This is a genomic window from Citrobacter tructae (assembly GCF_004684345.1).
Lineage (GTDB): Bacteria > Pseudomonadota > Gammaproteobacteria > Enterobacterales > Enterobacteriaceae > Citrobacter > Citrobacter tructae.
Genome location: NZ_CP038469.1, coordinates 4,483,252 through 4,540,922 on the forward strand (window position 1 = coordinate 4,483,252; position 57,671 = coordinate 4,540,922).

50 protein-coding genes (2 of these 50 only partly in view) are annotated in these 57,671 nt (G+C 48.7%); 21 read left to right on the forward strand and 29 right to left on the reverse strand.

Annotated features, from left to right (window positions below; translation table 11 throughout):
• Positions 1 to 109 carry the end of a DUF2002 family protein gene (locus tag E4Z61_RS22170; protein ID WP_135324589.1) on the forward strand. 242 nt of this gene lie to the left of the window's left edge, so the window shows 109 of its 351 coding nt (coding positions 243-351); its start codon lies beyond the left edge, outside the window; its stop codon occupies positions 107 to 109.
• Positions 110 to 144: 35 nt separating this feature from the next.
• Here E4Z61_RS22170 and alaE read toward each other — a convergent pair whose 3' ends face one another.
• Positions 145 to 594 carry an L-alanine exporter AlaE gene (gene alaE / locus E4Z61_RS22175; RefSeq protein WP_135324590.1) on the reverse strand — a complete coding sequence of 150 codons (450 nt, stop codon included), beginning with the start codon at positions 592 to 594 and terminating at the stop codon, positions 145 to 147.
• A gap of 488 nt (positions 595 to 1,082) precedes the next feature.
• On the opposite strand from alaE, the gene stpA reads away from it, so the two are divergent.
• Positions 1,083 to 1,493, forward strand: coding sequence for a DNA-binding protein StpA (gene stpA, locus E4Z61_RS22180; RefSeq protein WP_135324591.1), 411 nt, complete (start codon positions 1,083 to 1,085; stop codon positions 1,491 to 1,493).
• Between the two features lie 87 nt (positions 1,494 to 1,580).
• Here stpA and E4Z61_RS22185 read toward each other — a convergent pair whose 3' ends face one another.
• Together E4Z61_RS22185 and E4Z61_RS22190 are read right to left on the reverse strand one after the other, a co-directional pair.
• Positions 1,581 to 2,108 (reverse strand): rhodanese family protein, encoded by a 528-nt coding sequence (locus tag E4Z61_RS22185; protein WP_135324592.1) that lies wholly within the window; start codon positions 2,106 to 2,108, stop codon positions 1,581 to 1,583.
• Between the two features lie 9 nt (positions 2,109 to 2,117).
• Entirely contained in the window at positions 2,118 to 2,417 is a 300-nt protein-coding gene (locus E4Z61_RS22190; protein WP_135324593.1) for an ArsR/SmtB family transcription factor, read from the reverse strand.
• 386 nt (positions 2,418 to 2,803) lie between these two features.
• On the opposite strand from E4Z61_RS22190, the gene E4Z61_RS22195 reads away from it, so the two are divergent.
• Both E4Z61_RS22195 and lysM read left to right on the forward strand, forming a co-directional pair.
• On the forward strand, positions 2,804 to 2,962 hold the full coding sequence (locus tag E4Z61_RS22195) for a YqaE/Pmp3 family membrane protein (protein ID WP_003037242.1): 159 nt from the start codon (positions 2,804 to 2,806) through the stop codon (positions 2,960 to 2,962).
• A 97-nt stretch (positions 2,963 to 3,059) separates the two neighbouring features.
• Positions 3,060 to 3,509: a peptidoglycan-binding protein LysM gene (gene lysM, locus E4Z61_RS22200; protein WP_135324594.1), complete on the forward strand. Its 450-nt coding sequence runs from the start codon at positions 3,060 to 3,062 to the stop codon at positions 3,507 to 3,509.
• A gap of 12 nt (positions 3,510 to 3,521) precedes the next feature.
• On the opposite strand, the gene csiR is transcribed toward lysM, so the two are convergent.
• The 7 genes from csiR to E4Z61_RS22235 all read right to left on the reverse strand — a co-directional run bounded on the left by csiR (position 3,522) and on the right by E4Z61_RS22235 (position 11,747).
• On the reverse strand, positions 3,522 to 4,208 hold the full coding sequence (gene csiR / locus E4Z61_RS22205) for a DNA-binding transcriptional regulator CsiR (protein WP_135324595.1): 687 nt from the start codon (positions 4,206 to 4,208) through the stop codon (positions 3,522 to 3,524).
• Positions 4,209 to 4,253: 45 nt separating this feature from the next.
• Positions 4,254 to 5,654: a GABA permease gene (gene gabP / locus E4Z61_RS22210; protein WP_135324596.1), complete on the reverse strand. Its 1,401-nt coding sequence runs from the start codon at positions 5,652 to 5,654 to the stop codon at positions 4,254 to 4,256.
• Positions 5,655 to 5,840: 186 nt separating this feature from the next.
• Positions 5,841 to 7,124: a 4-aminobutyrate--2-oxoglutarate transaminase gene (gene gabT / locus E4Z61_RS22215; RefSeq protein ID WP_135324597.1), complete on the reverse strand. Its 1,284-nt coding sequence runs from the start codon at positions 7,122 to 7,124 to the stop codon at positions 5,841 to 5,843.
• A 24-nt stretch (positions 7,125 to 7,148) separates the two neighbouring features.
• A complete protein-coding gene (gabD, locus tag E4Z61_RS22220) occupies positions 7,149 to 8,597 on the reverse strand; it encodes an NADP-dependent succinate-semialdehyde dehydrogenase (RefSeq protein ID WP_135324598.1) in 1,449 nt (482 codons plus the stop codon).
• Between the two features lie 23 nt (positions 8,598 to 8,620).
• Positions 8,621 to 9,889 (reverse strand): L-2-hydroxyglutarate oxidase, encoded by a 1,269-nt coding sequence (gene lhgO / locus E4Z61_RS22225; RefSeq protein ID WP_135324599.1) that lies wholly within the window; start codon positions 9,887 to 9,889, stop codon positions 8,621 to 8,623.
• Positions 9,890 to 9,908: 19 nt separating this feature from the next.
• The gene (gene glaH / locus E4Z61_RS22230) at positions 9,909 to 10,886 is read right to left on the reverse strand and encodes a glutarate dioxygenase GlaH (RefSeq protein ID WP_135324600.1); all 978 of its coding nucleotides are present in this window, start codon (positions 10,884 to 10,886) and stop codon (positions 9,909 to 9,911) included.
• A gap of 258 nt (positions 10,887 to 11,144) precedes the next feature.
• Positions 11,145 to 11,747: a short chain dehydrogenase gene (locus E4Z61_RS22235; protein WP_135324601.1), complete on the reverse strand. Its 603-nt coding sequence runs from the start codon at positions 11,745 to 11,747 to the stop codon at positions 11,145 to 11,147.
• 98 nt (positions 11,748 to 11,845) lie between these two features.
• Between E4Z61_RS22235 and E4Z61_RS22240 the strand changes: the two genes are divergently transcribed.
• Positions 11,846 to 12,736: a LysR family transcriptional regulator gene (locus E4Z61_RS22240; RefSeq protein ID WP_135324602.1), complete on the forward strand. Its 891-nt coding sequence runs from the start codon at positions 11,846 to 11,848 to the stop codon at positions 12,734 to 12,736.
• Positions 12,737 to 12,991: 255 nt separating this feature from the next.
• On the opposite strand, the gene E4Z61_RS22245 is transcribed toward E4Z61_RS22240, so the two are convergent.
• Together E4Z61_RS22245 and E4Z61_RS22250 are read right to left on the reverse strand one after the other, a co-directional pair.
• A complete protein-coding gene (locus tag E4Z61_RS22245; RefSeq protein WP_135324603.1) occupies positions 12,992 to 17,398 on the reverse strand; it encodes an alpha-L-fucosidase in 4,407 nt (1,468 codons plus the stop codon).
• Positions 17,399 to 17,437: 39 nt separating this feature from the next.
• Positions 17,438 to 17,830, reverse strand: a complete 393-nt coding sequence (locus tag E4Z61_RS22250; protein ID WP_135324604.1) for a M15 family metallopeptidase — start codon at positions 17,828 to 17,830, stop codon at positions 17,438 to 17,440.
• 217 nt (positions 17,831 to 18,047) lie between these two features.
• Here E4Z61_RS22250 and E4Z61_RS22255 point away from each other — a divergent pair, with 217 nt between their 5' ends.
• Positions 18,048 to 18,911, forward strand: coding sequence for a LysR family transcriptional regulator (locus E4Z61_RS22255; RefSeq protein WP_135324605.1), 864 nt, complete (start codon positions 18,048 to 18,050; stop codon positions 18,909 to 18,911).
• 36 nt (positions 18,912 to 18,947) lie between these two features.
• Here the strand turns inward: E4Z61_RS22255 and E4Z61_RS22260 are convergent, their stop codons facing one another.
• The 6 genes from E4Z61_RS22260 to E4Z61_RS22285 form a co-directional block, all read right to left on the reverse strand.
• A complete protein-coding gene (locus E4Z61_RS22260; protein WP_135324606.1) occupies positions 18,948 to 19,283 on the reverse strand; it encodes a hypothetical protein in 336 nt (111 codons plus the stop codon).
• 58 nt (positions 19,284 to 19,341) lie between these two features.
• Positions 19,342 to 19,770: a carbohydrate binding domain-containing protein gene (locus E4Z61_RS22265; RefSeq protein ID WP_135324607.1), complete on the reverse strand. Its 429-nt coding sequence runs from the start codon at positions 19,768 to 19,770 to the stop codon at positions 19,342 to 19,344.
• A 1,566-nt stretch (positions 19,771 to 21,336) separates the two neighbouring features.
• A complete protein-coding gene (locus tag E4Z61_RS22270; RefSeq protein ID WP_135324608.1) occupies positions 21,337 to 22,119 on the reverse strand; it encodes a hypothetical protein in 783 nt (260 codons plus the stop codon).
• Between the two features lie 221 nt (positions 22,120 to 22,340).
• The gene (locus E4Z61_RS22275; protein WP_135324609.1) at positions 22,341 to 23,855 is read right to left on the reverse strand and encodes a tripartite tricarboxylate transporter permease; all 1,515 of its coding nucleotides are present in this window, start codon (positions 23,853 to 23,855) and stop codon (positions 22,341 to 22,343) included.
• A gap of 10 nt (positions 23,856 to 23,865) precedes the next feature.
• On the reverse strand, positions 23,866 to 24,300 hold the full coding sequence (locus E4Z61_RS22280) for a tripartite tricarboxylate transporter TctB family protein (protein WP_096756025.1): 435 nt from the start codon (positions 24,298 to 24,300) through the stop codon (positions 23,866 to 23,868).
• A 14-nt stretch (positions 24,301 to 24,314) separates the two neighbouring features.
• A complete protein-coding gene (locus tag E4Z61_RS22285) occupies positions 24,315 to 25,292 on the reverse strand; it encodes a Bug family tripartite tricarboxylate transporter substrate binding protein (protein WP_135324610.1) in 978 nt (325 codons plus the stop codon).
• A gap of 152 nt (positions 25,293 to 25,444) precedes the next feature.
• Here E4Z61_RS22285 and tctD point away from each other — a divergent pair, with 152 nt between their 5' ends.
• Positions 25,445 to 26,119 carry a transcriptional regulator TctD gene (tctD, locus tag E4Z61_RS22290; RefSeq protein ID WP_135324611.1) on the forward strand — a complete coding sequence of 225 codons (675 nt, stop codon included), beginning with the start codon at positions 25,445 to 25,447 and terminating at the stop codon, positions 26,117 to 26,119.
• Positions 26,106 to 27,557 carry a sensor histidine kinase gene (locus tag E4Z61_RS22295; RefSeq protein WP_135324612.1) on the forward strand — a complete coding sequence of 484 codons (1,452 nt, stop codon included), beginning with the start codon at positions 26,106 to 26,108 and terminating at the stop codon, positions 27,555 to 27,557. Before tctD ends, E4Z61_RS22295 begins: the two co-directional genes overlap by 14 nt.
• Here the strand turns inward: E4Z61_RS22295 and E4Z61_RS22300 are convergent.
• From E4Z61_RS22300 to E4Z61_RS22315, 4 genes are read right to left on the reverse strand one after another with little or no spacing between them, the layout of a single operon-like run.
• Positions 27,550 to 28,632, reverse strand: a complete 1,083-nt coding sequence (locus tag E4Z61_RS22300) for a fimbrial protein (protein ID WP_135324613.1) — start codon at positions 28,630 to 28,632, stop codon at positions 27,550 to 27,552. The two genes, E4Z61_RS22295 and E4Z61_RS22300, sit on opposite strands and share 8 nt — an antisense overlap.
• Positions 28,633 to 28,642: 10 nt before the next feature.
• Positions 28,643 to 31,201 carry a fimbria/pilus outer membrane usher protein gene (locus tag E4Z61_RS22305; RefSeq protein WP_135324614.1) on the reverse strand — a complete coding sequence of 853 codons (2,559 nt, stop codon included), beginning with the start codon at positions 31,199 to 31,201 and terminating at the stop codon, positions 28,643 to 28,645.
• Positions 31,202 to 31,214: 13 nt separating this feature from the next.
• Positions 31,215 to 31,886, reverse strand: a complete 672-nt coding sequence (locus tag E4Z61_RS22310) for a fimbrial biogenesis chaperone (RefSeq protein WP_135324615.1) — start codon at positions 31,884 to 31,886, stop codon at positions 31,215 to 31,217.
• A gap of 54 nt (positions 31,887 to 31,940) precedes the next feature.
• Positions 31,941 to 32,525, reverse strand: coding sequence for a fimbrial protein (locus E4Z61_RS22315; RefSeq protein WP_135324616.1), 585 nt, complete (start codon positions 32,523 to 32,525; stop codon positions 31,941 to 31,943).
• A gap of 1,030 nt (positions 32,526 to 33,555) precedes the next feature.
• On the opposite strand from E4Z61_RS22315, the gene E4Z61_RS22320 reads away from it, so the two are divergent.
• From E4Z61_RS22320 to E4Z61_RS22370, 11 genes are read left to right on the forward strand one after another with little or no spacing between them, the layout of a single operon-like run.
• Entirely contained in the window at positions 33,556 to 34,971 is a 1,416-nt protein-coding gene (locus E4Z61_RS22320) for an undecaprenyl-phosphate glucose phosphotransferase (RefSeq protein ID WP_135324617.1), read from the forward strand.
• Positions 34,961 to 36,247: an outer membrane beta-barrel protein gene (locus E4Z61_RS22325; RefSeq protein ID WP_135324618.1), complete on the forward strand. Its 1,287-nt coding sequence runs from the start codon at positions 34,961 to 34,963 to the stop codon at positions 36,245 to 36,247. Before E4Z61_RS22320 ends, E4Z61_RS22325 begins: the two co-directional genes overlap by 11 nt.
• Before the next feature lies 1 nt (position 36,248).
• On the forward strand, positions 36,249 to 36,806 hold the full coding sequence (locus E4Z61_RS22330; protein ID WP_135324619.1) for a polysaccharide biosynthesis/export family protein: 558 nt from the start codon (positions 36,249 to 36,251) through the stop codon (positions 36,804 to 36,806).
• A gap of 2 nt (positions 36,807 to 36,808) precedes the next feature.
• Positions 36,809 to 38,938: a GumC family protein gene (locus E4Z61_RS22335; protein ID WP_135324620.1), complete on the forward strand. Its 2,130-nt coding sequence runs from the start codon at positions 36,809 to 36,811 to the stop codon at positions 38,936 to 38,938.
• Positions 38,935 to 40,146: a lipopolysaccharide biosynthesis protein gene (locus E4Z61_RS22340; RefSeq protein WP_135324621.1), complete on the forward strand. Its 1,212-nt coding sequence runs from the start codon at positions 38,935 to 38,937 to the stop codon at positions 40,144 to 40,146. The genes E4Z61_RS22335 and E4Z61_RS22340 overlap by 4 nt, the downstream gene beginning before the upstream one ends.
• Positions 40,143 to 41,525 carry a capsular biosynthesis protein gene (locus E4Z61_RS22345; protein WP_135324622.1) on the forward strand — a complete coding sequence of 461 codons (1,383 nt, stop codon included), beginning with the start codon at positions 40,143 to 40,145 and terminating at the stop codon, positions 41,523 to 41,525. The genes E4Z61_RS22340 and E4Z61_RS22345 overlap by 4 nt, the downstream gene beginning before the upstream one ends.
• Complete coding sequence (locus E4Z61_RS22350) at positions 41,518 to 42,507, forward strand: glycosyltransferase family 2 protein (RefSeq protein WP_135324623.1); 990 nt, start codon at positions 41,518 to 41,520, stop codon at positions 42,505 to 42,507. Before E4Z61_RS22345 ends, E4Z61_RS22350 begins: the two co-directional genes overlap by 8 nt.
• 14 nt (positions 42,508 to 42,521) lie before the next feature.
• Entirely contained in the window at positions 42,522 to 43,733 is a 1,212-nt protein-coding gene (locus E4Z61_RS22355; protein ID WP_135324624.1) for a glycosyltransferase family 4 protein, read from the forward strand.
• 1 nt (position 43,734) lies between these two features.
• Positions 43,735 to 44,847 (forward strand): glycosyltransferase family 4 protein, encoded by a 1,113-nt coding sequence (locus E4Z61_RS22360; RefSeq protein ID WP_135324625.1) that lies wholly within the window; start codon positions 43,735 to 43,737, stop codon positions 44,845 to 44,847.
• Between the two features lie 2 nt (positions 44,848 to 44,849).
• Positions 44,850 to 45,257 (forward strand): hypothetical protein, encoded by a 408-nt coding sequence (locus tag E4Z61_RS22365; RefSeq protein WP_135324626.1) that lies wholly within the window; start codon positions 44,850 to 44,852, stop codon positions 45,255 to 45,257.
• Positions 45,258 to 45,288: 31 nt separating this feature from the next.
• The gene (locus tag E4Z61_RS22370; RefSeq protein WP_135324627.1) at positions 45,289 to 46,680 is read left to right on the forward strand and encodes a DUF4832 domain-containing protein; all 1,392 of its coding nucleotides are present in this window, start codon (positions 45,289 to 45,291) and stop codon (positions 46,678 to 46,680) included.
• A 43-nt stretch (positions 46,681 to 46,723) separates the two neighbouring features.
• Here E4Z61_RS22370 and galE read toward each other — a convergent pair whose 3' ends face one another.
• The 6 genes from galE to melR form a co-directional block, all read right to left on the reverse strand.
• A complete protein-coding gene (gene galE, locus E4Z61_RS22375; protein WP_135324628.1) occupies positions 46,724 to 47,740 on the reverse strand; it encodes a UDP-glucose 4-epimerase GalE in 1,017 nt (338 codons plus the stop codon).
• Positions 47,741 to 47,808: 68 nt separating this feature from the next.
• Positions 47,809 to 48,744 (reverse strand): glucosamine inositolphosphorylceramide transferase family protein, encoded by a 936-nt coding sequence (locus E4Z61_RS22380; RefSeq protein WP_135324629.1) that lies wholly within the window; start codon positions 48,742 to 48,744, stop codon positions 47,809 to 47,811.
• A 310-nt stretch (positions 48,745 to 49,054) separates the two neighbouring features.
• Positions 49,055 to 49,690: a carbonic anhydrase gene (locus E4Z61_RS22385; protein WP_135324630.1), complete on the reverse strand. Its 636-nt coding sequence runs from the start codon at positions 49,688 to 49,690 to the stop codon at positions 49,055 to 49,057.
• 280 nt (positions 49,691 to 49,970) lie between these two features.
• A complete protein-coding gene (locus E4Z61_RS22390) occupies positions 49,971 to 51,143 on the reverse strand; it encodes a MalY/PatB family protein (RefSeq protein WP_135324631.1) in 1,173 nt (390 codons plus the stop codon).
• A 79-nt stretch (positions 51,144 to 51,222) separates the two neighbouring features.
• Positions 51,223 to 52,683, reverse strand: a complete 1,461-nt coding sequence (gene nhaC, locus E4Z61_RS22395) for a Na+/H+ antiporter NhaC (protein WP_135324632.1) — start codon at positions 52,681 to 52,683, stop codon at positions 51,223 to 51,225.
• A gap of 212 nt (positions 52,684 to 52,895) precedes the next feature.
• Positions 52,896 to 53,816, reverse strand: a complete 921-nt coding sequence (gene melR / locus E4Z61_RS22400) for a transcriptional regulator MelR (protein WP_135324633.1) — start codon at positions 53,814 to 53,816, stop codon at positions 52,896 to 52,898.
• Between the two features lie 315 nt (positions 53,817 to 54,131).
• Here melR and E4Z61_RS22405 point away from each other — a divergent pair, with 315 nt between their 5' ends.
• Together E4Z61_RS22405 and E4Z61_RS22410 are read left to right on the forward strand one after the other, a co-directional pair.
• Entirely contained in the window at positions 54,132 to 54,626 is a 495-nt protein-coding gene (locus tag E4Z61_RS22405; protein WP_135324634.1) for an anti-virulence regulator CigR family protein, read from the forward strand.
• Between the two features lie 251 nt (positions 54,627 to 54,877).
• Complete coding sequence (locus E4Z61_RS22410; protein WP_135324635.1) at positions 54,878 to 56,074, forward strand: SEL1-like repeat protein; 1,197 nt, start codon at positions 54,878 to 54,880, stop codon at positions 56,072 to 56,074.
• A gap of 67 nt (positions 56,075 to 56,141) precedes the next feature.
• On the opposite strand, the gene E4Z61_RS22415 is transcribed toward E4Z61_RS22410, so the two are convergent.
• Positions 56,142 to 57,671, reverse strand: partial view of a sigma-54 interaction domain-containing protein gene (locus E4Z61_RS22415; RefSeq protein ID WP_135324636.1) — the 3' portion only. Its footprint extends 219 nt past the window's final position; only the last 1,530 of its 1,749 coding nucleotides appear in the window; the start codon falls outside the window, past its right edge; it ends in the stop codon at positions 56,142 to 56,144.

The window sequence follows — 57,671 nt, forward strand, 5'->3', positions numbered from 1 at the left end:
TTTAGCCGGAGAAACCCATGAGCATTATGGTATTCCCCACGGCTTTAGCTCGCGTATTGCGCTGGAACGTTATTTAAATGGGTTGTTTGGTGATGTGAGTTCAAACTAAAGACGCGACTGGCAGAGCCAGTCGCGAAGAGACGTTTAGGCTTTCGCCTGATGATAGCTGCTGACTTTAAACAGGCGGCGGCAATAATCAAGGAAGTAGCCATATACGGCACCCATCAGCATTGATACCACGATGTTTGAACTGACTGCTGCCGTGATCTGGTGCCAGTCTGCGCCAACCGTGAGCAGAATGATCACATACACCGGTGACTGGAATGTCACGTATGCCAGCACATCAGCCAGATTTTTTGCCCATCCCGCCGGCGTGGCTTTACGCGCCGCGCGCATAAACAGATCGCGATACATACCGTAAGGCCAGGCGATCAGAATGTTGACCGGAATCGCCACCAGTCGGGAAGAGAGCGACTGCTCAAAGGTCATTCCAGAAAGGAATACTTCAATCAACATGTTCACGACAGAACAGTAAACAACCATCGCGAACGTGTCTGCTACAGCATGACGCAAGCGTGACTGCGGAGAGAACATGTTAATGCTCCTTGTAAAATGAGGTAAAAAGGTATTGAATACCTTGCTGCTAGTGATTTGTCTGGTTGCTTTCGCGTTTTAATAGGATATATGCCTGCATAATAACTAGCAACTAGCTTAAAATTTTTATTTATTGCCTTTTTGTCGATAAAATGCTCTGCAATGGTTTGTTTTTTGTTCGTTTTGGCATTTTCGTTGTCATGTTGATTAAATGCCTTTCAAATCATTATGTTATGTTGATTTGTTTTTCTGGTTTTTTTACGCTCCTTTCTGAACGTTAATGAATATTACACGGGCATATTTATTTTTATTGCAGGCTTATTATAAAATACCGTCAAGGCTATTCCTGCGACTGAACGATAAATATTAAGGTGAGCGATTAGCTTAATATTTTTCGAACGACAGGGGCTGGAAATAGAATAACCAATCGAATACAATTTCTTCTGTATTACCATTTTTGTTTTATGCGTTAAAGAGGTTTTATTAATATGACTTCAATGTTAAAAAACTTAAATAATATCCGATCGCTGCGGGCGATGGCGCGTGAATTTCCCATCGATATTCTCGAAGAGATGCTGGAAAAATTCAGAGTTGTGACGCAAGAACGACGTGACGAGGAAGAACAGTTACAGCGGCAACGTGCAGAGAAGCAGGAAAAAATTAATACCTTGCTGGAGTTGATGAAAGCGGACGGAATTGATCCTGAAGCGTTGCTGAGCATAACGACAACGACAATGACATCACGATCCGTTAAAAAACGTCCGCCGCGCCCAGCGAAATATCGTTTTATCGATCTCAATGGTGAAACGAAAACCTGGACTGGGCAAGGCCGCACGCCGAAGCCCATTGCACTGGCGCTGGCAGCCGGTAAAACTCTCGATGATTTTTTGATCGCATAACGATAATTGTGTTGCCGGATAACGCATGTTTATCCGGCCTTCTCTGGGTCGGGCCATCGACTTTATTTCAACTGACTTCAACGTTAATTAATGAATCCTCTGGTTCCAGGGCATTCTGTCCAGCAATCGCGCCATGCCGCAAAATCCGGTAACACCCGCGAGGATAAGCCCGGCGCCGACAAAACCGCTGATCAGGAAGAAGGCGCTGTTAATGGCGTAACCGAGAACCACGCCGAGTAAGATAAGGCTGCCTGCGGCAATTTGCACCTGGCGCATCAGCGGTAACGGCTGTGATTTATCTTCGACGACCGACAAACCTGCAGCCTTCCAACCATCGATTCCCCCCTCCAATAACCAGGATTGTGCAGGTGCAGCAATCGCACTCAGTTTTGCGGCCGCGTTTTGCGTGCGCTTTCCCGACTGGCAGTGAAAAATAATGCGTTCGGCGCGTAAATTATCCGGTAATGATCCTTGATCGAGCGCGGACAACGGTGCCAGATGCGCCTGCGGGATATGTTCGCGCAGATATTCATCTGCATCACGAATATCAATCAGTTTTGCTCCCTGCGCTAACAGCGCCTGCGCCTCACGCGGGGAAATCGTCCCAATAGTCATATTGGCTCCTTATGGGCAATACAGTGTTTTTAATGTGGCGATGAGGGAATTCACCGCCGCATTTTTGATGAAGTAGAGAATGCGCTGGGCATCACGCTGGCTGTCGATTAACCCTTCTTCGCGCATCCGCGCCAGATGCTGGGAGGTGGCGGAAGGGCTTAGCCCGGTGATCCGTGCCAGCTCACCCGCGCTGGTCCCCGGTGACCCACAAAGCATGCATAAAATCAGCAACCGCTTTGGGTGGCTCATCGCTTTCAGCAAGGTGGCCGCCTGTTCAGCGCTGGCCTGGAGTTGTTCAAGTTCAGTCATAGTTACTTTAGTGATTTCTAAATTAAGTATATTCTAAAATAAAATGTCAACGTACGCCAGCGTCAAGAGCGTAAAGGAGGGTAAAACAGCAGGGAGAGGCTGGCGGAGTTGGGTACACTCACTAAGCTTAGAGATTAAATCTCTTTTTATACCCGTCATTCTTCACGTTGCATGTGCGTTGGCTGTGAGTTACTCGACTCATCCATGAGTCTCGCCCTTACGGGCCGCTGCTCCGCAGCGTTCAAATCTGTTCCTGACAGATTTGTCGCTCACCCGAATCACTTACCGGAGTAAGCTCATCGGGACTCACTCCCTTGCCGCCTGCCTGCAACGCGAATTATTTAGGGTATTCACAATGATTAATTTTTTGCTTGTATGGAGTGTGTATGGGTTTCTGGAGAATTGTTTTCACTATCATTCTGCCCCCGCTTGGCGTGCTGCTGGGCAAAGGCTTCGGCTGGGCGTTTATCCTCAATATTGTGCTGACGCTGCTGGGCTATATCCCAGGTCTGATCCACGCCTTCTGGATACAGACGCGTAATTAATACTCCCTGCCATCACGGCGCATTTGCGCCGTTTTCTTTGCCGTCCTTTCTCCTCTGCTACACTTCCTGGTGTTGATTGTTAATAACCGAGGTGGATATGGGACTCTTCAATTTTGTAAAAGATGCGGGTGAAAAACTTTGGGATGCGGTCACTGGAAATCATGACACTGCCGATCTGGCGAAAAAGGTGCAGGAACATCTGAGCAAAACCGGTATCCCTGATGCCGATAAAGTGAATGTTCAAATTAACGAAGGCAAGGCCACCGTTTCTGGCGATGGATTAAGCCAGGAAGCGAAAGAAAAAATCCTGATAGCGATTGGCAATATCTCCGGTATCGGCAGTGTAGACGATCAGGTTAAAACCTCTGCGCCTGCGAGTGAAAGCCAGTTTTATACCGTGAAATCAGGAGACACCCTGAGCGCGATTGCCAAGCAGGTTTACGGTAACGCCAATCTGTATAATCAGATATTTGAAGCAAATAAACCGATGCTGAAAAGCCCGGATAAAATTTATCCTGGGCAGGTTTTACGTATTCCGGAACAATAATGATGTTCAGGCTTATTCCGTCAGTAATTTGCCGGACATCGCCTGTTGAATAATCGGAATTGGCGTCAGCAGGTGCTGGCGCATTAATTCACTGGCGCGTGTGGCATCGCGTGCCAGAATTGCTTCGGTTAGCGTCTGATGCTGATCGTGTTTATCTTCCAGCATTTCCACCGACAGCACCGTTTTACGCAGCCAGATAAACCGGTAGCGCGCCGCCAGAGAGAACAGTCGTTCACGCATTTGCAGCAGATATTGCGATCCGCAGCCGGCAACAATCGCCGAGTGAAACGCCTGGTGGCGTTGATCCCATTCATCAAGCATTTTTTCGCTGGCATCAATGGCCTCCAGCTTGCTGAGCATATGCGCGCGCGCCAGAATTTCGGCTTCCCAGGCGTCGTCACCCCGCGCGATAGCCAGACTCACCAACATGGCTTCCATATTGGCGCGGGCGTCAAAAATATCGAGCAGTTCCTGCTCAGACATTGACGCTACGCGATACCCTTTCTGATTCACCACCGTGACCAGCCGCTCCGCCACCAGTTGCGAAAGTGCTTCGCGCAACGGTCCCACACCCAGTTCATAGCGCGAAGTCAGCAGGCTCATCCGCAGTTTTTCATCCGGCTGATACACTCCGCGGATGATGTCGTTCTTAAGCCAGCGGTATCCATCAATGGCCGTCGGTTGGGAAATGGCGGTCATGGTCTTACTCCTGAAAAGGTGTCCCGGCCTGCGCCGGGAACGGGTTTAACGCGAACTGTGTAGCGGTGCTTTTTGCCACGATAGCAGTTTTTTCCAGCGTGCCATAATCGGCACGGTGCAAATAATCGCGATGGCTAACAACCCGGTTGAGATAACTTCCAGTTGTTGCGCTGGACGAAACAGCATTGCTACCAGTACAAAACCAATAAAACCGATCACCAGCCACGTCAGCCACGGATAGAGCCACATTTTCATCTTGATATCGGCCCCTTCCGCCAGCAGGATTTTACGCATCCGCAGTTGGGAAATAGCAATGACCAGATAGACCAGCAGCGCGATGGCACCAGAGCTGTCGATGAGAAATTTAAACACTTTTGCCGGTGCGTAATAATTCACGATCACGGTGAGAAACGCCGCCCCGGTGGAGAGCAGCACGGCCACATAAGGCGTTTTGCTGCGGTTAGTTTTTCCCATAAAGGCCGGAGCATCGCCGCGACGGCTCAGGGAGTAAAGCATACGGGAGGAGGTATACAGTGCCGAGTTCAGACAACTGGTTACCGACAGCAGGATCACACAGTCCATGATCAGCTTGGCATGTGGGATATGCAGTAACTCCAGCACCGAGCGGTAAGATCCCACCTCTTTCAGTCCCGGCATGTTCCAAGGGATCAGCGCGACCACCACGAAAATAGAACACAGATAGAAAATGGAGATACGCCAGATGACCGAATTCGTGGCGCGCACGATGTGTTTATCCGGCGTGTCAGATTCTGCGGCAGCAATGGTGACAATTTCAGCCCCCATAAAGGAGAACATAGTGATCAGCATTGCGCTCAGCACCGCGCCAAAACCGTTGGGCATAAAGCCGCCCTGATCCCACAGCCTTGATACACCGCTTACTTCCGCGTACGGATAAAATCCGCTAATCGCCGCCGCACCCAGGGCGATGAACGCCAGGATGGCAATCACTTTGCACAGCGCCAGCCAGAACTCAAACTCACCGTAATTTTTGACGCTCAGCAAATTACTGCCGGTTAATGCCAGCGTGATAACCAGGGAAAATAACCAGATGGGAACGCCCGGGATCCATGAATGCAGGATGATGGCGGCAATGTTGGCTTCCAGCGGGATAACCAGCACCCAGAACCACCAGTACAGCCAGCCGATGGTATACCCTGCCCACGGGCCGATGGCTTTATCGGCATAGGTGGAAAACGATCCGGTATCAGGCGTGGCGACGGCCATTTCGGCCAGCATACGCATAATCATCACCACCAGTAACCCGGCGAACAGATAGGCCAGCAGTACCGCAGGACCGGCTTCTGCAATGGCCACGCTTGACCCTACAAACAGACTTGCGCCGATAACTCCGGCAATAGACAACATGGTGACGTGGCGTGATTTCAGCCCGCCCCCTAAATCATGTGATTGCGACACTTGCCCCATCTTTTAAACCTCTCGAAAGTATTTCACTTGGGAGAGCACCCCGGCATTCCCGCGCTGGGGCACGCGTATTATTGTTATTGATCCGTAAGCCGGATGGCGGCTCCGCCTTATCCGGCCTACGGATTGCGTTTCTTGTTGGCCGGATAAGGCGCGTTTGCGTCGCTATCCGGCACTGGTACAGGCGCGTTAGCCTTGCTTTGCCTCGGCAAAACACTGGGCGATGATGTCCAGACCCTGGCGGATTTGCCCATCTTCGATGGTCAGCGGAACGAGGATGCGCAGCACGTTGTAGTACGGTCCACAGGAGAGCAGGATCAGCCCTTTATCACGGGCGCGGGCGACAATTTCGGCGGTCAATTTAGCGTTAGGCTTATTGCGATCGCCGTCTTCGAATAGTTCGATCGCAATCATCGCGCCGAGCCCACGTACATCGCCGATTTCGCGGTGGGTTTCGGCAATCGCCAGCAAGCCGTCGCGCAGCGTTTGACCCAGTGAGTTGGCTTTTTGCAGCAGGTTTTCTTGCTCGAAAATATTCAGTACCGCCAGCGCGGCAGCACAGGCAATTGGGTTTCCGGCATAGGTGCCGCCCAGACCGCCCGGTGGGATCGCGTCCATAACTTCGGCGCGTCCGGTCACGCCCGCCAGCGGGAAGCCCCCGGCAATTGATTTAGCGAAGGTGGTGATATCCGGTGCGACGCCCATTTGCTCCATGGCGAACAGCGTACCGGTACGACCTGCGCCGCTCTGCACTTCATCGGCAATTAGCATGATCCCGTGCTCATCACAAATGGCGCGCAGGCGCTGCATAAAGGCAGGTGAAGCGGCATAAAAACCGCCTTCGCCTTGGATGGGTTCAATGACGATGGCGGCAATGTCTTCCGGTGCCGCATCGTTTTTGAAGATGCGATGAATGCTGGCGATGGCATCGTCTTCGCTGATGTCATGCAGCGCGCAAGGATACAGGGCGCGATAAACGTGGCCCGGCATCAGTCCCATCCCGGCAGAGTAGGGATTTACCTTGCCAGTCAGCGACAGGGTGTAGTGGGTACGGCCATGGTAAGCGCCGCTGAAGGCGATTGTACCGCTGCGTTTGGTGGCTGCGCGGGCGATTTTCACCGCGTTTTCCACCGCTTCGGAACCGGTCGTCACCAGCAGCGTTTTCTTGGCGAAATCGCCTGGCACCTTCTGGTTCATGATTTCACACAGTTCAAGGTACGGCTCGTAGGCCAGCACCTGAAAGCAGGTATGCGACAGCTTTTTCAACTGCGCTTCTACCGCTGAGACAATCTGTGGGTGCAGGTGGCCGGTATTCAGTACCGCAATACCGCCGGCAAAATCGAGGAATTCACGCCCTTCAACGTCCCAGACCCGGCAGTTTTCTGCGCGCTCGGCAAAAATAGGGTGGATCTGTCCTACGCCACGAGGGACCGCGTTGCTACGACGTTGCATGAGTTCTTTGTTGGTGCTCATCAGGTGTTCTCCAGTATTGTTTTATTAAAGTCCGATGCACATATATTTGATTTCTAAGTAATCTTCGATGCCGTATTTCGATCCTTCACGGCCAAGACCAGAGGCTTTGATGCCACCAAAGGGGGCCACTTCGTTGGAAATAATGCCGGTGTTAATCCCGACGATGCCGTACTCCAGCGCTTCGCCTACGCGGAAGACGCGGCTTAAATCACGGGCGTAGAAATAGGCGGCCAGACCGAACTCGGTGTCGTTGGCCTGCTGAATCACGTCGGCTTCATCGGTAAAACGGAACAGCGGTGCCAGCGGGCCAAAGGTCTCTTCTTTGGCGACTTTGGCGTGGTTGGGAACATCAACCAGGATGGTTGGCTGGAAGAAATTACCGCCCAGCGCGTGAGCTTTACCGCCGGTGAGCACCCGAGCGCCTTTATCCAGCGCGTCGGCGATATGCTCCTGCACTTTAGCGACCGCTTTCTCGTCGATCAGCGGTCCGGTGGTGACATCAGGTTGCAGGCCGTCACCGAGGTTCAGTTTGTTTACCGCCTGCTGAAGCTTTTCGGCGAAACGGTCATACACGCCATCCTGAACGTACAGACGGTTGGCGCAGACGCAGGTCTGCCCGGCGTTGCGAAACTTCGAAGCCAGTGCGCCTTCGACCGCTTTGTCGAGATCGGCATCGTCAAAAACGATAAACGGCGCGTTACCGCCCAGCTCCAGCGATACTTTTTTGATGTCTTTAGCGCACTGCTGCATCAATTGGCGACCAATTTCGGTCGAGCCGGTAAATGACAGCTTGCGCACCAGCGGGTTGCTGGTCAGTTCGTTGCCAACAGCACCCGCCGAACCGGTGACCACGCTGAAGACGCCCGCCGGGATCCCGGCGCGATTAGCCAGTTCTGCCAGCGCCAGTGCGGAGAACGGCGTCTGGCTGGCAGGTTTAAGCACCATGGTACAGCCTGCTGCCAGCGCCGGACCGGCTTTGCGGGTGATCATCGCGGACGGAAAATTCCACGGCGTAATCGCGGCGGTCACGCCGATAGGCTGCTTAATGACGATCAGGCGTTTATCGGCCTGATGGCCAGGGATCGTGTCGCCATAAATACGCTTACCTTCTTCGGCAAACCACTCAATAAAGGAGGCGGCGTAGGTAATTTCGCCTTTGGCTTCTGCCAGCGGCTTACCTTGTTCGAGGGTCATCAGGCGGGCGAGATCGTCCTGGTGCTCAATCATCAGGTTGAACCAGCGGCGCAGGATAGTCGCCCGCTCTTTGGCGGTCAGCGCACGCCAGGCGGGCAGCGCACGGTTAGCGGCTTCAATGGCTTCGCGGGTTTCATCGGCCCCCATTTTCGGTACGCTACCCAATTGCTGACCGTTGGCTGGATTGGTCACCGCGAGGATCTCGCCGCTGTTGGCGTTGCGCCAGTGGCCGTCAATCAGTGCCTGCTGGCGAAACAAGGTGGGATCGTTAAGTTGCATGATTGCTTCCTGTCGTAAAAAGTTTAACGGGTAAAGGCGGCGTGTAATGTCTCCACGCTACGTGCCGCACGCAGCGTGCGTCCGGGGTTGCTCTGGTTTTCCAGCAGCGCATGAACTTTGCTGACGATATGCGCGCCGATGGGGATCGCCGACGTTGCCGCCGGAGAAGGGGCGTTACAGGTGTGAATTGAGCGCGGCGTAGTGACAAACAGGAAATCGTCGATCAACTTACCGTCCGGCGATACCGCCTGTGCCCGCACGCCCGCAGGCCACGGCTGTAGATCCTTGAGCGTCAGGCTCGGGCAGTATTTTTGTACCAGCCGCAGATAGCCGCTTTTGCACAGCGAATTCTTCATTTCGCCAAGCCCTGATCGCAGGTTGTTTTGCAGCACGCGGCGGATGCCGGAAGAGCCGAAGATCTCCAGCGTATCGCTGAGCGAGAAGTCGTGTTTACGGTAGCCTTCGCGTTTAAACGCCAGCACCGCGTTGGGGCCGACCGTGACGCTGCCGTCGATCATGCGGGTAAGATGTACGCCGAGAAACGGCATCGCCGGATCGGGGATTGGGTAAATCAGATGATTAACTATCTGGTTATGTTCTGACGCCAGGCGGAAGTATTCGCCACGGAACGGACAGATGATAAAACCGGGCTCGACGCCGAGCATTTTCACCAGTCGGTCAGCCATCAGCCCGGAGCAGCTAATCAGCGTCGCGCCCTCATATTCCTGGCCCTGACGGGTATGCACAACCACGCCCGCTGTGTGTTCTTTCAGGGCGCTGACTTCGGCGTTATAAACAATCTCGCCACCTTTGGCCTGAAAAATCCTGGCCATCGCGGCGGTCACTTCGCGGTAGCTGACAATCCCACTCGACGGCACAAAAATCCCGCCGAGCCCGGTGATGTTGGGTTCGCGCTCGTGCAGTTCTTCGGCATTGAGCCATTCGCGCTCAAGACCGTTGGCGGCGGTGCGATCCCAAAGCGCGCGCATGCGCTCCATTTCCAGGTCTGAGGTGGCGACCAGCATCTTTCCGCAGACGTCATAGCGGATGTCATTTTGATCGCAAAAGGCTTTGGTGGCGCGGTTACCGGCCAGACAAAACTGCGCCTTCAGGCTGCCGGGGGTGTAATAGACCCCGGCATGAATCACGCCGCTGTTGTGGCCCGTCTGATGACAGGCCGGACCTGACTCTTTTTCCAGCAGCGCAATCCTGGCATCCGGGTAGACATCAATCAGTTGCATGGCGGTCGACATGCCGATAATGCCGCCGCCAATAATCACAAAATCATACATCCGCTTAATTCCTTCGTGCTTACTGATGAGTCTGGTAGTGGTTGGTGGCGTAGGCAAAATAACCACGCTGACGCATCAGTTCGCGGCGCAGGTCTGGGTGCGATGTAAAGCGATCGCGACCGTGCAGCCAGAACAGGTTGTTGATCAGCAGGAATTTGCCGACTGAAACCGGAACAGACAGGATGCTTTTGCTGGTTTCCAGCGCATCGGACAGGTCGCTTAGCCAGACACCTTCTTCATAATCTTTAGGCTGGACGAACTGGTCGATGTAGCGCATCACCGGGCGACCCTGCTGGTCGACGTCAAACACTGGATGAAACACGTCCTGGCTGACATTTTTGCTTGGCGGCGCGGCAAAGCGCATCGCGCGGCGGGCCAGCGGGTGGGTGAAGTAGTGGTCCAGATGTTCCCAGTCGTCGAGGTGCAGCAGCAGCGAGTTACCACCGGTCATGTTCTGCTCGTCGATTTTCATCATCAGCACGTAGTCGGTGATCTCTTCGAGGTAGGTACCGTCGTTATGCAGTTCCATCACGCGGTGCGGCTGGCGCAGGTAGCTGTCGGAGTTATCGACGTTTTTCACCACAAATCGCGCGTAGTACTGACCGCTCATCGCATCAAAGTTGGAGCGGCCGATCAGATGCGCCACCGCCGTCGCCAGCTTGACCATCTCCTCCGCCTGCGCCACGTCATCGACGCCTTCCGCGTTGATCAGCAATGCGCCTTCGGCACGATCCAGCAGCGTTTTTAGCAGCAGCGGTTGCAGTTGATTGCCGCACAAATCGTCGAGGATATTCGCCACTTTGAAGCGTAAGAAGGATTTGTATTCCAGCGCCTGCACTGGCCACTGCGCCACGGCTTGCAGAAATTGCTCAGCGGTCTGGGCAGAAAACGTCAGTTCCAGCAGGCGTGGAGACTGGGCTGACGGTTTCAGCGTAAAGCCGCTGTAGTGCTGGGCTGGATCTTCAGCGTTCGGTTGTACGGCAGTCAGTGCGTTCATCAGAATCGATCCTCTCAGTAGATTGTCAGGGAGACATGGTGCTGCTCGTTTCGTAGCCATAAATTAAAAATATCTACATTTTTGAAAAACGCGCACAGAATGAGCTTGTTTGTTTATTATTTGTGATCAAAAACAACAAATATTTAACATTATAAATGGTAGGGATAAATACCGGTAGAGGAAGGGGTAACAGGAAAGTTGTTTTAAAACAGTGGATTAATCAGCTGCCGCAGACGGAATGCTGCGGCAGCAAAAATGTCAGTAACCGACTTTATAAATGCGTCCGGTTTGGATGCCTTCGACGCTGCGGCGATAGGCGTTGGCGACCGTGGCGGCAGGGACGCTTTCAAAGCCGGGGAAGAACCCGTCATAGGCTGCGGCGGATTCACTCAGCACGGTGGGGCTTATCAGGTTAATGCGTATGCCGCGCCCTAATTCACAGGCTGCGGCACGAACAAAACCTTCCAGCCCGGCGTTGACCGTTGCCGCGCTTGCCCCCTGCACAATGGGCTCATGGGCGATAATGCCGCTAATCAGCGTGATAGAGCCGCCATCGTTGAGGTAATGCTGTCCGGTTAATGCCAGACGCACCTGGCCCAGCAATTTATCCTGCAATCCTTGATTAAACTCGCTGTCGGTCATGGTCGACAACGGGCCAAAGAACAGGCTACCGGTGGCGGAGACAATGGCATCCACCTTGCCGATTTTTTCAAACAGCGCCTGTACGCTCTCCTGCGAAGTGATATCGACCTGGTAATCACCCTGTGTGCGGCCCACGCGGACAATCTCATGTTTACGGCTCAACGTCTCTGTGACTGCACGACCCACGGTACCGCTGGCACCAATAACGACGATTTTCATAACCACCTCCAGAATAGTGTGAGCCACTATTCTTTAATGAAAATGAAATCGGATAAACTGGCTAAAAGTTAGATGATTACTAACCAGAGGTTTGTAATATGGATAAGTTACGCGGCATGGAAACGTTTATCGCCGTGGCCGAAAGCGGCAGCTTTACCGGGGCGGCAACGCGGCTGGAGATGTCGGCGGTAATGGTGGGGAAATATATCGCGCTGCTGGAAGCGCAACTCGGTACGCGACTGCTGGAACGCAACACTCGTCGCCAGAGCCTGACCGACGCCGGGCGTGTCTATTTTGAGGAAACCCGGCGGGTGCTGGAACAGGTGTCGATAGCTGAACGTTCGGTGGAGCGGCTGCGTTTGGCCCCGGCGGGGACGCTGCGCATCAGCGCACCTACCTCCTTTGGTGCCTGTGTCGTTTCGCCGCTGGCCGCTGCTTTTTTACAACGCTGGCCGGAAGTGCGCATTGAACTGGATCTGACCAATCGGATGGTTGATCTGGTAGATGAAGGGGTCGATCTGGCGATCCGCATTGGTGATATTCATCAGACGGATGTGGTGGCCAAATATCTGTGCCCGTACCGCATGGTGATCTGCGCGTCAGCGGACTATCTGGCACGCCACGGTACTCCCCAGACGCCCGCAGATCTGGTGGATCATCTGTGTTTATCTCACACAGTGTGGACGGCGCGTAACGAATGGATACTGCCGGGTATGGAAGGCGAAGTCAGATGGAAACGCGATGCGATCCTGCGGTGTAACGATGGTCATGGTCTGCGTATGGCGGCAGTCGCGGGTGCTGGTCTGCTGTTGCAGCCGGAAGTGTTACTGGCGGAAGAGCTTGCCAGCGGCAAACTGGTTCGAGTGCTGGAAGGGTTTACGCCGCAGCCGCGACCTATTCATCTGCTGTGGCGTCAGGATTTACGCCCATTGCCGAAACTGACGCAGTTTGTAGAGCATATGTTGGGCGGGACGCTGAGCCTACGTTGACATTGAAATTGATGCCAGATCATAAAGAATTGGTGATAACAGGAAGAAACATGTTGATAGATGTAGCGGCAGCTTCAATAGTGTTATTGCGTGAAATTGCAATGAGGTTAAAGCAAGGTATCAATATTACTTTACCCATCGACGTGGTTTTTCGCAGAAGTGATTATGCGGTGGTTTCGCACTGTAGCTTGTTGGTATATAAATATTGTATCTATAAGTTATTAAAATCCGCCCTTAACAGGGCGGAATCAGATGTTAACTAATGAAAATAATTCTACGTTTATCTAGTTTTTCGCTTAGGATTTCATTATTTACGCCATTAGTTGTAATAATATATTCCATATTGGTTTTAACTCCAGTAAGAGTGATTGTTATTGTTTTTTTGTCAGGGCTTAGCATGATGTTGCTAATGCTGAGTCCCTGATTAACAATATACGAATCAATATTTTTTGAGCTGTAGTTATCCGCTGCCTGACTAAGTTGTAAAACTAAAACGTTAGTGGTGGCATCGAAAGAGGATTTAATAACATCGAAACTGTTACTGGCATAAACTTTTATCGCATCCACTGTCAGCCATTTCCCGCTTCGTTTCACTCCTTTTAATACATGAGTGTCAGGTGACAGATTTTTAACACTAAAAACAATATCGCTATACTGTAGGGACTCACTCCATGTGTTGGCAGTGCCAGTAAAGACATTATCCACATAGAAATCGATATCACCCTGATCGTTATTTCTTTCGCAGTAAACTGAGGTATTACGTCCATTGAATGTAAATTCAAAATAGTCGCCATTGTTTTGTGTGACCTGACTTTTACCATCAAGACTATCCGGGCGACCTTCAGCTAACCACCAACCGGAACCGGTATAAACGATGGCATCACTGCTTTCCTGAATCAGTATCTCAGGCACCTGCTGGCCAAATATTTTCTGATTACCGGAAACAATGACAGGGTGTTTCATATAGGTATCCCATATCAGACCACTGCGATAGTTTTCGATCATGATGAGAGATAGCCCTTTGATTAGACCTGAATTACTCTCGCAATACCATGGCGCGGATTTTGAAGTATTAAAGGATTCGATAAAACCGTACCCGGTCCACAGTTGCGGATTTTTATACCATGCCATCATGGCTTGAAGAGTTTCTTTTGGCATGAAAGGTAAGCTGCCAATAGGGCCGCTCGGTGTAATAGTACCGTCAGTAAAATGCATATTATTGGCGCCAATATTTCCTGATGGCGGTGCCCCATATGCGGCATACCCATTAGGTCCATTGCAAGCAGTAAGACCCCAATTATCGGCATCAAGTGAGGGTAGAACTTCATTGTTAGCAATACAAAACTCTCTGTTAGCTTTGCTTGCATTGATACTATTTTGCCACCAGTCTGCACCTTGCTTGTCCCAAAGACGACGAAAATCGAGCCAGGCATGTGAAAACTGATATGTGAAGAGCTGACCACCCCAAACATAAATTAAGTCACCACTGTCCCCATAGTGACCATACTTACGTTCAAGTTTATAAAACATATCAGCTGCATTAGCGGGAGTATGTTTTGTAGAACCAGTAGCCATTGGGTACATACAGAATTGTTCCGCATACCCACCCCAGGTAGCTGAAATAGGGGCGAGATCAGCATCCCAGCCCATGGTGAAGTTACCATCTGAGGCAACGGCTGCATCCCATTCTACGTCATCGAAAATTTGTTGAGCAAGCGTACCAATAGGACCACCAAAATATTGACCAGCGGTCAGTATACCATTGAGTGCAAGCATGGTATCGACGGTCGACACTTCAGACTCCAGCGTATCGAGCGTATCCATATCAATAAAATGATAAAAGAAGCCTTTGTACCGAAGCGCAGCATTCTGTAACGTCAGAAGTGAGTTGTATAGACGATTTTCTGCCTCCGCTCTGCTAAGCCATCCTCTCTCAACAGCAATAACAAGTGCGCTGAACGCGAAGCCTGAGCAGGCAATTGATGCTCTTCTAGAATTTGCCCGGTCAGCAACTAATCCATAGCCAATTGCGCCGTCTGTTATATTTGCCTCTCTCCAGAAATATTCGAATGACAACCTTGCTTCTTCCTCTAGAAGCTCTTCTTCAGTTAAAGAAATTACGGCTCTTGCCGTCTGGTATACCTCGACTTCGTAGAATGAAGGACCTTTATTTGTGGTGAGTTCTGTAATCACTATTCGCAGTGCTTTGCTGCTCGTCAGATAAGGTAAAACAATAGGTTTAGTAATATCACTTCCCTGGTAAATATCTTTCCAGCTATCATCTTCACTATTCTGAATTTGTAGTGTAAATGCCTTAATCCGTGTGACCTCCTCACTCGTAATGAATTCATTGACTGAAATACGGTCGAATGATTCTTCTTTGAGAAAAGAAATAGTCAATGTCACAGGTAGCTGTGTGTTGTCATTAGCAGCCCAGCGAGTAGAGGGATTGCCATCAGTGGCATATGCTGCTTTATACTCCGTTCGTTCGTCATACCATACATCACTTGCTACGGTTACGGCACCTTTTGCCAGATTTACTGGCTGAATAACGGGTAGTAATGGTAACGTTGAGTTAAAAGCAGAAAAGGAGTACAGACTTGCCGGTTTAGTCTCATCAATACAAGATAAAATTGTAAGGATTATTTTATCACCAGTTGTTAATGTGGGAAGATTTAAAAGACAGTTCTGCTCTGGATTTTCACCACTTAAGCTGGCAATTAGCTGCGTTTCTGAATAAATATCAATAGTGAATTTAGCAATGCGCTGTTCATATTGATTAAATCCAAGCAGATCGAACGAAGTCAATCCGTTAAAAGTAATCTCCAGTTGAACGTTACTTGCCTGATCGGTCGCCCAACGCGTTTGTGGATTCCCGTCCACTACATTCTGAGCGGCATAATCTGTCGTATCGTGGTTCCACACGTTACTGGCTTCAGCATGGCTAAATAGTGCCACATCCGGATAATTTTTAGGTTGTGGAGTGTCTTCAAACTCCATTACCAGAACCATACCAAGTGGGTCACTTAAGGTATCAGGAAGCGGGACACACATACATCCATTCAGTAAGTTGAAACTAACGGTATTTTCCGGGGAGGTAAGCCAATATACGTTCGTAGGAAGAGAAATCGGTTGTTCAATTCGAAGTAATTTATCTGAAGTCAATTTTGTTACTGTGACAAATAGCTTTGCTTTATTTTTATGAGCAAACGAAGATTTACCTAATGTGCAAAATACGCCAGGTTGCATTGACACATTAAGCGTACCTGCCCGGGTTTGGTAAACCGCTTCACCCCATGTCTGCATCCAATTTCCAATCCCGGAAAGGCTATCAACACAGGGCTGTGGGATCACACCTTCAGCATCAGGGCCTGTGTTGAGCAGTAAATTCCCACCTTTACTTGCGCAATCAAGAAGGTCGTTGAGAAGTTCGCTAGTGCTCTTCCAGTTATTGTCTGCTGAATTGTATCCCCACGAATTATTCATCGTCATACATGCTTCCCAGGGGCCGCTCATGGAGCCTGCTGGAATACTCTGTTCTGGCGTTGAATAATCGCCAACTGAATTGCCAATACGATCGTTAATGATGATATCTGGCGACATGCGCCGTAAAAAATCTCTGGTTTCGGTAGAGACATCTTGTGTGTTAAATGCAGCCCACGCACCGTCGAACCAGATAAGAGCAGGGTCGAAAATTTCGATCAACTCTTTCAGGTGTTCCTTCATTTCTGAAAGATAGCGAGTGACATCTTCTGGACTGATTGTTGATGGGTCTATTTCAGCTGCGTTTTCGATATTCACTTCGTTGACATTACCCCAGTCCAGCAAAGAGTAGTAGCAACAAAATATAATGCCTCTTTCACGACATGCAGCGGCCAGGGGGCGAAGAACAGACTTGTGTATAGATGCTGTATTTTCGACGTCATAAGGGGCAAACTCCTTGACGTTGGTATCAAACATAGCAAAACCATCATGATGTTTTGTTGTGATGGTAAGGTATTTTTGCCCTGCATCCGAAATCATATATGCCCATTCTTCAGGGCTGTACTTACTGGGTGCAAAAGGCACACATGCTTCAGTAATGTATTCATCTTTTGGGATGTGGTCTGTATTCATGACCCACTCACCTTTAGCAAGGACAGAATATGCCCCCCAGTGCATCATATGGCCAAATCGTGCGTCATCGAACCACTTCATTCTTCGAATTTTATCTTCTGCAGTCTCTGTTCCTGAATATTGAGAAAAAACAAACCAGTTCAGATAGCCAGTAAAACCTTCCGGGAATAACATATAGATATCAGTTGATTCAGAGTAGCTATTCTCGATATCACCACTGACAGACTCAGTGAAGTAATTTTCCACGCCTGATGTTTTTACTGTGAATGTCCAGAGTGGATCATTTTCCATCGAGCCACTAAAAATTTGTATCTTCTGATTGGATGTTTGTGTTGAGGCAAACAACATACAATTTGCAAACATCCCGATAGGAATAGTCGTATTGAATTTAAGCCATGAGCCAGCCGGAAGATCCATGACGGATTGATCTGTTTGCTCTCTGGGGGAGTTGTCAAAATGAGTAAGACGGTAGTTATCAACTGATGATAGTTGTACCGTAGTATTAGACTCTATATAGTCTTGAAAATATATGATATTATTTTTCATATTATACCTTTTGAAGAGAGTGTTATAATTAATTGATTATTAAATTAAGGGGTATTGTTGCCAGGGTAATTGAAAATGAGGTCCGTCACAGAATGGTTTCCAGTCTCCACCCCATTCAATAGGAATGTTTAATATTGAAGAAGCATTTTTAAAAGCAACGGCAATCTCCTTATAATATTTAAAGTCCCATGAGACTGATGTTGTTGGATAAGCCATAACATCAATAGCATGACCAGATAGATGTCTACTATTTAGAGTTTTTGATTTTCCTTCTGCATATAATTTTTTTTGTCGCTCAATTGATCGGAGTCCTTCAGATATACCAAAGTCCACAACTGACAGTTCAAGTGCTTTATACGCTAACTTGCATAAGTCAGGATGAACATCATTTAAAAATAATAAACTCCTGTTGCTAAAAACGTTGTCTTTCATTTTTTACCTTTTTGTTTAAAAAGTTAGAGGGTAATTGTTATATTGATACTTTAAAAAAGTTAAAAGTTTTGCTCTGTTCCTCCTCACAAAAAAATATCAAAAATATGAGTATTAAATGCCTATTTTTTAGTTTCTGACCGAACAAATAATGATCGTTTTGAATGCCCCAAAATTCCATTGTTCGTTTAGTATTTAGGCTCTTGAGTGAGGGAGGTCTATGATGTCTATTTTCATATCAAAACAACTGAAGTACTTTATGGTTGCAATGGAAAAAAAGTGTATATCTAAGGCCGCAGATGAGCTGTATTTAACAAGAACGCCTTTATGTAAAAAATTGGCAGATCTTGAAAGTGCATTAGGGGAAAATTTATTCATTAGAAAGTATAATGAATTAATCCCAACAGAGTATGCAGTTTCCTTATATAAAGAATTAACACCAATATATGAGGCCCAATCAAGACTTGAGAATAAATTAAATAATAAGGGCGGATGCGGTACTCTAACGATTGTATTTGATGTGACCATTCCAGAACTTATGTACCGCACTATATCATCATCTATTGAAGGGGAATTTACACAGGTTAAAATAAAGTTTCAGCGAGTTGTCATTACTGAGAAATTACTTCAAGATAATGCTTATATAAATAATGTTTTTTTCATTTCATTAAGACCTTTAGTGCTCTACTATCCATTTAAGGAGGTGAAGTGGCATGGAGGAGAAGTAACGATTTTAATGCCAAAGAGTAAAATGGATGCAACTGATTTTATAGATGTTTATATGTGGAATGATAGTTTTTCCAGTCACTTTAAAGATAAAGTGGAAAGAATCTTGCGAGATAAATACGAAACTGTGAGCTTTATATCACACAACTTTGATCTTTCTACACTTCTGCACAATATATATCGTGGGAAAGGTGCGTGCATATTACCATTAAAAACAGCATTAATTTACAAGAGTGAAAACTTGGCAGTTAAACCAATTAAATCGAAATATATATCAGTTTTTATGTATCACAATGAAGGTTTATCATTTAAAGAAGGGTTTGAAAGGACAAAACAGGTTCTTCTATCTTTTATCTGATAACTGAAAAGGAAAAAGCTCTCTCTGCGAGAGCTTTTATTTTTTGTTAAGGTCGATACCCATTTTCATTTTTATCACAAAGAGAAAAAACCTTCCAATCCCATGGGTACCTAGTAATGATATGATGATTGCAATTGCTCCAGCCGAAATTTTGACACTGTAAAAAGGAGGTAAGCTGATTATGTGTGGCTTTACCAGAAAGAAGATTAGAAGACATATGATTAAGTCTCCACACCGTTCTCGAAATTTCCCACCACCATATAACCAACGTCCTATCTCTCCAAGTGTAATAATAAAAATCATTTTGAGTGTATCTACGGGTTCAGAAAATAGTGCGAATATCAATCCGCTAAATGTCAATTTTGAAGACATCTTTTCTCCTGAAAGGCCAGTTTAATAACTGGCCTTATTTAGTTAACTTGAGTTAGATTTACATGCCTGTCAGTAGACGAACATCATCGATATCTACTGCATCAGTAGATTCGGCATTGTATGCCGCCTGAAAATGCAACATGAGCGGTCCTGTCCAGGATTCCTCTACAGTAAAGGTCATTGTTTCGATCGTCCAATCGCCATTCATGTCAGTATTAAACGTCTGACTCCAATAGGTAGTGTTTGTGTTCAGCATCATGACCGAAACTGTACCGCTATTCTGTCCGCGAGATTTGAAGGTCAATACAGCTTGTTGGCCTACAGGAATGCTAATTCCCTGCCATGCAGATTCTGTGGCATTAATATGTGCATAGTAGTTTTCAACAGTTTCAGATTCATTTTGCACACCCGCTGCACTGTCAGAAAACGACCAGGCATTGAGTTGTTCCGGGTTAAAATCACCATCGTTAATAATGTTAGAAATCATTTTGTATCTCCAAATTGAAAAGTTAAGGTGTACTGTTACTGATTCAGTAACATGAATTTATATTAACAGTGTCCTTGTGGCGTAATTTTCATTGTTTAGTGAAAGTTCAAATAAAAAATATTTTTTGTTATCAGTAATGGAATGTTTTTCGCTTTATCGTCGCCTTGATATGAAAACGCTAGTGGTTGTATTAATTATCTCTATGTGACATTTTTTAATAAAAACTTGAATAATATGGCTGAAATTGGCTGGCAGTGTTTTTTATCAGCGTCTTTTTTGTTAAATACAGACCCACTAATTGCAGTATGCTGACGTTAGTCAAGCCGGTCTTGAGGGCAAAAACTTTAGCTCACAAGCGAGTATTATTTTCCGTTACCCGATCCTACCTTAATAAATGAATCACCTCATCTGTTGATGTGGCCGTCCAACATTGAGCCAGTCCTCAGTCATGCTTAGGATTGCGAGTCATAAAAACAGAATTAGACAGTTATGTGGATGTTATCTGAAAAAAAACATAGAGCATCCATTGTATCTTGCCACTATCGAAAATGTGATAAACATCACCGAAATTGTTCCCGGTTAAAGTTTTTTGTTAAGAAATATCCATTTAAGACGCTTTAACTTTGTATTGCATGTGGTGATTTGAACTAGCTGGTGAGTCAATTAGCCATACAAAACTGCAAATTTACTAAGTAAAAAGATTAAAGGAATGGTGTTACACGGTTTTAAGCAACCCATCGATGACATAGCGGAAAACATGGCCGCTGATCGCGGTATCAGCCGTAGCAGAATGACGAGCTCACTAAAGTAGAAAGTTGATGACTTTGAGTTAAATCTGCAAGAGGCATACGACAGTCTGTTACCAGAGCAACTGGTCAAAGTAGACAACTAAATAGAACATGTTCGCGAGGTCATACAGGAAAGGCATAAACAGGAAGCAAAAGTGAATGTATTTGGGCTGAACCATGATGCCAGTTCAATTGTGGATATCTGCCTGAAATCATCAATATTATTTTTGCAGCACATTGCCACCAGTAGCACTGGCTGAGCCTGTGATGAAAAGTTCCCCATTGGCACTATGATTGCCGCATTCACCTGCGGCATTTTTTTAGCCAATGAAAAACGTCGTTCATTTTTGGGCTTTACGTAAAAGCTGATATTCATGACAACCATAGCAGGAGGGTATTATGGTTAATTCGGTAACATTCGGGGGGATCAGGACTATCGATTATTCATCGCAGTCTCGGATAGACTCATTACCACCAGGTACGGGTGCATCGTCTGGGCAACTTTGTCCCCAGACTGGAGTCTGGAAGTGTGAAAGTTACCAGGTGGTGGTGGGGGTCAGTAGAGGGACGGTGATGCCACAGTACCAAAATCGTGACGTTGACTGGACACTGACAGAATATTCGCTTACGGATCTTGAGCAAGTTCTGTCAGGCTGAATTTCATCCTCCGGAGATAACCCAGTCATTTATAAGAACTCAGGTGCGACTGCCTCCTCAGCAAAAACTATGTACCGCCAGCAAAAACTGGCGGTGCATATTACTTAAGAAGAACGGGTTATCAGATATAGACCATAGACACATTGTCTACATCAATCTCGCCGCCCTGGGTACAATTAAACTGAATGCGAACAATCGATTCGCCTACAGGAACCACAAATGAAGCACCTGTAATTGAGCCGCCAACGGTATCAATATATAATTCCTGCCCCGTGGTTTGTGCTGTTACTGTGACATTGCCTGTTGCACTATAGAGTAATTGCATCGAGTAGCTTAGGCTCAGTGTGCACCCAGCAGTAACGGCAACATCCTGATAGACATAGGAGGCATTCGGGAGCTGCAGATGCCCGCCTACTACTTTCGGGTTTTCTGACGTTGCCCCATGAGCTGTCCAGCCAGGGATTGAAGCATCAGTGAAATCACCACCGATGATTAGCTCACTGTTCATTGGCTGTAGTGTCACGTTATCAACATGCACTTCTCCACCCGCGTTGCAGGCAAAGGCGATCTCCAGGCCAGTTTCGTCATCGGGGACGGTAATCACTACGCCCGGTTGACTCTCGTTGTTATAATCGTAATAGACACGTGTACGTGATGGCAGAGACACAACTTCCACATAGCCCGTTGCACTGTTTACCAAAGCAAAATCATAAATAAACGTTAATTCGGTTCCGGCAATGGCATTAATATCCTGAGTGATTTTATCTGCTGTGGCCAGAACCGCTTGCCCGTTAGAGACCACTGGTTTCTGAGCGGTACCCGCTGAGACAGTCCAGCCAGTGAAATCTCCGGTAGCAAAATCGCCATTAATAATTAACTGACCACAAGAATTAATTTCAATCATTTTACTTCTCCATTAGTTAAAAGCTCAGAGAAATAATAAGATGTATATTATGATGATATTTTATAAATAATATTCACTACATCTACAAAAATGACTCAATTATATATTCAGTTTTTCGACCCTTCCCCGTATTGCAACATCATCTTCGGTTTTTGATGCTTTATAAGGACTCTGGCATCTATTACGTTAATACAGATGCAGAGTCCTACCGGTCATCTTACTTATGGTGTTTCCACTTGGGGTTTGCTGTTGCGCTTACGGATCAGGCGTAGTACTGGCGGGATCACGATAACCATCACCGCCATCGCCAGCAGCACTTTTGCCACGCCGCTGGCCCACAGAATATCCATACTGCCGTTGCTGATCGACAGCGCACGGCGCAGGTTCTGCTCCAGCATTTCCCCCAGCACAAAGCCTAAAATCAACGGCGACATCGGGAAGTGCATTTTACGCAAAATGTAGCCAAATACGCCGAGCCCGACCATCAGTACCAGATCGAAGGTGGTGCTGTGCACGGCATACACGCCCACGGCTGAAACCGCCGCAATAGCCGGTACCAGGAACCACAGCGGGATGGTCAGCATGCGGGTAAACAGACCGATCAGCGGGATGTTCATTACCAGCAGCATCACGTTGGCAATCAGCAGCGCGGCAATTAACCCCCAGACGATATCCGGTTGCTCGGTAAACATCGCCGGACCCGGTGTGATGTTGTACAGCGTCAGCGCACCCATCATCACCGCCGTGGTGCCGGAGCCCGGCACGCCGAGCGTCAGCATCGGAATAAATGAGCCGCAGGCCGAGGCGTTGTTTGCCGCCTCCGGCGCGGCTACGCCGCGAATATCCCCTTTACCGAAGCTGTCGCTGTTACCGCTCAGTTTTTTCTCGGTCATGTAGGTGATCGCACTGGCGATGGTCGCGCCAGCACCGGGAAGCACGCCGACAAAAAAGCCAATCACCGACGAGCGCAGCGTGGCACCCACGCACTGCGCGCCTTCTTTGGCGTTGAACATCATGCGGCCCGTTTTTCGCACCAACGCCTGACCGCTGCTGGTATGTTCCAGCATTAACAGTATTTCTGAGACAGAGAACAGCCCAATCACCACCACGATAAACTGTACGCCGTCAGAGAGATGGACACTGTCAAAGGTGAAGCGATATACCCCGGTATTGGCGTCTACGCCGACGGTCGCAAGGCCAAGACCGATCAGCGCTGCCAGAAATGATTTCAGTGGGTTTTGCGCCATCATGCTGCCAAGGCAGGCAATGGCGAAGACCATTAAGGCAAAGTATTCCGCCGGACCGAAGGCCAGCGACCATTGGGCCAACGCCGGGGCAAACAGAATGATACCGCCGATGGCGATGAGCGAGCCAAAGAAAGAGCTGACCGCCGAGATAGAAAGCGCCACGCCGCCGCGTCCTTGTTGCGCCATTGGGTAGCCGTCGAGGGCGGTCATAATGGCGGCTGCATCGCCGGGCACGTTCAGCAAAATCGACGAGATTCGCCCGCCATATTCACAGCCGATATAGACGGTCGCCAGCAGGATCAGTGCAGATTCTGCGGGCAGGTGTAACGCAAAGGCCAGCGGCAGCAGGATCGCCACGCCGTTGATTGGCCCCAGTCCTGGCAGCAGCCCGACAATAGTGCCGACAAAACAGCCGATCAGCGCGATGACCAGGTTTTCCGGCGTCATCGCCACCGCAAAACCCTGAGAAAGATATATCCAGGTATCCATCGTTTCTCCGTTAACTCAGCCAGGCGCCGAGAGGTAAGGTGACGTCAAGCAGTCGATCGAAGGCATACCACAACAAAATGCCGAGAACCGACCCGGAAATACCCGCTGCCGGGATGGTGGCCCCGAACAGCAGGCCGATCACCACAGTGAGAATGGCAGTGGCAATAGGGAAGCCCAGCCATTCAAAACCCCAGGCGTACATAAACAGAATAATCACCATCGTCAGCAGCTTTTGCAGCACGTGGCGACGAGGCCAACTGATGGTGTCCGGGTGGCGCAGTAACAGCGCCACGGCGCACAGCAGCATCAGACCGATAATGCCCAGCGGAAAGGGCCGTGGCCCAACCGGCTCATAGCTGTATTCGCTGGTGATTTGCCAGGCTACGAATAGCCCGGCTATACAGAGCAACAGCCAGATACCCGCAAAAATACGATCGCTCATCATGGTTGCCCCTGCGCTTATTTGGCCAGACCGAAGGCTTTTGCCTGCTCACGATAATCGGTGACCTGCTTCTTCACGTAGGCATCGAGTTGCTTGCCGCTCATGTTGAATTCAAACAGACCGCGCAGATCGCGCTGCTTTTTAAACTCATCGGTTTGCTGGAGTTTGCTAAAGGCATCCACCCACCATTGATATTCGGCGTCGCTGACTTTGGGTCCGACGTAGAAACCACGGATGATCGGCCACACGAGGTCATATCCCTGCTCTTTAGCGGTGGGCACATTGGCTAACTGACCCGGCAGGCGCTGGTCGGAGAACACTGCCAGTACGCGAATTTTGTCGCCGCTGAGATATGGCACCATTTCACTGAGATCGCCGGAGACCACCTGCACGTGATTGCCTATCAGCGCGGTGACTGGTTCGCCGCCGCCCTCAAACGCCACGTAACGCATCTTGTGCGGATCGACGTTGGCCTTTTGCGCCAGCAGCGCCGACTTCATCCAGTCCTGGCTACCGATAGAGGCGCCTGCGCCAATCACCACGCTATTAGGATCTTTCTCCATCGCCGTCAGCAGGTCTTTCAGCGTCTTCCACGGGGAATCGTTGCGCACGGCAATCATGCCGTAGTCGGTGCCCACGCTCGCCAGCCAGCGCACATCATCGACGCCGTAGCGGCCAAATTTGCCCTGCGACAGGTTCAGCAGCGAGCCGCCGGAGAAGGCTACCACGGTGCCCGCTTCGGCAGGGCGTTGCGCGACGATGGCGTTATACGCCACTGCCCCCACGCCGCCTGGCATATAGGTCACGCGCATCGGTTTTTCGATGGCGCCGGTTTCCATCATGCTCACCTGAATCAGCTTACAGGTGAGGTCAAAACCTCCGCCGGGTTTCGCCGGGGCGATACATTCGGTGCGCGAGGGCGCTTGTTCCGCCAGAACAGAGGTACTTATCAGTAACATGCTTGCAGTAAGGGTACGAAGTAATTGTTTTTTCATTATTTATCCTCACGCCGGATGACCGGATTTCGGGTACGGAAGATTATTTTTGTGATTATGTGAGCCGATGTGTAGCAGTTCGGTTGCGTGATTGTTAAAACATTAACCTTTCAATTCCCTTTCAATGCGGCAGAAACTTTACAGGATGTGATATGCGTCTCTTATTAGCGGAAGATAACCGTGAACTTGCTCACTGGCTGGAGAAAGCGCTGGTGCAAAACGGTTTTGCCGTTGACTGCGTTTTTGACGGTTTGGCAGCCGATCACCTATTACATAGCGAAACCTACGCGCTGGCGGTGCTGGACATCAATATGCCGGGACTAGATGGCCTTGAGGTGGTTCAGCGGCTGCGTAAGCGCGGGCAGACGCTCCCCGTTCTGCTGTTGACGGCGCGCAGCGCGGTGGCGGATCGGGTGAAGGGACTCAACGCAGGCGCTGATGACTATCTGGCGAAGCCATTTGAAATCGAAGAGCTTGATGCCCGGCTACGGGCGCTGCTGCGGCGTAGCGCGGGCCAGGTACAGGGCATCCAGCAGTTGGGCGCGCTGGCGTTTCACGATGAAGGTTACTTTCTGCTGCAGGGACAACCGCTGGCGCTAACGCCACGCGAACAGGCGCTGCTGACGGTGCTGATGTACCGGCGGTTGCGTCCGGTCTCGCGCCAGCAGTTGTTCGAACAGGTCTTCAGCTTGAGTGATGAGGTCAGCCCTGAAAGCATTGAACTCTACATCCACCGTCTGCGTAAAAAATTGCACGGAAGCGACGTGCGTATCGCGACCCTGCGCGGCCTGGGCTATGTGCTGGAGCGCAGCGATGAAGTGGGTTAAGCCTCAGTCGCTGTACCTGCAACTGCTGATGTTTCTTGGCCTGCCGCTGCTATTGCTGTGGGGGCTGTCGGCATTTAACAGCTATGTCAGCGCACTACAGGCGGCGACCCAGGCGTATGACCGGACGCTGCTTTCGTCGGCGAGAACGGTATCCGAGCGGCTGGTGGTGCGCAATACACAGCTGGAAGTGAACGTGCCGTGGGTGGTGCTGGACAGCTTTGAACTGAACATGAACGACAGGCTGTACTACAAGGTGGTGGACCCGGCGGGTAAGGTGATTTCAGGCTATGACGATTTACCACAGATGCCGCCTGCCACCTCGCGCACCCAGTTATACCCGGCGCTGGCGTGGTTTTATCATACCGAATATCGCGGCGAGGCAATCCGCGTGGCGCGTCTGCTCCAGCCAGTGAATGAAGGCGGGATTGTTGGTATGGCGGAGATTTATGTTGCTGAAACGCTGCAATCGCGTCGCTATCTGGCGCGACAGTTACTGTTTTCCTCGTGGGTTTCGCAAGGGCTGTTGGTGCTACTGACGCTGGTGCTGGTGGGCTGGTTACTGCGCCGGGTATTACGCCCGATGCGCCAGTTGTCATCGCTGATGGTTCGTCGCGAGCCGGGACTCTTGACGCCGCTGCCGGAGCTGCTGCCTTGGTCGGAAACCCGCCTGCTGATTGTGGCATTCAACCGCTACATCGACCGACTACGTGCGCTTATTTCGCGTCAGGAACGTTTTAGCGCAGATGCTTCTCATCAATTAAAAACCCCGCTGGCGGTGCTGAAAACCCAGGCGGCGGTCGCCCTCGCCAGCCCGCAACCGCAGCAGTGGTATGAGAGTTTACAGGCCATGAGCACAACGCTAGATGACACCATTCAACTGACGGAAAGGTTATTACAGCTTTCTGCGGTGAAGCGTAAAGAGCAGGGGGAAAGGCACTTTTCACCGGTCAATCTGCTTGAGGTGGTGCAAACCAGTTGTTTTACCCGCCTGGCGCAGGCGCGCAGCAAAGCTATCGATCTCGGCTATGAAGGGGAGCAGGGCGCGGTGTGGATTGAAGGGGATGATGTTCTGCTCGGTGAGCTGTGCGGGAATCTGCTGGATAATGCGCTGAAGTACACGCCTGCGCAGGGAATGGTGACCGCCCGCCTGCTGCGTGAGGGAGAAAGTGTGGTGCTGATGGTTGAGGACAGCGGGCCCGGCATTGATGACGATCGGGTGCATCAGGTGCTGTTACCGTTTCATCGCCTGGACAACGTGGGCAACGTCCCCGGCGCAGGGATAGGGTTGGCGCTGGTCAATGATATTGCTCGTCTGCACCGCACACATCCGCAGCTTTCACGGAGTGAAGCATTAGGCGGGCTAAGCGTTCGGGTACGGTTTTTGTGCCTGGTGTGTGAAGAGCAGGACGATCGGCATCGTCCTGCTCCTGTTATTTAAAGGTCACCGTCGCGTTGACCGGGATACTAAATGTGCCGGGCTGTGGTGGATTTTTCAGCCAGAACAGGGTTGCCATGAACTCTTTGCGCCGACTGTCGCTCTGGTTGGTAAAAGCGCCGCTGGTAAAATCGATACGGTTGCCGCTGATAATATCCCCGGAACCGGGCTGCGCTGCATCCTGGAGCGTAATGCCAATATCCGGTGTACCCTGACCGGTAAAAACTGCGCCGCTGTTTTGCGTGGTGCCGGTAAACGTCACCGCGTAGTTGATGCCGCGACATTCATGCTTCCCGGCGGCTTCTGCGGCGATAACGGCAAACTGTTTACTGTGGCTGTTATCTTTTCCTGTTTTTGCTTCGGTAATGCTGATCCTGCCAAACTCGACGGTATCTGTTCCCTTGTCAGAGGTGACAGAGACGATCGGTTCACAGTTGATATAACTGATGTTATTCAGGCCAGTCAGTGCGGGGCCAAAGTTTTTTGCCGGATTGCTGGCGGAACAATGCGTACCGCAGGCGTTAATGCTGCCAACACCGTCGACGACGAAAACTTTATTGATAGTACGACCCGCCAGCGCAGGCAAAGGGTCCGGGAGCTTCCCGGTGGCGACCAGACTGAGGTTAAAGGTGAAGGAAAAGGTTTGCGGGAGTGCCTGGCAGGCGCTGGTATTTCGGTGGTTGTTGCTACTGCAGTAGTTGTTTGAGTTTATTCTGGGCAGCGTTGCCTGATATTGAGTGGTTACGGCCTGCGCGCTCTGATCGTAGGAACGACCATCTATGCTCACCACCAGTTTCATATTGGTTCCCTGCAGAAAATGCGCGAATTCATGATCGGGGTCGATGTAGATTCTGGCAGCTTCGCCCTGGGGCATATGGTCTGTGTCGCGGCAAGTGACGCTAACGGTCTGTGAATTGGACACCCAAACGGTGTCCCCGGCAGCGGTACTGTGGCTGATTTTAATCGGATCAACGTGCACAGAGACGCTGTTCGCCGTACATGTAACCGCATAGCTTGTACTACTGAAGATCGGCAGGCAAAGCAGCAGCACGAGTTTAACTATGTTTAACGGGTTCATTGATAGCACCTTACGAGCCGACGCATTGGGCGGTAATTTGTGTATATCCGATTTTCTTCACCGGCTGGTTATGGTTATCCGGCATCTGAATAAAGCAGTGTTCATCTGGATGAGAGCCCCAGCGCACTTCCAGGCGCGAATTATCTTCAATGCCACTGGCATACAGTGCGCCATGCAAACCTACCAGGCCGTGATTGCGACCCTTGGCATCCCGCACGATCGCACCGACCGGGGGGGCAATGTCGCCAGGTATTACGGCATTCACCAGATAGTTGCGACCGCTGAAAGTTTCAAACACTACTTTGCTGATGGCTTTCTCTGTCGGGACAATTTTTTTCTGTGCCTGGGGAATATCCAGACCAGCGCCAATATCGGCGGTATTCAGACTCACCACGTTGTAATGCCAGGCATCTGCCGCAGTCAGGACCGCATAGCCGTTACCGTCTATCGCTACGCCGTTTTGTTGCTGGACATGGACTCCGTCGGCATTTTTGGCCTCGACCAACACCATGGTGTCACCCGGAGAGTGCATAAGTGTAACGCCGCCTGCGTGCAGCATCGCACCGCCGCTGATGCCCATATTCATATTCTGGTAGTTTTGCCCAGCGCTATAGCCTCCCTGAACGTTCATTTTGTCGCCTTGCCAGGCGGCGTTAACGCCGGCAGCGGAATCCCGCCGATCGGTGGTACTGCCCTGAACGCCCCAGCTCAGGCGATCGTCAAATGCCGTGTTGCTGTAGCTGGTGGAGTAACTGTCACCATTCTGCTGGCTATGCATCATGTTGGCAGAGACAAAGCCGTGACTGTCCATGAAATCGAACGGGATGGATAACGTCAGGTTGATACTGCGGTCCTGGTAGTCGTACTGGTTGTGGGTATCCTGCACGTATACGCTCCAGTTGAGTTTCCCCAGAGTATCGTTGTAACCCAGCTGTATCGTGCGGTCGTGACTCCCGTCGTGCCAGTAGTTTTGCTGGCTGGCGCTGATGTAAAGCGAGGCGTTGTCCCACAAGCGCTGGTTAACAGAAACCTCAAAACGTTGGCGGCGATTATTGTAGTTACTGGTGTAGTAATGCTTCTTGTTGTGCTGCTCGCCAGGGTAACGCAGTTGCTGATTGGGGTCGTCATAGGCGATATCGTAATAGCCTGAGGACCAGCTGTTATGCTCGTTAATGGTGTCGCTAAAGCTGTAATAGCCGGATGTATTGTAGCGGTAGCCAACCAGACGGAAATCCGTGCCGTACTGATTAAGCGATTTAGAATACAGGAAACGGTAACTTTGCCCTGTGGATGCTTCGCCGCTGGCAAGTTGCGCTCTGGCGGTGGTGATATCGAAGGAGATCGCGCCAAACTGATGCAGATCCTGAGCCACCCCGGAGGCAATTGCGTTGTAACTTTCCGCCGTCAGTAAACCGCCGTACAGCGTCGTTCCAGAGCTGAGGCCATAGCTCAACGTTCCCTGGACAAAACGAGGCTGCCAGCCACCACTGTAACCGTCACGGTATTCCCCCGCCGTAAACTGAAAGCGGCTATTATCTGCGCGTAGCATGTTCGGTACCGCTGAATAAGGCACACTGAAATTGCGACGGCTGCCATCGGCCTCAATAACGGTAACATCCAGATCGCCACTCTGGTTGCTGGGGTTAATATCGTCGATGTCAAACGCGCCCGGCGCGACATTTTTACTGTAGATCAGGTAGCCATTTTGTCGGATTTCTATTGTGGCATTGCTGTTGGCGACGCCGCGTACGACCGGGGCAAAGTCGCGTTGGCTATCAGGCAACATATTTTCATCACTGGTGAGCTGTGCCCCGGTAAACTGGATACTGTCGAACACATTGTCATCCGTGTAGGTTTGCCCAATGCGCAAGCGGCTACGTAACACAATAATATTGCGCTCCACCCACGTAGAAACAGCCTGCCACTGGCGACCTGAACCGCTGGCGTAGCTGAACGTGGACTGGTTACGGAAATGCCATCCCGCCAGGTTGATGCCGTTGGCAAAACTGGCAAAGACGGAGTCATGATCCTGACCCTGTTCAGTCAGGCGGGTGGTATTTGCGTTGTAGCCGACAAAAGCGGCATTAATCCCATCGTCGTAGGCAGACTCCGGGACAGCATCATGTGCAGTCGAGAGCAGAAAAGCCTCCGGCACTGAAATATCAATGCGCTGGTAGTTTGCATCTGCCGTCAGGCGGCTGTTTGCTATCAGCGCAGTGAGCTCAATGCAGGTATCGGTGCGGTCATCCGGGATTTTAATCCCGTATCTGCGCAGATCGTCAGCGCTCAGGCAAGGTTGTGGCTTGCCTTCTGGCTGACGTCTTTTGAAGGCAACATTGCGTGTCTCAACGAAGTTATGATCAAGATAAATATCGTATTCAAACGTCCCTTCGCTAAGCCCATCATTACGGGCTATTTGCACAACAGAGGTGATATTTTGCGCACCATGCACAAAGCGGGTATTAAACTGTGGTGCTCCGTTGGCGTAAGCAGGCATACACAGGACCAACGTTGACAGCGTAAAGACCTTTTCCTTAAACCGCTGCGGTTGCTTATTTTTTATCATCATTGCAACCCTTGACTTAATAACACGATACCGGGATGTTATTGACCGCGTTAGTGCCGCCGTAATCATCTACCCAATTAAAACCGATATAGCTGACTTTTTGCTGTGGCAGCGTAAACGTGCGTTCGCCATGAGGATTGACCATATCGGCATCAACGTTTTGCCCGTTAATATGCAATTGCGTCAGAGAAATATGTAACGGTGTCGGATTAACTGCACGCAGAGTATTGCCGTGACACTGCCACTGTAATTTCTCGACCGCTTCAGGTAGCGTTATATTCAATCCCGCAGGGCGATAAAAAATTTTGATGCGAATGCGCTGCGCCAGTTGTAAGGTATTTTCATCGTTTTCAATGGTGGGGATTTCCTGCACATTAATCCACAATACAGATTCAACATCCTGGGGAAAACCGTTGCCCTGGTAAATAGCCCGCAACACGGCGGATTTATGGCCGTCGAGTTTCAGTATTGGCGGCGTAATTATCATTGGCAGATTGGCTGGCGTCTCATCCGGATTACCATTATCCAGCCACGTTTGTACCATATATGGTTTGTCTGTATTATTGTTGACGTCAAACATCGCCGCTTTATCGTTCTCATTATAAATAACGCGTGTTTGACCCAAGTTAATAGCGCTGTGAGCGGTGCTAACAACGCACAGCAACAGAGAAAAGAATACTTTATTCATCAGGTGCACTTTCCAGATTCAGGGAAGAGTGCCATCCATAGCAATCAACGTCCGTTATTTATAAATGACGGTATAATTCATAGCCGCAGTAATTGTGCCTGCCGCAGGCAGCGTTGAGCCTATTTGTTGATATTTGGCGATCAGATTAATTTGCGCATCACCCGCTGGGGTCGGTGACAATTGCACCTCATTTGAACCAGAAGCGAAATCAAGGGCGCGACCTGAGTTACCTGCATCGTCCACTTCAAAGCCGACATCGGTGGCTGCAACCGAAGCTCGAGCCGCTTCCAACAATGTGGTCTTACTGCCGGGGTTTTTACCGGTAAATACCACCACATAGCCGCTTCCCCCTGTAGCTCCACTACAGCCGGTAAATTGCAATGTAAACGGAGTATCACCGGTGCTAGAACCATCACCGCTAAATAACTGGTTGGTGACTTTCGGCAATGTGACGGTTGTATTTGTTGGATTGGCGGTATTCACCACGCAGGTACTGGCAACAATTTCACCGGTAAAATGGACTGTCGCGGTGGCTTTAGAGTTTGCTGCGGGAGTGGTAACGTAACCTGGTGCCGCCGCACCAGCATTAGCAGCAAACAAAGCAACCAGCATAGTGCCGGTGAGTGTAGTTTTCTTCATCTTAACTCCGTTAAATTTATTATTTACCCAGAAGAGTACTTGTCAGAGGCGCTGATTCATCCGGAGTACATCAATGTCATAAAATGATGCAGGACTTCATTTGAAAGAAACGAATAACGTTCGTAAATTGCTCGGCAAGTAATCCGCTGCGGATATTATTTATTTTCGAAAAATAAGTAAACATAATTTTTAGCACGATGAAACTCTATTGGAATAATCTTTTTGATGATTTTTAACATGGTGTATACAAGATTATAAATAACATATTGAGTTATCCTTGTGGCGCATTTAACAAAATATCAATGTTGTCATTTATTCTATTTCGGTATTTTTTAGTAAGCAGGTTGGCCTGTGTTGAAAATGCTGTTGTTAGATGTATGTATTCGCAGAATGTTGATATTAGTGATATGTGATATTCATTTTTTTGTTGATTGCTTGCAGTGTGATTTTTATACTTGTAAAACCATGTTGGTCATCTCCGGTCATCGGAATTGCTACAATTATTTAAACTAAATTTTTTGTGCTGGATTTCATTTTTCTTCAATTTTGCACATCAGAATGATGATAATTCTAAGATCCTATCAGTAAGCATTACGCTTACAATAAGCTAGCTAATCATTGCATTGTGAATATATTGCCCGGTTATTTTTCTGAAGGATATTATATACATTATGGATTTCGAGTTGCGGGAAGGCGGCAAGTGAGATAATCCCGAGGAGCTTACTCCAGTTAGTGACTCAGGTATTTATCATACAATTTCACTCACTATTAGTTCATGAAATGTTATCTGTCAATGCGATTTTTGTTGCAGGCAATTATATTTTCTAATGTGTAAAATAAATCGAGCTTGATTTTAATAGTCAATAAAATCATATGGATGCTGGTATGTCGCGAGGTGTTCGTCACAACTTGCCGTCTTTTTTTTTACATTTGCTGACAATCTACCCTTGTTTTTTTTAAGCTTGTGATATAATTAACAATATGAAATAAGAAAAAAACAATTAAAGATCAATCGATAATAGGTTGAGATATGCTTAAAAATTCGCTAAAGATTAGCAGTCAAGGATATCCAGTGCTTCTGAAACTGGTCGATTTTCTTGTTATCAATATTACGCTGATTTTTAGCGCATACCTGTTAGGTATGGTACCATTTAATACTATTATTATCCTGAGTATTTTGTTCTCTACTTTCTTCTTATTATTCGCTGAATACACTAAAATGTATCAGCAAAAGATAAAAACTATTGGTTTACGTAATCAGAAACGACTGCTTGGATGCACGCTTCTGGCTATCTTTTTTAACGAACTGCTCAGTATGATGGTTCTTGAACCTGACTCACTTGGATACCTGGAACCACTGGCACCTCCTTTTTGTTCAGCCATTATCTACTGGTATTTTATTCCGCTACCTTTTCTTTACTATATCCGTCTCTTTCTTTTCAAATACTCCGCCAGAAAAAATATTCGTGTTGCTGTTATTGGGCTTACTGAAAATGGTCTGGCAGCGGAAAACGCATTGACCACTGAATATGCCAATATCAAATTAGACCTGGCGTTTTATGATGAGCGCAGTCCATCCCGATGTGGTGAGGTGGTGGATAAAATAAAAAGCCCCTTTCGCGGCTCGGTGATCAATTTAGTTGAAGAAGCCAAGCAGGGGAATATAGATGAGATCTATATTGCGCTACCGATGGTGGCCTTACATCGAATTCGTCACTTTTTGGCGATGATGTCTGACACTACGGTTGATACCTATATTGTGCCTGATTTTTATACCTACAGTAACAATATGTCCAAACTACGGTCGATCCACAACCTGCAAACCATCGGCATCTTTAGCTCTCCGTTTGAAGGCGCTGGATCATTTATTAAGCGGGCGGAAGATCTGGTTTTGGGCAGTATCATTATGGTGATGATTTCCTCACTGATGTTAGCCATCGCTATTGGGATCAAACTCACCTCTCGCGGACCGGTTTTTTTCAAGCAAGACCGATATGGCCTGAGCGGGCAAAAAATTAAGGTCTGGAAGTTTCGCTCAATGCGGGTGATGGAGAACGCGGACACTGTTATTCAGGCCACAAAAAACGATCCACGGGTGACAAAATTCGGCAGTTTTTTACGTCGTACCTCACTCGATGAATTACCGCAATTTATTAATGTATTGCAGGGCAGTATGTCGATTGTCGGTCCCAGACCGCATGCGGTTACGCATAATGAGCAGTATCGCAAGCAGGTCGAAAATTACATGATCCGCCATAAGGTGAAGCCAGGGATCACCGGTCTCGCGCAGATTAACGGGTTTCGCGGGGAAATCGATGCGCTTTATAAGATGGAAAAACGAGTCCAGTATGACATTGAATATATTCAGAACTGGTCATTATGGCTGGATATAAAAATTATTATTAAAACTATTTTCAAAGGATTTGTCGGTAAGAATGCATACTAAAATAATCGTTATTACCGGGATCGTGATATCGCAGTCCGCATGGGCTGATTTGACACCGAAATCACACATTGGCTTTGCGGGGATCGACTTCCAGGGCAAGGTTGCTGTGGATTATGGTTATGATGATAACGTGACTTATCAGCCACATAACCGCGATGCTAAAGGTTCCGCTTTTCAGAGTGCAGCGCCCGTGCTGAGTATGATCGGTGAGCGTGGCCAGGATAAGTATTTGCTGATGTATTCTGGCGATTACCGTCACTACTCCAGCGATTCCGCCGACAACTATAACGATCATTTTTTCCGTTTTAACGGTGCCTGGCGCTACGGGCAAATGCACGGTTTAACCCTGAATCTGGAGGATTCGCTTGGGCATGAAGATCGTGGCCGCGATATCACGGAAGGTTTTCTGCCGGGCCAGTTTCGCCAGTTTGGAATAACCTCGCCGTTATCGACGAATTTTATCAATAGTGAACTGCGCTACAGCTACGGAGCACCGGATGGGCGTGGTAAAGCGGAACTGGCGTTGTTATACAAAAAATTGACGTTCGGCAATACGTCAGATGTTCAGGATGCCAGTGAGGATTTTTACAATTACATCCAGCAGCAGGAGTGGCATGAAAATAGCCTGGTTGCGGAGATTTTTGATCAATACACCTCGAGAACGCGTTTTCGCTATAGCTTTATTACTAACCAACGTCATTACGATAACAACTCAGAAAAAGACAGTAATGAATACTATTTGTTGTACGGCCTGAAATCACAGTTGACGGGTAAAACCAATGTCGATATGAATATTTCGTGGTTGTACAAAACATTTGAAAACGATCCAAACTCGCATGATTTTAATGGTCTAAACTGGGACATAAAAGGAGAGTGGAAACCGTTACAACAGTCTGTTTTCACTGCGCACTCGTCGCAAAGTATTAAAGACCCATCGGAAGTTGGGGGATATATTTTGGTGACACAATATGGGGTTTCGTACCAGCATTTCTGGTTGGGTAATCGTTTTTCTACGCTGTTCGACTACTCATATACCACGGAAGACTATAAAAAACAGAACAAGGATCGGCATGATAAAAATGGTGTATTTAGCGTTACCATGAGCTATGACTATACGCCGTCGGTTAATTTTGAGATTAAATATCAGTTAGATACATTGAATTCTAATAAGGATACTGATTCGTTTTATATCGGTCCCAATGACAATCAGGAAGTCATCAGAACGCTCGGTTATGATAATTCTATGATTATGCTTACAGCTAAGGTTCAGATCTAAAATGAAAATAATAGAACTGTGCGCGTTTATGCTATTCAGTATCCTGTTGGTCGGATGCGCAACGTCCAGGCCACCATTAACGGACGATCCTGCTGCGAGTGCAGCGGATTACCATCTTGGTGCGGGGGATACGGTCAATATCGTGGTTTACGGTGAACCCGAGATGACCATGAAATTTATCGTTGATAAGAGTGGGACACTCAATTTCCCCTATATTGGCATGCTCGTATTAAAAGATAAAACGCCAGAACAGGTCAGTGCGGAATTAACGCAACGCCTGCGTAATGGTTATATGGTCAATCCTATGGTGACGGTCAGCGTCGCTGAATTCCGTAAATACTACGTTTCAGGCGAAGTGAAAAGCCCAAATGGTTTCGCGTATGAGCCGGGGCTTACCGTGGAGAAAGCCATTGCTCAGGCTGGCGGATTTACCGATCGTGCTGACCGTAAAGATATCAATATTCGCCAGTCGGGCAGCAATCAACTGCTGGAGAATGTGGATTTAACGCACTCGGTGCGTCCTGGGGACGTCGTGATCATTGGCATGGGGTTCTTCTAACGATGAAATTATCTATAGTCGAAAACGGCAAAAAACGAGAAAACACAGTTGAACTCTCCCGTTTTGCCAAAGAACTGAAAAAGAATGCCTGGAAAATCGCGCTTACCGGAATTATTGCCGGGGCGGTGGCATATCCCTTGATCAGCATGATGACATCAAAGTATGTGTCGACGGCGACGGTGCTGATTAAGGCACAAGCCGATAACGTTTCGCCGTTTCCACAGGTTGATGGTTTTGATTCAACGCGTAGCGGCTACTACGAGACGCAATATGCGCTGATGCAGTCGCGAATTATCCTTGAGCAGGCGGTACGCGACCTGAAGCTGGATGAAAATCCTGATTTCCATGGCGATAAATCGGCGGTAGCTGGGGCCGATAGCAGTGAACATCAGCAGCAGAGAGTTGACCAGGCTCTGAAGACTTTGTCGCAACACCTGAAGGTTATCGGCATTCGCACGACCAATCTGGCCTCTATTTCCTATGAATCCCCTTCACCGCAGCGTTCGGCAGAGATAGCCAACGGCGTCGCGCAGGCTTTTATCAACTACACGGTCGAGCAAAAGCGGCAAAAAGTGGAGAAAGCGAAAGCGCTGAATGCTGAAAAGATGGAAGAGATTCAGGCGTCGATCGCCAAACAAAAAGAGGAGATGGATGGCTACCTGAAAAATGCCGGATTGTTAACCTTCCGCGGTATCGATGGTTTTGAAACCGAGCAGCTTAGCATTGTGACTAATCGTCTGGCCGATGCGACCCAGCGTCGGGTCGCGGCGGAGTCGGTGTATAACGAAGTGAATAGCGGAGGGAAATCCCTCGCGAGCATCATTTCACAGCCATCAGTTTCTGACCATGCCCAGATTCAGGATTTACGCATCGCGCTGATTCAGGCGCAGCGCACGCTGTCGGAACAGCGAAAACTGTATGGACCGAAACACGCGACGATATTAAAAGCGGAAGCCGACGTTCTGTCGATCCAGAGCCAAACGGCGCGGGTCCTTGGCGAACTGAAAGCAGGGTTGCGTCAGCAATATCTGGCCACGCTTGCGGATGAAAATAACTACCGGCAGCAGTTGGCGCAGCAAAAAGAGATATTCCAGAAAATGGCGTCAAAACGGGATATCTACAACAGCCAAAAACTGTCGCTGGATAAAATGGAAGATCTGTATAAAACCCTTTATCAGCGGACTCAGGAGCTGTCGCTGTCTGGCGTCAATGCCGATGCGGTGCTGTACGATCCTGCAGTGCCCCCGCTGAAACCGGTTAAGCCGAATAAGTCATTACTGTTGGTGATGGTGGTCTTGATGGCGGTGTTGTTTAGCATCCTGTACTTCATCGTCAAAGCGGCAATGGACAACTCCATTCACACCCTGAGCCGCATGAGCAAATGCCTTAATCTCGCTCCGCTGGGTGAGATCCGTCGGTTTAGCGGGGTAACCGGGCGTGCGCAAGTTCGGGATATGATTTTGAAGAACCCGCTGAATGCCGACATCGTTCACGGTATCCGCACCCGGATAATGCTCGATAGCAGGCCATTACAGATCGTCGCTGTGGCTTCCACTGAGCACGGTGAGGGGCGTTCTCTGCTGGCTAATTTACTGGCAAGCTCGTTCAGTTTTGATCAGAAAACGCTGCTTATTGATGCCGATTTTTTCAATAACGATGGCTTGTCTTCTGAGCTTGCTACCGCAGCATCTGTGGGTGTGGCGGAGCTGCTGCGCGGCGAAGCAGTACTGGAAAACGTGCGGATTACGATCAATGAGAATCTTGATTTCATCCCGCGCGGTAAGTCCACCATCTCTTCTTTATTGATGCTGTCGTCGGGAAATGTTGAACCCTTGATGCGCGAGCTGAGGTCGCACTATAAGCGCATTATTATTGATGTTGCTGCGGTGAATCAGAGCCAGGATATTCAGCTGATTAAGCGAGCCGCCGACGGGGTTGTGTTTATCGTGAAAGCTGGAGTGGGGTCGGTGCAGACTATTACCCATGCGCTGGAAACGATAGAGGATAATCATGGGGTGGTGATTGGCGCGGTGCTGAACGGGGTCGAGGAAAAAAACCTCGAAACGCAAGAAGGGCTGCGTTCATTGAACTTCAGTACTGACCAACTGATGACGACGCCAGGCCGCGTATGAGTCTACTGAAGAGCGCTTCCACGATAGCCGGTTCATCTGTCATTTCGCAGTTGATTGGTGCGCTGTCTATCTGGTTGATCTCACACAAGTATGACATGGCCGAGGTCGGGCTGTATGCGCTTAACTACAGTATTGCCGTGGTGGGCGCTCAGGTCTGTACCTTTGCTTCACAGCTGTTAATTCCTAAACAGCAGGACGACGAACTGGTGCAGAATGTCGTGTTTTGTCTGATTCAAAGCACGATTATTGCGCTACCGTATGCCGTACTGACCGCGTGGTTGTTTCACCAGAATATCCTGTTTCTCTATTTGCTGACGCTGGCAACGGCATGGGTTTTAATTTCGGAAAACCTGTCGCTACGCACGGCCAACTTTCGTTTTCTGATCTTCCAGCGTATTTCTGTTTCTGTAGTGGTGTTGCTTTCTGTACTGCTTACGCACCAGGTGCAGCTGTTTTATTGGTCGTGGGCGTGCGCGACGATGGTGCTGACTATAAGCTGTATTTTACATTCGTTTGATATTCGCTCGGTGACGTCTCAGCATCTTCGCCCAATGAATAATTGGCTGTTCTTTAAGGAAAATATTCATCACATCAGCAAAGTCGGTAGCGCTGAGGTGCTGGCGATGGCCAGCAGTAATTTGCCGATTATGCTGATTAACTTCTGGTTCTCGGCGCTGACTGCGGGCTATTTTTCCGTCGTCAGTCGATTCTGTCTGGCACCGGTGGTGATTATTGGCAATGCGGTGCGCAATACCATTTTCTCCAAGTGGTCTATTGATTTTCGAAATAACACCTTTAATTATCAGGAATATACGAAGGTCCGTTTGCTGCTGTTAGTGCTCGGGGTGGTGTGTACCCTCGGGGTCTTTATTTTCTATCCCGTTGTGATGCGGCTTGGATTTAGTGAAGACTGGATTAACTCTATTGAGACATCACGCTATATGTTGCCCTATTTGTTCCCGGCGCTGGCGATCAGTCCTTTGACGGTGATTGAGCTTATTTTTGGCTCCCATCGCTATTTTCTGCGCATCCAACTGGAACAGCTGGCGATCGTGTTACTCGCTTTTGTTATCACGCCCTATTTTTATAAAGACTATGCAACGTCGGTTATCTTGTTTTCTTCACTGACATTTATTCGCTATGCCTTCATTTATCTGAAAATGAACAAGCGAGCCAATCTTCTGAAAGACAGGCCGGTGATACTATGACTCTGAATACCGGATATTATTTACAGGTATATACCTTTATCACGCTGATTCTGTGTGGTCTGGTGCAATATTTTACCGGTATGCAGTCGGTGCTGTGGATCCCGTTTTTTCTGACGCTGCTGATGGTTGGATTAATGGTGATGCAAACACGTGAGAGCCCGCTGCATCTGGATGCTCAGGAAACCATTATTCTTGCGCTGTATTTCTCTTTTCTGGTGTTGGCAGGGACTTCGACGCTGCTGCAGGGCGGGATCACCGTTGCGATTGTAGCCTTTAAAAACGAAATTGCACTGTCGCTGGTCATGATCTGTTTGCTGTTGGGATTCTGCCGGGAGTCGCAGATTTATCGGGCAACGCGCTATCTGTATTGGGTGTTTTATGCGCAAATCCCGGTGATGATCTATCAGGTATTGTTGGTGGTTCCCCAGCGCGTGGCTCAGCGCGGCGAAGAGGAAAAATGGGACTCGGTGGTGGGGACGTTTGGCGGCGACCCAATGGGCGGCGGTAATACGGCCGCAATGGGGTTATTTTGCCTGCTGATTATGTTGCTCAAACTCTCGGAATATAAACACGGACTGACAACGTTTAAATCCATGGCGCTGCATATTATTCTTGGATTTGGGCTGTGTATCATTGGCGAAGTGAAGTTTGTCATCCTGCTTTCACCGGTGTTCCTCGCCTGGGTATGGATTTCACCGAGCTATGTTAAAGACATCAATAGAATAAACCTCAAAACGTTGTTGATGATTGTCGCGAGCATGCTGGTGCTCATTGGCCTGTCGATTATGATTTTGGCCTGGTATTATTCCTCGGCTTTTGGCGGCGATCCGACAAAAAGTGCCTTCAGCGTTTTCATCGATTCACTCAGCTATATCTTTGACCCTAACTACATCATGTCTACCGGAGAACTGGGGCGCTTCACGACGTTTCTGTTCTGGCTTAAAAATAACGATCTTTGGGGACTGTCCGGTACGCTATTTGGTTACGGACTGAACGCAACGAACAGCGGAAGCACGGTATCCCCAGGGTTTTTGAATATTATCTATAACCTGATTCTGGACTCCACGTCTCTGAGTATGCTGCTGTGGGAAATAGGCGTTATTGGCACGCTGCTGTTTATTGGCCTGTTTATTTATATTCTGAAAGTGTGTCAGCCAAAGCCCGTGCTGGCGCTTGAACAACTGGACCACCAGGACCTGCAATTATTGAGCTTTGCGCCAGCGTATAACGCTTTTGCAATCGCTTGTTTAGTGAGCTTACCTTACAGCCAGATACTGATGATAACGCCGATGTTACAGTTCTTGTTTTATCTCTCCCTCGGTTCAAGTTTAGTGATTCGTCGCACTGTTCTTCGCAGTGCAGGAGGAGGGTATGGATAATAATCCGTTTATTTCGGTGAGTATTAAGACGCTCAACGAAGCAAAAGGTATTGAGAAAACTATCGACAGCATCCGCCGACAACTGGTGGGGTATCCACATAAAATTATTGTGGCTGATAGCTTGTCGACCGATAGCACCCAGCAACTGGCGGTGAATAAAGGGGTGACGGTGGTGTCATTAACGGAGCCAGGCGATCGCTGCTGCGGTGTCGGACATCAACTGGGCTACCTTTATAGCGAGGGCGAGTACCTGCTGCTGATGGACGGCGATATGGAACTGGAAGAGGGGTTTGTCGATCGAGCGGTCGCCTTTTTACAGGCCCATGAGGAATATGCCGGTGTGGCGGGTACCGTCGAAATGGATGATGCGGCGAACTATGAGTTTAAATCCCGAAAACAGCGAATTAATCAGATCTATCCTGTGGGCGATTGTGACCATTTAGGCGGCGGCGGGCTGTATCGCCGTTCGGCGATTGAAAAGATTGGCTATCTGACTAACCGGAATTTGCATGCGTATGAAGAAGCGGAGCTGGGACTGCGATTAACCGATGCCGGGTACAAACTGCGCCGCCTGGACATCCCTTATTTTAGTCACACTTCTCACACCCTGCCGACCTTCAAGATGCTGAAGCATCGCTGGTTAAGCGGATACTACCAGGCTCCGGGAGAACTTTTACGCTGTAGCTGGGGAACACCGTATTTCACTCGCGCACTCAGAATGGTCAAAAATGAGGCGGTATTTGCGCTGTACCTGCTCATCCTGCTTGCCGCGTTGATAACCGTCAATGGCAGTGTTATTGCCATGGTGTTGCTGCCATTACTGGCGTTCACATTGTGGAAAATTGTGCAAAATCGTTCACTAAACGATGGGGTTCAAAGCGTCATTAATATGATTGTCCGTTCCGCGGGATTGCTTAAAGGGAGTCTTAATCCGGTACGCGACCCGCTGACTCCGCCCAACAGTAAGATCATTCAACAATAATAAGGGCTGGTGTAATGAAAATTTTATTGGTTAACAAGTTTTTCTTTATTAAGGGCGGTGCGGAAACGGTTTATTTTCAAGAGCGCGAAATGCTGAAAAAGGCCGGCATGCAGGTGATTGATTTTTCGATGCAGCATGAAAACAATTTCCCTTCGGATTATGCGGATTTTTTCGTCAAAAATATTGATTACCATAAAGAAAGTAATCTGTTAGGCGGTATTAAAACGGCAGTTAACTTTATTCATAATGCTGAAGCTTGCCGAAATATGCAGGTATTGCTGCAAAAAGAGCGCCCGGATATTGTTCACTTTCATAATATCTATCATCAGCTCACGCCAGCGTTGATTAAAGTGGCGCGTAATTTTGGCTGTAAAACGGTGTTAACCGCCCATGACTATAAGATTGTTTGCCCCTCCTACTCAATGCTACGTGACGGTAAAGTGTGCGATGCCTGCATAACCGGGACGGTTTTCAATGCGTTCAGATACCGCTGTCAGGAAGGCTCTGCCGCAAAGAGCTTACTGCTCTCTTTAGAGGCCACCTGGCAATACATCGCCCAAAATTATCAGGCGCTGGATGTGATTGTGTCCCCCAGCGCATTTTTACGCGGCATTTTGCTACGCACGCTACCGAATTCGCGTATTGATGTGATCGTCAATGGCGTAGACGACAGCCAGCCTGTCGATGAGGCCAACGATGAGGGCTATTTACTGTACTTCGGTCGCCTGAGCCGCGAAAAGGGGGTGGCAACGTTGTTGGCAGCCCATCAGAAAATGCGTAACCCGGCGACGCTGAAAATTGTCGGCCACGGCCCGCTACATGACGAGTTGGCCGCTAAATATCCTGACGTGGAGTTTTTAGGATATGTGCAGCAAGGAGAAGGCCTTAATAAGCTGATTAAGCATGCCCGGGCGGTGATCCTGCCTTCAGAGTGTTATGAAAACTGTTCGATGGCGGTATTAGAGGCAATGTCTTTTGCGAAGCCGGTAATTGGCTCACGCATTGGCGGGATCCCTGAACAAATTCGTGATGGTGTTGAAGGGGTTTTATTTACGCCGGGCAATGCGCAGGAACTGGCGGAGGCGATGGATGTACTGGTTGAAGAACCGGAGAAAGCACGAGTGATGGGCTTGAATGGACGTCAACGGCTGAGTGAGAAATATGCGCTCAGCAAGCATATGGAGATGTTGCTGGTATTGTATAAAGAACTGCTGGGCAGGCCATAGTATGCGTAAAAAAATAACGGTATTTGGTACTCGTGGTATTCCTGATGTACTGGGTGGGGTGGAAACGCACTGCCAGCATCTTTATCCGGCAATTAAGCAGTTGTGTGATGTTGATATTTGCGTGATCGCCCGCTCACCGTATGTGAATTACACACGCTCATCGTATAAGAACGTCGAAACCTATGCGCTGTGGGCGCCTAAGAAGCGCTCACTTGAAGCAATTGTTCATTCCGTTTTAGCCGCGTTCAGAACGTGCGTTGATCGTTCGGATATTGTGCACGTCCATGCTATCGGCCCGGGGTTGGTTATTCCGTTGTTGCGCCTGCTGGGTAAAAAGGTGGTTTTCACTCACCATGGTCCTGACTACGATCGTCAGAAATGGGGATACGTCGCCAAGAAAATATTATTACTCGGTGAACGCTGGGCGGTGAGGTATGCCAGTGAGGTGATCGTTATTTCAGAGGTTATTAATCAACTGATCCAGAAAAAACATGGTCGCTATGACGCGCATTTAATTCACAATGGCGTGAACGAACCGCGAGCGCTATCACAACACACTCTTCATAACACGCTGTCCCGCTATGGACTCCAGCCGAAAAATTATCTGGTGGTGGTGGGGCGATTCGTGGAAGAAAAAGGCATGCATGATGCCATTTCAGCCTATCAACAAAGCGGTATGACTATGCCGTTGGTATTAATCGGCGATGCGGATCACCCAACCGAATACAGTATTCGTCTCAAGCAGCAGGCCGCCGATACGCCAGGCGTGGTGATGACTGGATTTTTACGCGGCGATGAGTTGCAGGCGGTGTTTTCGCAGGCAAAACTATTTGTAATGCCTTCATATCACGAGGGGTTACCGATAGCGCTGCTGGAGGCCATGTCCTTTTCTCTGCCAGCGGTGGTGAGCGATATTCCTGCGAATCTGGAAGTACAGTTACCCGCAGAGGCGTATTTTCAGGTGGGCAATTTGACCCATCTGGCCGAGAAAATGACGGCGTGGGCAGCAGTAAATAGCGTTGACTATAGTGTATATTTGAAAAACTATAACTGGCATGAAATCGCCAGAAAAACAATCAACGTCTATCACTCTATTGATAAAGATATAGGTTAATTTTGCCCAGTCCTCAGAACCGCCCGCCTGTCATTGAACGATTTTATGCTCAACTTGATGAGAAGATCGCGGAGGAGTTGACCCCGGAACAAAAAGACGGGGTAGAGAAAGCGGTACTTGCCATTTCCCTGGGGTCGAGACACCAGGTTGATATTCGCAGAAGCTTTCCTTTTTTCGGTAAGCGTTTTTACCTGGTCTTTTTATTTGGCAGGGATTTACGTCAGCAACATCGCCAGGAATCGACTTTATCGAGGATCCTGCTCACATTTTTGCTGCTGTTCGCCGTGTTGTTCGTCACCTGCTGCGTATTGCTGACGCTTTACATGATCAAATCAGCGTTGGGTATTGATGTATTCCAGAATTTTCACGTGGGTATTTGGGACTGGTGGCTAAGCCTGAAAAACCACTAGCGTTAACCAACCGGTGGAGGGCGTTGCTACGATGAAGAGTCAATGGGTTTCTGCGCTGTTGTGTCTGTTCTGCCCGCTGACGGTAATGGCTGCATTAACGACCGTCACCCCTAAAGCCGTGACCGGCCCGCTGACTAACCCCGGGATAGGGGTGGCCAGTTTTCATCAGGGTTATGGTGAAACACTGGGCCTGGCGGATTACCCCAATACCGGGTTTGAATATGAACGTTTCTACTGGCGGGAACTGGAGCCCGTGGAAGGCCAGTACAATTTTGCACTGGTTGATGATGCCTTCAAATACGCGGCGGCACATCGGCCCGCGATGAACGTAGGGCTGCGGTTTATGGCGCTTGCGGAGCCGGAAAGCGGTCCGCAGATCCCTGACTGGCTGATTAAAAAAGGGGTGAAAGGCACATGGACACCCGATCATAAAACCTTTGCCCCGGATCTCGACGATCCCCTGTTTATTGCCTACAGCCAACGGCTGCTGAATGCCTTTGGCAAGCGTTACGATGGTAATCAGAATCTGGCTTTTGTGGATATCGGCATGGTGGGATCGTGGGGAGAATGGCATAACAGCAACTTTCCGACGCTGAAACCCTTGCTGGAAAGATACACGACGGCTCAATTGGATCGCTATGTCGCCATGCACTTTGCTGCATTTCCCGTGACGCCAAAAATTATGTTGATGAGCGGTGGGCAAAGCCTGGCCAATGCGGTGGCGCGAGGGGCGGGATGGCGCACGGACTGTTGGGGCGACCTGCGTGTGTTTTCTGATAGCTGGAATCATATGCATGATGATTACCCACAACGATTGCTGGCCGCTCAGAAAAGTTATTCAGGGTTCGATGATGCCTGGAAACGATCGCCGGTGAGTCTGGAAATATGCTCGTATATGCTGGACTGGAAAAATACTTTTCACTACACGCGTGCTGAAGTTCAGGGCATTTTTGACTGGGCGGTAAATCATCATGCCAGTACCCTCAACCTGAAATCGAGAACTGTGCCCGCTGAGTATCGATCCATTGTCGATGATGCATTGACAAAGCTGGGCTATCGCTTTCGTTTGGCCTCCCTGAGTCACGAATCAGTATGGGAAAACGGCCAAACGCTGGCGCTGGCGAGCACCTGGTATAATGACGGGATTGCACCGATTTACCTCCCTTACACGCTGTCATTTCGCATTATTAATGATGCTAATAAGGTGGTTGCCCAGGGGAATTCGCCGGAAGACATTCGTCACTGGCTACCGGGCAAACATCAGTTGAATTATTCGCTACCCATGCCCGGTGCGTTGCCGAGAGGAAATTACTTTATTGAGGTGGCGATCGTAGATAACTCGGGCGCTGCAAGAATTAACTTTGCCAATGAAGGGAAGCAGAGCAGCGGTTGGTATCGGGTATCGTCGCTGACAGTGCGTTAAGCAGCGGCAATGCACCTGCATTCAGGCACATTGCCGCTGGGTTTTAAACCTGATAACCAGTAGGGTTATTTTTTTGCCAGTTCCATGTGTCGCGCATCATGTCGTCAAGAGTGTGGGTAGCCTGCCAGCCCAGCTCTTTGCGCGCCAGTGACGGGTCCGACCAACACTCGGCGATATCCCCAGGCCTTCTTGCAACAATCTGATAATTTATTGTTGTTTGTGCTGCTTTTTCAAAGGCTGCAATAAGATTCATCACCGAATAGCCGATGCCGGTTCCGAGGTTAATCACCTTATAAGCCGCGCCTTTATCCTGGCAATCCAAAGCCGCTAAATGACCGGTTGCCAGGTCCATAACATGAATATAATCACGTACCCCTGTGCCATCCGGGGTCGGGTAGTCATTGCCAAACACCGATACGGTTTCTAGCTTGCCAATGGCGACCTGAGAAATATACGGAACCAGGTTATTGGGAATACCGTTCGGATCTTCACCGATTCGGCCTGATGGGTGGGCACCGACGGGGTTAAAATAGCGCAAACAGGTGATGCGAAACTCGGGATGTGCGCGGGAAAAATCCGCCAGAATCTGTTCGGCCATTAATTTGGAGGTGCCATACGGATTGGTTGTGCCTCCGGTGCGTGATTGTTCGCTGAGCGGCACGCTTTCCGGATCGCCGTAAACCGTTGCGGAAGAGCTGAATATCAGGCTGTTAACACCCGCAGCCTGCATCTCACTCAGTAAAACCAGCGTCCCATTGACATTATTATCATAATAAGCAAGTGGTTTTTTTATTGACTCTGAAACTGATTTTAATCCTGCAAAATGAATAACATCGGTAATATCATGATGCGAGAAAATTGTGCTTAATTCCTCTCTGTTCAGGATGTCGGCGATGTAGACAATAGGTTCTCTACCGGTGAGTTCCGCGACCCGATTTAATGATGTTTGCGAGGCATTTGAGAGGTTATCGATGACCACAACCTCATCACCTCTCTCCAGAAGTGTCAGAACGGTATGTGAGCCAATATAACCCGCGCCACCTGTGACAAGAATTGCCATACAGCCTCCAGAGAAATCGTATGAAAAAACGTAGATTCACCAATGCCACAGTTGTAGATGAAAAATTATCAGTGGCGTCTGGTCAGGTATAAATTTCTGTATTTCACCATGCACTTATAAGATATTTTTTTGAGTACGGATAAAAAGCTGAATGTGCTTATTTTGCTATCATAGACAATATAGCCATCCGTGAAGTTTAACGTGTGAACACCGTCGCTTTGGTTGATGGTGGCATTGATCTGTGCAACCAGATTTTCATCAAAATTCGAGGCGTTTAGTGAAGCTAATTCTTTGATGTAAATCGATTTTCCATAAGTTTCTGGTGTGCATTCCTGAGTGAGAAAGTACATTTTGCTGTCGATGCTATGGGCCGCGCCCGCTCCCCGCTGATGCGGATTGCATAGTCGCAAGGCGGGCGTTATTTTCTGCCATGGACCGCTTACACTATCAGCAGTATGGATCATCAACTCATTATTCATTGTCGTCGACAACAGATAACAGGCATCATTAAGTGAAATAAACACGTTATCTGTTAATGCAGTGCCAGAAATTAATACTTTAATGGGCTTCCAGCACCGAGGGAAATCAACGCACTGGAATAAGATAACTTCTTTTCTTTCTGACGACTCAGGGATCATAAAAAGTTGGTCATTGACCTTAAAGATAAAAGGAAAAGATAAATGACATTTTAGATAATCAAAACCGTCGAGTTTCATGTCGTCGAGTTCAACTAAATCGGCATCAAGTATACGGCAGCGCAGTATTCCCTTCGAATTACGAAAGCTTAATGCTTCATAAAAAATATAAATCTTATTATCTCGTTCAATGATGAAAGGATCGGCTTGGAAAGTATATTTCTTTTTTAACTGCTGAGCAGGAGTGTGGCTCAGGATATCCAGCGTGTTGCAGGGAAATGAGTGTGTACCATTATCCTTAATAATCATGATGTCCCACGACTCATGATAAAAAAGCATATTTATTATTTTTTTATATTTGGCTTGCATTCGCACCTGTTCCTTTTGTTGCTTCAACTCACTAAGAGCCTATCCCATTAGGGCTATTTTGCTTGCCATTTCGAACCTGGGCAGTGCTCAGAATCCTCACGTACTACGTGTACGTTCCGGTTCTTCCGCGCAGGCCGTGTTCAAACTGTCTGCGCCAATAACGCCTATTGGGATAGGCTCTAAGTACCGATATGGCAACATTAACGGCTAGTTTAAAAGCTAGTAGCAAGTGTGTTTTTTGTCCACTAACAGAAATAGTAGGGAGGGAAGGTGTGACGTTGCCAGAGCATCCTTGCTCCAGATGAAGGTTTTACTCGAAATGCACCTGCGGATTATCTGCCAGTGAAACGTACGTTTTGCTGTTTTTATCCAGTGTACGGATCTCACCGCTTTCAATGTCGTACACCCAACCGTGCAGGCGCAGCGCATTATTACGCAGTCCGACAGCGACTGATGGATGCGTTTTAATATTATTCAACTGAGCGATAACGTTCTCTTCCACCATGGCATTAACTTTATCGGTTTCGTTATCCCAGGTTTTCTTATCGACTACCGCTTTCGCCGCATCGGCATAGTGTAGCCAGTGAGCGACAGCGGGCATCGGATCCAGGCACTGGCTGGCGGCAATGGCTTTCATTGCGCCGCAGTTGGAGTGACCACAGATGACGATATCCGTCACGCCTAATGCGACAACCGCGTATTCGATGGTGGCAGACACCCCGCCAGGCTCCGGGCCAAAAGAAGGGACGATATTGCCGGCGTTGCGGATAACGAAAAGCTGCCCTGGCTCTTGCTGCGTGACCAGTTCTGGTACCAGACGGCTGTCTGAACAGGAGATGAAAAGCGCTTTAGGATTCTGGCTGGAGGCCAGGCTGCGAAAGAGTTCCTTACGTTGAGGGAAAATCTCTTTTTGGAAGTTGAGGAAGCCCTCAATGATATGTTGCATAGCAGTGTCTCTTTTCTCTGTTTAAGCAGGTTATGATGAAGATCACACTTTCCAGTGTAACACTCGCTGACGGAAGAGGAAGAGTTTATACCCGTCATACTTCAAGTTGCATGTGCGTTGACTGCGTTCGCTCACCCGAATCACTTACCTGTGTAAGCTCATCGGGATTCACTCCCTTGCCGCCTTCTTGCAACTCGAATTATTTAGGGTATATAGCAGTTCAGGGAATATCTTGGGGCTATTTTGCCCTGACGGCGCAGGGCAAATACTGAGCCTGGCGCTACACGCCGAGCCTCTTCAGGTATGCCTCTTTTAATCTGTTCATCGCTTCTTCCAGTACAGATCGCGGACAACCAACGTTTAATCGCATGTGGCCTTCTCCACCAAGGCCATATTGGTGACCTGGCGACAGGCCAAGCCTGGCCTCATGGACAAAAAAAGCGTTGAGTTGCTCATCGCTGAGGCCCATTTTTTCTGCGTTTAAAAACAGCAGGTAGGATGCGCCGCCATACACAATCGAGATCAAGGGACAGTGCTTTGCAATTTCACTTTTTACATACTCTATATTGTCAGCGAGATAGGCCAATAATTTCTGGTGCCAGTCATCACAGTGAGTATAAGCACTGTAAATGGCAGCCTGTTGTAGTGAATGGGTCTCGGCGAGATAGCAGTTATCAAGGAAATGATAGAACCGATCGCGTAGCTCATCATTTTTAATAATGGCTATTCCGCCTTGTATCGCAGCGGTATTAAAGGTTTTGCTGATAGAGGCAAGTACGATTGATTGACTGTTTGACGCCTCATTGAGGGTAAAAAATGGGTGGTGTGTCTTACCCGGTAAGGTTAAATCGCAGTGAACTTCATCCGCGATCACGATTACGCCAGCGTTGTGACAATAGTCATTTATTTTTTCAAGCGTCTCGCGATGCCATACCATTCCGCCTGGATTATGCGGAGAAGGAAAAAGAAACATTTTGCACTTTTTAAGTTTCTCTCTGAAATCATGCCAGTCTAATTCGTATCCCCCATCTTTCTCGATTAAGCGGGTTTGTACCAGATGTCTGCCGCTGGTTTTGACCAGATTAGGGTAGGGGTCATAGATTGGGCTACAGGTCAAAATATTATCCCCTGAACGGGTGAGTGCCATTAACGATAGCACGATGGTTTTGATGACCCCCGGAACAAAATGCACCCAATGTGGCTGGATAGTGCTGTCATACTGCTTCGCATACCAATGGATAACCGCTTCTTTCCATTGTGGGTAATCCAGGTTGTAGCCTTGAACGGGTTGTTCTATAACAGAACGTAGCGTATTCATAATGGGCTCTGGCGTGACAAAATCCATATCTGCAATCCACAGCGGTAATACATTGTTGGTGCCATACATCTGTTGTAATTGCCCGTACTTGCGACAATTAACATCCCTTACGACAATATCGTCAAATAAAGACATTGCTAACTCCTGGCAGGTCTCTAAAAATAAAATTTACGCAGTGAAACATAAGCGAAGCCTATTTATAAACAGAGTGAGACTATGATTTTTGCTCAACTATATATTCAGCATCGTCGTTGGGTTCATATTTAGCAATGCCTATACCGGTTGCTGCCCATAGCAGCGCAAAGATGACCCCGCTGTAGCATAAGATTGCCCAGGGCAAATAATCGAGAGTGGTGACTCCTAGCATGGTGGCACAATAAACGCCGGAAGCTGACCAGGGAATAATAGGTTCGACGACGGTCCCGGCATCTTCTGTTGTCCGCGAAAGGTTTTTTGCTGCAAGGCCTCGCTTTTTATACTCGTCTTTAAAGGCGTCACCGCATAATAGCAGAGGCAAGGTACCGTTTGCCGTGCAGGCGCAAATGGTGAACGTGGTGACAATGGTGGTGGCGACCAGACGAAATGTAGACTTAACCCCTTTTGTTAGCGCGTTAATGACGGTGTGCAGGGAGCCTGTGGCGCTCATCGCCCCGGCAAAACTAAAGGCGCTGAAGACGGTCACGAAACTACTAAACATAGAAATTGCGCCACCGCGCTCGAGCAAGCGAGAAACATCAGATGACAGCGCAGGGATACTATCGCCAGTGAGCATCGCGAGCTTAAAGCCACTGACCACCGATTCACCGACCGAGGATGCTGTGAATGCCTGAAAGACTAACGCCAGAATCATCGATACGATGGTTGACAAAAATAACATAGGGATCGGTGGTTTCTTTGACAGCGAACCGTACAAAACGATAATCGGCGGCAGCAGTAGTAGGATATTAAAGTGATAAATCTGGCCGATAGCGTTCATCAAATGGGTAATATTTTCAGGCGCACTTGATGAGGCATCAATACCCATCCCCATATAACTGTAAATAATACAGCAGATAACAAAACCAGGGCCGGTAGTCCACAGCAGATGCCCGATATGTGAGTACAGGTTTACGCCTGCTGCCAATGCGGCCATATTTGTTGAATCAGAAACTGGAGAGAGTTTATCGCCAAACCAGCATCCTGATACGATAGCTCCTGCTGCGATAGGAAGCGATACATTAAGCCCAATGGCGACGCCAATCATGGCAATTCCGACGGTACCAATCGATCCCCAGGATGTCCCGGTACAAACGGAGATGAGCGCACCCAGCAAAAAAGCAGAAATATAGAAATATTGTGGGTTAATCCACTTCAAACCATAATAGATCATCATGGGGATGGTGCCTGACACCATCCATGAGCCAATTAAAAAACCGATACTTGCGACAATCAGTATGACAGGCAGTGCCTCAGATATTTTATTACAAATAGATTGTAGAATATCATCCCACGTATAGCCGTGCGCGATAGCGATAAATGAGGCGGTTGCTGTTCCCATTAAAATCATGGGTTCTGCACGAATATTAAAAATAAAATATCCGATACTAATCCCGCCGAGCATGACTACCATGGGTAACACTGACCAAAAGAAGGATAATTTCTTTCGGTTGTTTAGGGTACAGTTTTTGTGTTCCATAATTCCATCCCAATAGTTAATGGTTATACAAATCAAATAAATCCCTGCTACAGGTCATCCAATAATTGAATGACGTAGTGACTCGCGTTGATGGCAAATGTTATTTTATTTACTGTATCAGGTTCTCTATTCTTGACTTGTTGTTTTGACGGTTATCTTCGCGTAGTAATATAAAAAGTTGTTCTGATGATACGTTATTTCTCCACATAAGGTTAATGGTTCCGCCGCTGTTGGCTGAGTTTGCGATATTGCTGCGGCGGCATACCAACGTATTTATGAAATGAGCTATAAAAACGACTACTGGAGCGAAAGCCTGCAATCGTGGCGATATCGAGTATGGTTTTATCGGTATCACTGAGCAACGCACGCACATGGTTGATACGCATGGCGGTAATATACTGTTTCATGGTCAGTTGCATCACCCGGTGAAAAATGCCCATCGCATAGTTTGGGTTGAGTTTGACGTGTTCGGCAATGGCATCAACTGTCAGCAGTTTGTCGCAGTTAGCGGCGATAAACTCAAGCATCTGGCTTACGTAAAATTGTGAATGTCGTGAAATACTGTTCTTTTGGGTACGTGATGTTTTATTACCCAGTAAAGGTTGCCAGCCTGAAAGACTAAACCGCTTGAGCATGAGGGCAATTTCATCAATAGCCAATTGGCGAATCTGTTCGTTATCGCTGTTGAGTTCACTCTGCCAGCGCTGAACTTCAAATGCGCTGAGCTGCTGTGACGCTGATGAAGTAATGACCATTCCGTGAGTCACATGATTAATCAGTTCTCTGTCCAACGGCCAGGATAAAAACAAATGCATGGGCAAGTTGAAGATCGCCATTTGTTTACAGTGCCCAGGATCGGTGAGTTGATGAGGTGTACAGGCCCAAAATAGTGTGATGTAGCCCTGTTTACTCCGTACCACTTCGTCATTGAAAAGGTATTCAACGTCGCCATCAAACGGAACATTTACTTCAACCTGACCGTGCCAGTGGCTGTATGTCATGGCTAACGGCGCCCGCAATTCGACATCCATACGCTGATACTCGGAATAGAGTGCCAGCGGGCTACGCGTCTTTTTTTCATAACTGCGGCACATATGTGGGTCATGTGGCAGTTGCGGGATACTTTTAGCCATGATGGGTGGATTCCTGAATAGTGAGTCTGACCGAGCGAGCGCGCCAAAGCATGAACATAGCTTAACCGAAAAAAAACGCCGTTTTCTCTCCGTTTTCGCGAAGTTATTCCCAAAAACTCAGATCGCCTGTTAGCCACATGAAGATCTGAGTTATCGGGAATAGCGGGTTAAGTCAACTAATCTCACAACACGGCGATGCCTTTTCTATCTGGGGACGGGACCGCTTTTTTGGCTCATAAATCGGAGTGATAGAGATGGCTGGCATTGAAGGAATATCGTATCTTTTTAAAGGTATCAACATTTAAAGGAATCATCATGTCCAGGTTTCGTATTTTAGCAACGGCCTTCGTCGCGGTTGCTGCGATGACGATGTGTGCCACCCCTGTATTTGCCAACCCGGGTAATGGGAACGGTAACAGCGGCAATCATGGTAATAGTGGTAACAAGGGAAATAGCAGTAACAGTCAGAAAGGAAATTCAGGTCAAAAAAATAATCCGCAATCTGAACAACGTAAAAATTACGGCAAACCAGATCACGTTGATAGCGACATCACTTTTAATATGGCCAGGCAGTATGCTGTCAGATACGGTTTGACGGGGTACAAATCGCTTCCTCCGGGCATTGCCAAAAACCTGGCGCGTGGCAAACCGTTACCTCCGGGTATTGCGAAGAAAAACGTTCCTGCATCGATGCTGAATCAGTTGCCGTATTACCCCGGCTATGAATGGCAGGTGGTGGGTGACAATCTGGTGCTGATCGCTCTGAGTACGGCGATTGTGACCTCCGTGATCAACGGGGTGTTTGATTAACGGTTGATTCTGTGCGAACTCAAAAGGCCGCGACAATCATCGTGGCCTTTTTAATTACCCTGACCCGTCCTGACCTGGACCCATTGTGGATAAGCATGTCAGAATCACCTGAATCCATAGCGAATTATTTTTATTTTTTTTCAGTCAACCGTTAATAATTCTGATGTGGATCGCAACCGCCAGTCAAATAGGTTGGATTCTTGAGGTGTCATCTCCATTATGTGCATTTTTCTTAACAAGGATTACGTTTTATGAACATTCGGCCTCTCCTCGCCTTCACTTTTATCGGATTATTATGGGGCGCGGGAACATCACAAGGATACACAAAAGAGTGGAACAAAGAGCCGATTGCTGTTTTACAGCAAGGGGCTGAGGCGGGGGATGCAAATGCGCAGTTCTACCTCGGAGTCCAGTACTGTGAAGGTAAAGGGGTTGCGCGTGATGACAAGAAAGCCGTCGAGTGGCTGACCCGTGCGGCTGAACAGGGAAATCTTGATGCACGTTACTTTCTTGCCATAGTTTATTTCGAGGGTGAAGGAGCGTACTTAAGCGACGACAAGGTTATTGAGAGATTTAGCCGTGAAGCCGAACAAGGCAATAAGCAAGCGGTCGAGTGGCTCAGCATCGCTGCTGAACACGGAAACTATCTGGCGATAGAGTGGCTACATCAGGCTGTTGATAAAGGAAATCCTGATGCGCAGCATGTACTCAACAGTAAAAAGTCGCTGTCTGAGGGCTACAACACCATTAAGGCTTTGAGTAAAGCGGCTGAACAAGGAGATGCCAAAGCGCAGGGCCTGCTGGGTAGGCGGTACTTTGAGGGGCATGGCGTCGGTATGGATCGTAACAAAGCCCTTGCGCTGTTGAGCAAGGGAGCCAGCCAGGGCGATGCGCTGTCTCAGGGCGTGCTGGGCGTGATGTATTACCTGGGGGAGAGTGTCGGCGTCACCCAGGACTACAAGAAAGCATTTGAGTTGTTTCATCAGGCGGCAACCCAGGGGGATATGCTGGCTCAGGGGATGCTCGGCATGATGTATTCAAAGGGTGAAGGAACCGCGCAGAACGATAAAAAAGCGTTTGAATGGAACCAGAAGGCTGCCGCACAGGGTGATGCCGGGTCTCACAAGGAACTTGGATTGATGTACCTGGAGGGGAAAGGCGTCGCCCAGGATGACAAGAAAGCCGCCGAACATGTTGAGCTCGCAGCCAAAAAGGGAAGCGCGGAGGCTCAGGGGCTATTGGGCAGGATGTACCTGGAAGGGAAAGGGGTCGCTCAGGACTATGCGCAAGCCTATATCTGGAATGCTGTGGCCGTTGCCAACGGGAATTTTGATGCCCAGGCCGGGCTTGATGCTTCGCGGCAAAATCTTTCCCCCGCAGCCTTAGAAGAAGCTGATAGCAGAGCGCAGAAATCTTTTGAACAGTATCGCTATAAGCCGGAAATCTAATGCAAACAGAAGCCCGCGTTATGCGGGCTTCTGTTTTAGCGATGCCAAAGCCAGTCGGGATGGCGACTTACATCCCATACAGCTTAATTTTTCGGTATAGCGTGGCGATACTGATCCCCAGTTCTGTCGCCGCCTGTTTCTTACCCTCTACGCTTGAGCCAAAGCGCTGTAAGACATTTTCAATGGCAGCTCTTTCGGCTTGTTTTCCCTGGCTGGCCAGTTGGCGAGGTTGTGCCGATATCGCGGGTTTTCTGCTGTCTGCCGCCGTGAGCAGGTATGGAGGCAGGTGGCTGGCGTTGATCCCGGCGGCTTCTCCGCGCATGACAAAAATATATTCAATGACGTTACGCAGTTCGCGGACGTTACCGGGCCAGTGCCAGGCATACAGGCGGTTGATCACATCATCGGGCAGTTTTTGCGGTGGGCGCTGGTAGCTTGCTGAGAACTCGTCTGCAAAATATTGTGCGAGGACTGCGATATCCGCACGTCGTTCCCGCAGGGAAGGGAGTACCAGCGGGACCACATTCAGACGATAAAAAAGATCTTCGCGGAACTGATTATTCTCGACCATCGCGTTAATGTTTTTGTTGGTCGCCGCAATAATGCGTACATCAATTTCGATGGTGTTGTTCGAGCCCACCCGGGTAATCGCTTTTTCCTGCAGGACCCTGAGTAACTTAGCCTGCAGGTGCAGCGGCATGTCGCCTATTTCATCGAGGAACAGGCTGCCGCCGTTGGCCAGTTCAAATTTGCCCATCCGTCCTTTGGGGTCCGCGCCGCTGAACGCACCGCGCACGTAGCCGAACAACTCGCTTTCCAGCAACTGTTCGGGGATGGCCGCGCAGTTGATCGTCACGAAAGGTGCGGTTTTACGTGGACTGCTCTGATGAATGGCAAATGCCACCACCTCTTTGCCCGATCCGCTCTCCCCGGTTACCAGCACGCTGGCATAGCTGTTCGCAATTTTTCCCACGGTACTTCTGAGCTGCTCCATAGAGGGGGAATGACCAATTAAACGCACCTGGGTATCGGACTCATAAGGCGGCATCGTCATGCTGCTCAGGTAGTCATGGGCGTCGCGGAAGATGATCATGGTTAACCGATCGTTATCTTGCGACGAGAGTGAAATTTGCTTGCACAATACATGATGTTTCTGACCTTCGAGCGTCAGCCACGCTTCTTCATCGCCATACAAGCTGTCGCCAGTGGTTTCGATGGTGAGGGGTAATCCCTGAACTTCCCGGTTGAGGATGCGATCGGCGGAGTGGTTGGCATGCCAGATGCGGCCATGACCATCAATCGCCACGACGCCGCGATCCATGGCATCGATCAGACGGCGGAATGCGCCCAGCGTCTCCTGTGCGCGTAAGCGCTCCAGGCATTCAAAGACTTTGCTCGAGATCATGACCGCGATTTGCTCAATGAAGGTGATGAATTTATCAATCTGACTGAGCAGCGTTTCACGCTGGGCCTGGGTCGAACAAATAATCCCGATCACCCCAATGACGCGATTATTGAGAAAAATGGGCGCATTCAAATCCAGCATTTCTGAACAATAGCGATGTTTTTCACAGCGCTGGCACAGTGGATGTTCGCC

What these genes read in the sequence shown, in the direction of transcription:
- alaE (WP_135324590.1), bottom strand. Translation starts at nt 594, where the DNA reads ATGTTCTCTCCGCAGTCACGCTTGCGTCATGCTGTAGCAGACACGTTC.
- stpA (WP_135324591.1), top strand. Translation starts at nt 1,083, where the DNA reads ATGACTTCAATGTTAAAAAACTTAAATAATATCCGATCGCTGCGGGCG.
- E4Z61_RS22185 (WP_135324592.1), bottom strand. Translation starts at nt 2,108, where the DNA reads ATGACTATTGGGACGATTTCCCCGCGTGAGGCGCAGGCGCTGTTAGCG.
- E4Z61_RS22190 (WP_135324593.1), bottom strand. Translation starts at nt 2,417, where the DNA reads ATGACTGAACTTGAACAACTCCAGGCCAGCGCTGAACAGGCGGCCACC.
- E4Z61_RS22195 (WP_003037242.1), top strand. Translation starts at nt 2,804, where the DNA reads ATGGGTTTCTGGAGAATTGTTTTCACTATCATTCTGCCCCCGCTTGGC.
- lysM (WP_135324594.1), top strand. Translation starts at nt 3,060, where the DNA reads ATGGGACTCTTCAATTTTGTAAAAGATGCGGGTGAAAAACTTTGGGAT.
- csiR (WP_135324595.1), bottom strand. Translation starts at nt 4,208, where the DNA reads ATGACCGCCATTTCCCAACCGACGGCCATTGATGGATACCGCTGGCTT.
- gabP (WP_135324596.1), bottom strand. Translation starts at nt 5,654, where the DNA reads ATGGGGCAAGTGTCGCAATCACATGATTTAGGGGGCGGGCTGAAATCA.
- gabT (WP_135324597.1), bottom strand. Translation starts at nt 7,124, where the DNA reads ATGAGCACCAACAAAGAACTCATGCAACGTCGTAGCAACGCGGTCCCT.
- gabD (WP_135324598.1), bottom strand. Translation starts at nt 8,597, where the DNA reads ATGCAACTTAACGATCCCACCTTGTTTCGCCAGCAGGCACTGATTGAC.
- lhgO (WP_135324599.1), bottom strand. Translation starts at nt 9,889, where the DNA reads ATGTATGATTTTGTGATTATTGGCGGCGGCATTATCGGCATGTCGACC.
- glaH (WP_135324600.1), bottom strand. Translation starts at nt 10,886, where the DNA reads ATGAACGCACTGACTGCCGTACAACCGAACGCTGAAGATCCAGCCCAG.
- E4Z61_RS22235 (WP_135324601.1), bottom strand. Translation starts at nt 11,747, where the DNA reads ATGAAAATCGTCGTTATTGGTGCCAGCGGTACCGTGGGTCGTGCAGTC.
- E4Z61_RS22240 (WP_135324602.1), top strand. Translation starts at nt 11,846, where the DNA reads ATGGATAAGTTACGCGGCATGGAAACGTTTATCGCCGTGGCCGAAAGC.
- E4Z61_RS22245 (WP_135324603.1), bottom strand. Translation starts at nt 17,398, where the DNA reads ATGAAAAATAATATCATATATTTTCAAGACTATATAGAGTCTAATACT.
- E4Z61_RS22250 (WP_135324604.1), bottom strand. Translation starts at nt 17,830, where the DNA reads ATGAAAGACAACGTTTTTAGCAACAGGAGTTTATTATTTTTAAATGAT.
- E4Z61_RS22255 (WP_135324605.1), top strand. Translation starts at nt 18,048, where the DNA reads ATGATGTCTATTTTCATATCAAAACAACTGAAGTACTTTATGGTTGCA.
- E4Z61_RS22260 (WP_135324606.1), bottom strand. Translation starts at nt 19,283, where the DNA reads ATGTCTTCAAAATTGACATTTAGCGGATTGATATTCGCACTATTTTCT.
- E4Z61_RS22265 (WP_135324607.1), bottom strand. Translation starts at nt 19,770, where the DNA reads ATGATTTCTAACATTATTAACGATGGTGATTTTAACCCGGAACAACTC.
- E4Z61_RS22270 (WP_135324608.1), bottom strand. Translation starts at nt 22,119, where the DNA reads ATGATTGAAATTAATTCTTGTGGTCAGTTAATTATTAATGGCGATTTT.
- E4Z61_RS22275 (WP_135324609.1), bottom strand. Translation starts at nt 23,855, where the DNA reads ATGGATACCTGGATATATCTTTCTCAGGGTTTTGCGGTGGCGATGACG.
- E4Z61_RS22280 (WP_096756025.1), bottom strand. Translation starts at nt 24,300, where the DNA reads ATGATGAGCGATCGTATTTTTGCGGGTATCTGGCTGTTGCTCTGTATA.
- E4Z61_RS22285 (WP_135324610.1), bottom strand. Translation starts at nt 25,292, where the DNA reads ATGAAAAAACAATTACTTCGTACCCTTACTGCAAGCATGTTACTGATA.
- tctD (WP_135324611.1), top strand. Translation starts at nt 25,445, where the DNA reads ATGCGTCTCTTATTAGCGGAAGATAACCGTGAACTTGCTCACTGGCTG.
- E4Z61_RS22295 (WP_135324612.1), top strand. Translation starts at nt 26,106, where the DNA reads ATGAAGTGGGTTAAGCCTCAGTCGCTGTACCTGCAACTGCTGATGTTT.
- E4Z61_RS22300 (WP_135324613.1), bottom strand. Translation starts at nt 28,632, where the DNA reads ATGAACCCGTTAAACATAGTTAAACTCGTGCTGCTGCTTTGCCTGCCG.
- E4Z61_RS22305 (WP_135324614.1), bottom strand. Translation starts at nt 31,201, where the DNA reads ATGATGATAAAAAATAAGCAACCGCAGCGGTTTAAGGAAAAGGTCTTT.
- E4Z61_RS22310 (WP_135324615.1), bottom strand. Translation starts at nt 31,886, where the DNA reads ATGAATAAAGTATTCTTTTCTCTGTTGCTGTGCGTTGTTAGCACCGCT.
- E4Z61_RS22315 (WP_135324616.1), bottom strand. Translation starts at nt 32,525, where the DNA reads ATGAAGAAAACTACACTCACCGGCACTATGCTGGTTGCTTTGTTTGCT.
- E4Z61_RS22320 (WP_135324617.1), top strand. Translation starts at nt 33,556, where the DNA reads ATGCTTAAAAATTCGCTAAAGATTAGCAGTCAAGGATATCCAGTGCTT.
- E4Z61_RS22325 (WP_135324618.1), top strand. Translation starts at nt 34,961, where the DNA reads ATGCATACTAAAATAATCGTTATTACCGGGATCGTGATATCGCAGTCC.
- E4Z61_RS22330 (WP_135324619.1), top strand. Translation starts at nt 36,249, where the DNA reads ATGAAAATAATAGAACTGTGCGCGTTTATGCTATTCAGTATCCTGTTG.
- E4Z61_RS22335 (WP_135324620.1), top strand. Translation starts at nt 36,809, where the DNA reads ATGAAATTATCTATAGTCGAAAACGGCAAAAAACGAGAAAACACAGTT.
- E4Z61_RS22340 (WP_135324621.1), top strand. Translation starts at nt 38,935, where the DNA reads ATGAGTCTACTGAAGAGCGCTTCCACGATAGCCGGTTCATCTGTCATT.
- E4Z61_RS22345 (WP_135324622.1), top strand. Translation starts at nt 40,143, where the DNA reads ATGACTCTGAATACCGGATATTATTTACAGGTATATACCTTTATCACG.
- E4Z61_RS22350 (WP_135324623.1), top strand. Translation starts at nt 41,518, where the DNA reads ATGGATAATAATCCGTTTATTTCGGTGAGTATTAAGACGCTCAACGAA.
- E4Z61_RS22355 (WP_135324624.1), top strand. Translation starts at nt 42,522, where the DNA reads ATGAAAATTTTATTGGTTAACAAGTTTTTCTTTATTAAGGGCGGTGCG.
- E4Z61_RS22360 (WP_135324625.1), top strand. Translation starts at nt 43,735, where the DNA reads ATGCGTAAAAAAATAACGGTATTTGGTACTCGTGGTATTCCTGATGTA.
- E4Z61_RS22370 (WP_135324627.1), top strand. Translation starts at nt 45,289, where the DNA reads ATGAAGAGTCAATGGGTTTCTGCGCTGTTGTGTCTGTTCTGCCCGCTG.
- galE (WP_135324628.1), bottom strand. Translation starts at nt 47,740, where the DNA reads ATGGCAATTCTTGTCACAGGTGGCGCGGGTTATATTGGCTCACATACC.
- E4Z61_RS22380 (WP_135324629.1), bottom strand. Translation starts at nt 48,744, where the DNA reads ATGCAAGCCAAATATAAAAAAATAATAAATATGCTTTTTTATCATGAG.
- E4Z61_RS22385 (WP_135324630.1), bottom strand. Translation starts at nt 49,690, where the DNA reads ATGCAACATATCATTGAGGGCTTCCTCAACTTCCAAAAAGAGATTTTC.
- E4Z61_RS22390 (WP_135324631.1), bottom strand. Translation starts at nt 51,143, where the DNA reads ATGTCTTTATTTGACGATATTGTCGTAAGGGATGTTAATTGTCGCAAG.
- nhaC (WP_135324632.1), bottom strand. Translation starts at nt 52,683, where the DNA reads ATGGAACACAAAAACTGTACCCTAAACAACCGAAAGAAATTATCCTTC.
- melR (WP_135324633.1), bottom strand. Translation starts at nt 53,816, where the DNA reads ATGGCTAAAAGTATCCCGCAACTGCCACATGACCCACATATGTGCCGC.
- E4Z61_RS22405 (WP_135324634.1), top strand. Translation starts at nt 54,132, where the DNA reads ATGTCCAGGTTTCGTATTTTAGCAACGGCCTTCGTCGCGGTTGCTGCG.
- E4Z61_RS22410 (WP_135324635.1), top strand. Translation starts at nt 54,878, where the DNA reads ATGAACATTCGGCCTCTCCTCGCCTTCACTTTTATCGGATTATTATGG.